The organism is Geminicoccus harenae (assembly GCF_019800005.1).
GTDB lineage: Bacteria > Pseudomonadota > Alphaproteobacteria > Geminicoccales > Geminicoccaceae > Geminicoccus > Geminicoccus harenae.
Genome location: NZ_JABGCL010000012.1, coordinates 113,270 through 169,503 on the forward strand (window position 1 = coordinate 113,270; position 56,234 = coordinate 169,503).

Sequence of the window (56,234 nt, forward strand, 5' to 3'; positions counted from 1 at the left end):
TTCGATCAGGCTGGCCTCGGCGTCGCGGTCGAAGCTGTACTTCAGCAGCATGGCGAAGCTCATCAGCGCCGCGATCGGGTTGGCCATGTCCTTGCCGGCGATGTCCGGGGCGGAGCCGTGGATCGGCTCGTACATGGCCTTGCGCTTGCCGGTGGTGGCGTCCGGGGCGCCCAGGGCCGCCGAGGGCAGCATGCCCAGCGAGCCGGTCGCCATAGCCGCGGCGTCCGACAGGATGTCGCCGAACAGGTTGTCGGTGACGATCACGTCGAACTGCTTGGGCCGGCGGATGAGCTGCATGGCGCAGTTGTCGGCGTACATGTGGGAAAGCTGGACGTCGGCATATTCGCGGGCATGCAGCTCGGTCACCACCTGGCGCCACAGCACGCCTGTATGCATGACGTTGGCCTTCTCGACCGAGGTCACGCTGTTGCCGCGCTTGCGGGCGAGTTCGAAGCCCACCCGGGCGATCCGCTCGATCTCGGCGGTGGTGTAGACCTGGGTGTCGACGCCACGCTTCTGGCCGGCGCCCAGATCCTCGATGCCGCGAGGCTCGCCGAAATAGACGCCGCCGGTCAGCTCGCGCAGGATCAGGATGTCCAGGCCGCGCACCAGCTCGGGCTTCAGGGTGGAAGCTTCCACCAGGGCGTCGAACACGATCGCCGGGCGCAAATTGGCGAACAGCTCGAGCTGCTTGCGCAGCTTCAGGATCGCCTGCTCGGGCTTCAGGTGGAACGGGTTGGTGTCGTACTTGTGCACGCCCACCGCGCCGAACATCACCGCGTCGACCGCCTGGGCCTTGGCCAGCACCGAATCGGTGATCGGCTCGCCATGGGCATCCAGCGCGGCGCCGCCGACCAGGTCCTCCTGGAGCTCGAAGCTCAGGCCCTTGCTGCCCAGGAAGTCGATCACCCGCCGGACGACCGCCATCACCTCCGGCCCGATGCCGTCGCCAGGGAGGAAGAGGATCGAACCGGTGGTCATCAGTCGCTTTCTCGGGTTCGTTTGTGCAAACTTGCCGCTTCATGTCATCCCCTGGCTCGACCGGGGGATCAACGGCAGGAGGGAGCCTGGCCGGTTGATCCCCCGCCTGCGCGGGGGATGACAAAAAGAGGCGCTCGGGTTCGTTTGGTAAATCGTCTGCTCCGCCATGCCTCGCGGGTGCGGGGGATGGCGGAGGAGGCGGCTCGGGTTCGTTGCGTCGTTTCGCTGCTTCTCGGGTTCGTTCGTGCAGTTTCCTTTCCTCGTCATCCCCCGCGAAAGCGGGGGATCGACTGCGAAGGGTTCCACATAGTCGATCCCCCGGTCAAGCCGGGGGATGACGGAAGGGGTGGATCAGGCGCCGGCGCCCGCGGAATAGAGCCAGGGAGCCTGGGCCTGCTGCTTCGCCACGAAGGCCTGGATCTTGTCGGCCTTCTGCATGGTCAGGCCGATGTCGTCCAAGCCTTCCAGCAGGCATTCCCGGTTGAACGGGTCGATCTTGAAGCTGATCGGCTCGTTGCCGGTGGGCCGCAGGATCAGGTTCTGCTCCAGGTCGACGGTGAAGGTGGGATCCTGCGCGTTCTGGGCTTCCGCCATCAGCGCGTCGATCGTCTCCTGGGGGAGGCGGATCGGCAGGATGCCGTTCTTGAAGCAGTTGTTGTGGAAGATGTCGGCGAAGCTGGGGGCGATCACGCAGCGGATGCCGAAATCGGCCAGCGCCCAGGGGGCGTGCTCACGCGACGAGCCGCAGCCGAAATTCTCACCGGCGATCAGGATCTGCGCCTGGCGGTATTTCGGCTGGTTCAGCACGAAGTCCGGCACTTCCTGCCCGTCCTGGGTGTAGCGCATCTCGTCGAACAGGTTCTTGCCGAGACCCGTCCGCTTGATGGTCTTCAGGAACTGCTTGGGGATGATCATGTCGGTGTCGACATTGATCATCGGCAAGGGGGCGGCGATGCCGGTCAGCTTGGTGAAGGGGACCATCGCGTTCTTCCTCAGGCGACCAGCTTGCGGACGTCGGTCAGCTTGCCGGTGATGGCAGCGGCCGCGGCCATCTCGGGCGAGAGCAGGTGGGTACGGCCCTGGCGGCCCTGGCGGCCCTCGAAGTTGCGGTTGCTGGTGGAAGCGCACCGCTCCTTGGGCGAGAGCTGGTCGGGGTTCATGCCGAGGCACATGGAGCAGCCGGCCTCACGCCACTCGAACCCGGCATCCTTGAAGATCTTGTCCAGGCCTTCCTGCTCGGCCTGGTAGCGGACCAGGCCGGAGCCCGGGACGACCATGGCCTGCACGTTGGCGGCGATCTTCTTGCCGGCGATCACCTTGGCGGCGGCGCGCAGGTCCTCGATCCGGCCGTTGGTGCAGGAGCCCAGGAACACCTTGTCCAGGACGATCTCTTCCACCGGCATGCCGGCGGAGAGGCCCATATAGTCCAGGGCGCGCTCCATGGCGCGGCGCTGGGCCTCGTCCTTGGCGTGCTTGGGGTCCGGCACCCGGCCGGAGATCGGCACCACGTCCTGCGGGGAGGTGCCCCAGGTGACCTGCGGCTCGATCTCCTCGGCCTTGAGCAGGACCTCGGCGTCGTAGGTGGCACCCTCGTCGGAGGCCAGCGTGCGCCACCAAGCGACCGCCTTTTCCCAGTCCTCCCCCTTGGGCGCCATCGGGCGGCCCTTCAGATAGGTCCAGGTCTTCTCGTCGGGGGCGATCAGGCCGGCGCGCGCACCGCCCTCGATCGACATGTTGCACACGGTCATCCGGCCTTCCATCGACAGGCCGCGGATCACCGAGCCGGCATACTCGACCACGTAGCCGGTGCCGCCGGCCGTGCCGATCTTGCCGATGATGGCCAGGATCACGTCCTTGGCGGTCACGCCGAAGGGCAGGGTGCCCTCCACCGAGATCCGCATGGTCTTCGGACGCTTCTGGATCAGGGTCTGGGTCGCCAGCACATGCTCGACCTCGGACGTGCCGATGCCGAACGCCAGCGCACCGAAGGCGCCGTGCGTGGAGGTGTGGCTGTCGCCGCAGACGATGGTCGTGCCGGGCAGGGTGAAGCCCTGTTCCGGCCCGATCACATGGACGATGCCCTGGCGCCGGTCGCGCATGCCGAACAGCTGGACGCCGAACTCGCGGCAGTTCTCTTCCAGGGTCTCGACCTGGATGCGCGAGGTCTCGTCCTCGATCGGCCGGGAGCGGTCGGTCGTGGGCACGTTGTGGTCGGGAACGGCCAGGGTCGCTTCCGGGCGCAGCACCTTGCGGCCCGAGGCGCGAAGACCCTCGAAGGCCTGGGGGCTGGTCACCTCGTGGACGAGGTGCCGGTCGATGTAGAGGAGGCTGGTGCCATCCTCCGCCACGTCGACCAGATGGCTTTCCCAGATCTTCTCAAAGAGGGTTTTCGGCCCGCTCATCTTTCCGTTCCCGAACTTACTTGAAGCCTATCGGCCCTGGCCTGCTTGAGGCCGTTCCTGGCCTCAGGCCTTGTCGGCCGAGGCCTTCTTGGCGGTGTCCATGCGGCGCTCGGTGATGCGCGCCGCCTTGCCGGTGCGGCCACGCAGGTAATAGAGCTTCGCGCGCCGCACCTTACCACGACGCACCACCTCGATGGAGGCGATCCGTGGGCTGTAGAGCGGGAAGACGCGCTCCACGCCCTCGCCGTAGGAGATCTTGCGCACGGTGAAGGCGCTGTTCACGCCGCGGTTGCGGCGGGCGATGCAGACACCCTCGAAGGCCTGCACGCGCTCGCGGGTGCCCTCGATGACCTTGACGTTGACGCGAAGCGTATCGCCGGCGCCGAACTCGGGAATCGCCTGGCCGCCACGGGCTTCGATGACGTCGTCCCGCTGTTCCTTGTCGAGCTGTGCGATGAGATCCATGGATCAGTTTCCTTCGAGGTTGAGTTCGACGTTCTTGGCCCCGATCAGGTCGGGGCGACGCAAGGCGGTGACGGCTTCCGCCTGGTCCTTCCGCCAATCCCTGATCCGGGCATGGTGCCCGGACAAGAGAATCTCAGGTACCGGCCGGCCTTCCCAGACCGCCGGCCTTGTATAATGGGGATATTCGAGGAGTCCGTCCTCAAAGCTTTCCTCAGCTAACGATGAGGCGGAGCCCAGCACGCCGGGCAGGAGGCGCACCACCGCATCGAGCAGGAGGAAGGCGGCGAGCTCGCCGCCCGAGAGGACGAAGTCGCCGATCGAGACCTCGTCCAGGCCACGGGCCTCGACGACGCGCTGGTCCACACCCTCGTAGCGGCCGCACAGCAGGACGACGCCCGGACCCCCGGCGAGCCTGCGGGCATCGGCCTGCACGAAGCGGCGGCCGCGCGGGGTGAGGTAGATCCTGGGGCGCGGGTCACCCGGCGGGGCGGCGGCATCGATGGCCGAAGCGATCACGTCCGGGCGCATCACCATGCCGGCCCCGCCGCCGAACGGCGTGTCGTCGACCGACTGGTGGCGGTCATGGGTGAAGCTGCGCGGGTTGATCGTGTCGAGCGACCAGTCGCCCCGCTCCAGCGCCTTGCCGGTCAGGGACTGGCCGAGCGGGCCCGGGAACATCTCGGGGAAGATGGTGACGACCGAGGCGGCGAACGTCATCACTCGACCTCCACCGGCGGGTCGATCACGACCCGGCGGCCCTGGAGGTCGACCACCGGCACCACCGCCTTGGTGAAGGGGAAGTCGCGCAGGCTGCCGTCTGCCGTCCGCACTTCCAGGATGTCGCCGGCGCCGAAGTCCTGCACGCCCACGATCTCGCCCAGCTTCTGGCCATCAGGAGTCTCGGCCGAGAGGCCGATCAGGTCCTCGTGGTAGAACTCGTCTTCCTCAGGCGCCGGCAGCACGCTGCGCGGGACGTAGAGCGCCACGCCGCGCAGCCGCTCGGCGGCGTTGCGGTCGGTGATGCCCTCGGCCTTCACGATCAGGCCGTTGTCCAGGACGGTGACGATCTCGATGCGAAACAGCCGGTTGCCCTGAGCGTCGTGGAGCGGGCCGTAGGCGGCGGCGTTCTCGGGCTGCTCGGTGAAGGTCTTGAGCTTCAGATGACCGCGCACGCCATGGGCCGTCGCCACGGCGGCGACGCAGACCATGCGCTCGGCGGCATCTGCGGCCATCGACCCCATCCCCAGCGGGTCCAGGCTGGCGCCCGGCCCCCAACGGCAGCAGGCCGGCCCGAACCGGGCCGGCCCATCCTCATCGAACCGGAACGGCTCAGGCGGCGGCTTCGGCCTCGGCCTTGGCCTTCTTCTCGGCGATCTCGGCGGCGCGCTTGCCGGTGCCGCGATGCACGGTGGCACCCGGCAGGATGCCGGCCTTGTCCAGGAAGCGGGCGACGCGGTCGGTCGGCAGAGCGCCGACGGACAGCCAGTGCTTGATCCGCTCCTCGTTCAGGACCAGGCGGTTCGGATCCTCGGTCGGGCGGATCGGGTCATAGGAGCCCAGGCGCTCCAGGAAGCGGCCGTCGCGGGGCGAGCGGCTGCTGGCGGCCACGATCTTGTAGTAGGGGCGCTTCTTCGCGCCGGCGCGGGCGAGGCGGATCTTCACCGACATGATACGACTTTCCAAAGGTTCGACGATTGAGCGGAGGGAAACAGCGAGGAAGACCTACATCCGGGGCAGCATTCCCGGCGGGATCATGCCCTTGGGCAGCTTGCCGATCAGGTTCTGCAGGCCGCCCATCTTCTTCATCTGCTTCATCATGTCCTGCATCTGGCGATGCTGCTTCAAGAGCTGGTTGACGTCCTGGACGGTAGTCCCGGAGCCCTTCGCGATGCGCCGCTTGCGCGAGGCGTTGAGCTTGTCGGGATCGCGCCGTTCCAGCGGCGTCATGCTGTCGATGATCGCCGCCTGACGGGTGAACACCCGCTCGTCGACCTTCTTCTCGTCCAGCTGCTTCTTGATCTTCTGCACGCCCGGCAGGGCCGACAGCATGCCCTGCATGCCGCCCATCTTCTTCATCTGCACGAGCTGTGAGCGGTAGTCGGCCAGGTCGAAGCGACCCTTCTGGACCTTCTTCGCCAGCTTCTCGGCTTCCTCGCGGTCGATGTTCTCGACCGCCTTCTCGACCAGGCTGACCACGTCGCCCATGTCGAGGATGCGACCGGCGACCCGCTCGGCGACGAACGGCTCGAGCTGGTCCAGCTTCTCGCCGATACCGACGAACTTGATGGGCTTGCCGGTGATCTGGCGCATCGACAGCGCCGCACCGCCGCGGGCATCGCCGTCCATGCGGGTCAGCACGATGCCGTCGACGCCGATCTCGTCGTTGAAGGCGCGGGCTACGTCCACCGCGGTCTGGCCGGTGAGGCCGTCGGCCACCAGCAGGGTTTCCTGCGGCTCGGCCAAGAGCTTCACCTCGGCCAGCTCGTCCATGAGCTGGTCGTCGATCTGCAGGCGGCCCGCCGTGTCCAGGATGACGACGTCGTAGCCTTCCCGGTGGGCGGTATCCAGCGCCCGCTGGGTGATCTCCACCGGCTTCTGGCCCGGCACGATCGGCAGGTGGCCGGTGCCGGTCTGCTCGGCCAGCACCTGGAGCTGCTTCTGGGCGGCCGGGCGCTGCACGTCGAGCGAGGCCAGGAGGACCTTCTTGCGCTCGCGGTTCTTCAGCCGGAGCGCCAGCTTGCCCGAGGTCGTGGTCTTGCCCGAGCCCTGCAGGCCGCACATCAGCACGACCGAGGGCGGCGAGCCCAGCTCCAGGCCGACATGCTCGGTGCCGCCGAGCAGCTCGACCAGCCGGTCGTTGACGATCTTGACGATCTGCTGGCCGGGCGTGATCGAGCGGATCACCTCCTGGCCGATCGCCCGCTCCTTGATGCCGGCGACGAACTCCTTCACCACCGGCAAGGCGACGTCGGCCTCCAGCAACGCCACGCGGATCTCGCGCAGCGCCTCGGCGACATCGGCTTCGGAGAGCGCGCCGCGCCGGCGTAGCCGGTCGAACACGCCACCGAGGCGGGTGGTCAGGTTCTCGAACATCTTCCCGGTCGTTTCCGCATGTCCCGGGCCACGGATGGCATTTCCGGACATGACAGCGTATAGAAGGACGCCCCCGCGAGACGGGCCCGCGAAGCGCGGCTCTCTTGAGCATCACCGCACCGGGATGTCAAGGAATCGCGGTTCCACCGTTGCGCGGCGGCGGATGATCTGCAATCAGGCCGCATCATGACCACCGTGCCATTCACCAAGATGCATGGGCTGGGCAACGATTTCGTTCTTCTGGACGAGCGTCGCAACCCCACCCCGCTCGATCCCGCCTGGATTGCCCGCCTCGCCGACCGCCATCGCGGCATCGGCTTCGACCAGCTCGTCGTGATCGACGCCGATCCGGAGCTGGACGTGCATGTCCGCTTCTTCAACGCCGACGGCAGCGAGTCCGGGGCATGCGGCAACGCCTCGCGTTGCGTGGCCAAGCTGATCCATGGCGAGACCGGCCGGGACCGGGTCTGGATGCGCACCGGGCGCGGCATCCTGGAGGCGGTGCGCGACGGCGAGCTCTGGACGGTCGACATGGGCCGGCCGCGGCTGGCCTGGGACGAGATCCCGCTCACCCATGACTGCGATACCGAGGCGGTGCCGGTGGACGTGGCGGGGCTGCCCCGGCCGTTCGCGGTGAGCATGGGCAATCCCCATGCGGTGTTCGTGGTCGACCATCTGGAAAGCCTGGACGTGGCCGGGATGGGCTCGATGCTGGAGCGCGACCCGATGTTCCCCGAGCGCGCCAATATCGGCTTCGTCCAGGTGCTGGACCGCAAGAACGTGCGCCTGCGCGTGTTCGAGCGCGGGGTCGGGCTGACGCTGGCCTGCGGCAGCGGGGCCTGCGCCGCGATGGTGGCGCTGGTGAAGAAGGATCTGGTCGACGGAAAAGCGACCTTCCAGCTCGACGGCGGCGAGCTCGTCCTGGCCTGGGACGGGACGAGCGGCGTGCGGATGACCGGGCCCGCCAGCATCGTGTTCACCGGCGAGATCAGCGCCGAGTACCTGCCGGGCGACGCATGAGCGCCATCGACGTCCTGACCTTCGGCTGCCGGCTGAACAGCTTCGAATCCGAGGTGATGCGCCGCCATGCCGAGGATGCCGGGTTGAGCGACCTGGTGATCGTCCATTCCTGCACGGTCACCGCCGAGGCGGAGCGTCAGGTCCGCCAGGCGGTGCGCAAGGCGCGGCGCGAGCAGCCGGGCAAGCGGATCGTGGTGACCGGCTGTGCCGTGCAGGTGGATCCGGCCAGGTGGACCGGCATGGCGGAGGTCGACCATGTGGTCGGCAACGAGGACAAGCTGAAGCCGCTCACCTGGACGAACCTCGCCGGCGAGGGGCCGGAGCGGGTCCGGGTCGGCGACATCATGGCGGTCAAGGCCATGGCCGGGCATCTGGTGCCGGGCTTCGACGGGCGGAGCCGTGCCTTCCTCCAGGTGCAGAACGGCTGCGACCATCGCTGCACCTTCTGCATCATCCCCTATGGGCGCGGCCCCTCGCGCTCGGTGCCGGTGGCGGACGTGGTGGCCCAGACCCGGCTCCTGGTGGCGCAGGGCTATCGCGAGCTGGTGGTGACCGGGGTCGACATCACCTCCTACGGCAAGGACTTAGGCGATGCCCCGACCCTGGGCGGGCTGCTCAAGGCGGTGCTGCGGGAGGTGCCGGAGCTGCCGCGCCTGCGCCTGTCCTCGATCGACCCGGCGGAGATCGACGGGGACCTCTTGGAGCTGATCGAGGGCGAGCCGCGGCTGATGCCGCATTTGCACCTGTCGCTCCAGGCGGGCGACACGATGGTGCTGAAGCGGATGAAGCGGCGCCATTCGCGCGACGACGTGCTGGCGCTGACCAGCCGGCTGCGCGCCCTGCGCCCGGACCTGGTGTTCGGTGCGGACATCATCGCGGGCTTTCCGACCGAGACCGACGCGATGTTCGAGAACACGCGGCGGATCGTGGCCGAGGCCGGGCTCACCTGGCTGCACGTCTTCCCCTACAGCCCGCGCCAGAACACGCCGGCCGCACGGATGCCGCAGGTCGAGCCCGCCCTGCGCAAGGAGCGGGCGGCGATTCTGCGGGCCGAGGGTGCGGAGGCGGTGGCGCGCTTCTATGCCGGCGAGCAGGGGCGGGTGCGCGAATTGCTGGTCGAACGGGGCGGGGCCGGGCACACGCGGCACTTCGCGCCGGTGAAGCTCGCGGCCAATGACGACCCGGCAGCGGGCGCCCTGATCGACGTGCGCATCACCGGCGTGGACGGGCAGGTGCTGCTGGGCGAGCGGGCGGCCTGAGCGCCCCTCCTCGCAGGCGGGTACGGCGGCTGCCGGGATATATCGTCGCAGGGCGCCAGACGGGCTATCATCCGCGATGCCGCTGAAAGGCGGCACGGCCGTGACAGGCGCGGTCGGGCTGCCCGGGGAGAGAGCAGGCGATGGCGGAGGCGCGGCTGGAGCGGCGGCTGGCGGCCATCCTGGCGGCGGACGTCGCCGGCTACAGCCGGCTCATGGAACGCGACGAGGTCGGCACGTTCGGGCGGCTGAAGCGGCTGCGCCAGGAACTGGTCGAGCCGGTCCTGGCCCGGCATGGCGGGCGGGTCGTCGACCTGAAGGGCGACGGCGCCATCATCGAGTTCGGCAGTGCGGTGGACGCGGTCGAGGCCGCGGTGGCGGTCCAGCAGGCGATGGCGGAGCAGGACCCGGACCTGCCGGAGGAGCAGCGCATCCGCTACCGGATCGGGATCAACCTGGGCGACGTCATCGTCGAGGACGGCGCCATCTACGGCGACGGGGTCAACATCGCGGCCCGGATCGAGGCCTTGTGCGAACCGGGCGGCGTGTGGCTGTCGCGCAGCGTCTACAACGCGGTCCGGGGCAAGCTCGCCCTGCCGCTGGCGCCGACCGGCCTGCACCGGCTGAAGAACATCAGCGAGCCGGTGGAGATGTTCCGGGTGGCGCTGGGGCCGGGGGCTGCCGCCGCACTGCCCCTGCCCGACAAGCCCTCCATCGCCGTCCTGCCGTTCACCAACATGAGCGGCGACCCCGAGCAGGACTATTTCGCCGATGGCCTGGTGGAGGACATCACCACGGCGCTCAGCCGGGTGCGGTCCTTCTTCGTGATCGCCCGCAACTCGAGCTTCACCTACAAGAACCGGCCGGTGGACGTGCGGCAGGTGTCGCGCGAGCTGGGCGTGCGCTACGTGCTGGAAGGCAGCATCCGCAAGTCGGGTGCCAGGGTCCGCATCGTCGGCCAGCTCATCGATGCCACCACCGGGCACCATGTCTGGGCCGACCGGTTCGACGGCGATCTCAGCGACATCTTCGACCTGCAGGACCGGATCACCGAGAGCGTGGTGGGTGCGGTCGAGCCGAGCATCCGGCTGGAGGAGATAAGGCAGGCTCGCACCAGGCCCACCGAATACATCAGCGCCTACGACCTCTACCTTCGCGCCCTGCCGGGCTTCTACAGCATGACGGCGGAAGGGTTCGCGGAGGTGCGGCGGCTCACCAACGAGGCGCTCAGCATCGACCCGGGCTTCACCCTGGCCAAGGCGCTGGGGGCCTATATCCGCAGCATCTCGGTGAGCCAGTGCTGGCACGAGCCCGATGACACGCGGGTGGCCATCCGCATGGCGCGCGAGGTGCTGGCGGAGGCGCGCGACGACCCGACCAGCCTGCGCTTCGCCGCCCAGGTCCTGGCCTACAGCGCCAAGGACTACGAGACGGCGCTGGGCGCCATCGACCGCTCCCTCCTGCTCAATGGCAATTCCGCCCAAGGCCATACCGGTGCCGGCTGGGTGAATGCCCATGCCGGCCGCCCGCTCGCCGCGATCGAGCATTTCCACCGCGCCATGCGGCTGAGCCCGGTCGATCCGGAGAAGGGCATCGCCCTGTCCGGCATCGGCATGAGCTATCTCATGCTGGAGCGCTACGCGGAGGCGCTGGACTGGGGCGAGAAGGCGCTGCGGGAGATGCCCAATTACGGTTCGTCGCACCGGGTGGTGATTTGCGGGCTGGTGGGCCTGGGCCGGATGGAGGAGGCCAAGGTGGCGGCCGGACGGCTGATGGCGGCCTTCCCGACCTACACGCTCACCCTGCAGCGGCAGATCAATCCCTGGCGGGACATGGCGTTCGCGCAGCGCTACCTGGATGCGTTGCGCGTGGCGGGCGTCCCTGACTGACCGGTACCATTGCGCGGGGCAGTCCTGTCAGCCGCGCAGCGCCTGGGCGACCGAGCCGCGATAGGCGAAGGCGGCCGGGATCGCGGCCAGCACGGAGCCGGCCAGCACGATCGCCAGGACCAGGCGCAGTTCGACCACGCCCAGGCCGATCGGGAGGCTCAGCGCGGTGCGGCTCTCGAACAGGCGGCCGACCAGGAAGGCGCCGCCATAGCCGACCGCCAAGCCCAGCAATGCGCCGGTCGTCAGGATCAGGGCGACGTTCAGCCAGATGGTGGCGAACACGAAGGGGCGCGAGGCGCCCAGTGCCCGCAGCACGCCGATCAGCCGGCGGCGCTGGGCCAGGCTCGCCAGCACCGCCAGGAGCACGGCACCAATCACCAGGACCTGGGTGAGCAGGGAGATGGTGGCGACGAGATCGCGCACGTCGCCCAGGAGCGCATAGAGCTGGACCAGGACCTCGGCCGGGAACACTGCCATGGTGTCGTCGGCGGCACGGTATTCCTGGCGGAGCTGGTAGGCGGCGGCGAAGCTGGCCGGGGTCACCACGATCGCCGGCACGCCCGGCAGCTCGGCGCGGTCGAAGGGCGGGCCCAGCGGGATCAGGTCGAGGGCGGGCTCGCCGTGCGGGCCATCCGGCCAGAGTGCGGCCTCGTCCAGGGCATGGCCCACCGGCAGGGAGTGGACCCACCAGACCGCCTCGATCGGGGCGATGATCGCACGATCCCAGGGCGTGCCCTGGCGTGCCATCCGGCCGACCACGTGCTGGTGAAAGCCGTGGGCCTCCTCGTCCTCCATCTCGACATGGCCGTGCGCCGGCTCGAACTCCTCGCCCAGCGCCAGGGGCACGTCGGCGCCGACCACCACCTCATCGATCCGCTCGAACAGGCGCCCCTCGGCCGGGGCCGAGGCACCGCCAGGGGCGAGAAAGCCCGCCGTGGTGCCGACGATCGGATGGCCCCGCCAGTTGTCGCCGAAGCCGATCGGGGCAGCCTCGGCCACGTCCGGATTGGCGGCGAGGTCGGCCAGGATGGCGCCGTCGATCAGCTCGATCGCGGCCGGCTGGAGATAGACGGTGGAAAGGACGAGCTGGGTCTCGCTGCCGGGGGCACCGATCAAGAGGTCGAAGCGGTCGGCGGCCCGGGCACTGCCTTCGCGCAGTGCGCGGTCCTGGGCGGAGACGGCCACACCCAGGCCCACGGCGAGCGCCACCAGGAGGACGATGGCCAGCGCACCGGCACGGCTCCGCCTGAGGTCGGCCAGCACGAACGGGAAGGGATTGCCCAAGGCTCAGAGCCGCTCGTAGGCCGCGTCGATCAGGCGGACCCGGCTGACGAAGCCGGTCTCCTCGTCGATCTCGGTGCCGAGCGAGAGGGTGCCGGTCACCAGGATCGGCAGGTTGAAGTCGACCCAGTCCTGCTTCTGGCGCAGGCGGACCAGCACGATGTCCTGCGGCCAGTCCGCCTCCTTGTCGCAGAACGGGCAGACCGCCATCGGCATCTTGGTGAGCACGAAGAAGGGGGCGTCGGGCTTGAGCGGCGGGGCCATGAAGCCCTGAATCTGCACGGGCTCGTCGGCCAGCGCCAGCGCCTCCTCGGAAAAGGCGGCGCCCCTGCCGTAGATGTCGCGCAGCTTGATCCGGGTGGCCGCATGGCCGGGCCGCACGACACCGGCCAGGCCCAGCGCCGTGGCGGCGAGCAGCAGGTGGCGTCGTGTGTTCCCAGCCATGACGGTCCTCCGGTTCAGGTCAGTCCATCGCCCCGGCGCGCTGGCCGATCTTCGAGGCGTGGTTCATCACGTGGAAGATATAGTTCTGCTCGACCGTACCCTGGAACAGGTGCGCCCAGGGGCCGATCGCGTAGATGCCCAGGTCCTCGCCGCCATGGGTCTCGCTGGACATCGGCACCAGGGCCGGCTGGAGGAAATCGACGTCGGTGGTGTCGACATTGGTGAGGTCGACACGCGGCGCGTCCTTCAGGGCACCCGGGCCGTTGGCGAACTGCAGCGTGGTGTAGGGCTTGCCATCGTCGCCCAGCAGCGGCTCGCCCTCCCAGGCGGCCAGGCCCAGGATCGGGTTGCCACGCTCGGGATAGCCGTTGATCGTCAGCGTGTGGCTGTGATCGGCCGTCACCACGATCAGGGTCTCGTCCAGGTTCACCTTGTCGACCGCGGTCTTGATGGCCCGGTCGAAGGCGATGGCATCGGTCAGCGCGCGGGCGGCGTTGCCGGCATGGAGCGCATGGTCGACCCGGCCGCCTTCCACCAGCAGGATGAAGCCCTCGTCGCCGGACTTGGCCTGGAGGATGTCGATGGCCTTGTCGGTCATCTCGGCCAGCGACGGCTCGCCGCCGGCATCCTTCTCGCGGTCGACGTCGTACTGCATGTGCGACATGTCGAAGAGGCCGAGCACCGGGCCGGTGCTGGCGGGGTCGATCGCGTCGAACTGCTCCTTGTTCCACACATAGGCCGAGCCGGCGCCATGGCGGTCGGTCCAGGCCTTGGTCAGGTCGCGGCCGTCCTTGCGCCGGCCGGTCTTGCCTTCGTACTCGGGATCGGCCGCGGTCTCGGGCAGGAAGTACGAACGGCCGCCGCCGAACGCCAGGTCGAAGCCGTGCCCGTAGGGGATCTCGATCATCGAGCGGGCGATGTCCTTGCAGCCCATCTGGAGGGCTTCCGCCGGCATGTCGGCGTCCGATTCCCAGTCACGGCTGGGCGAGTGCGAATGGGTGGCGCCCGGGGTCGCGTGGGTGAGGCGGGCGGTGCTGACCACGCCGGTGGCGAGACCTGCGGCCTGGGCCATCTCGAAGATCGTGGTGACGGCACCGTCGTCCAGCGACGCCTGGCAGTCCTCGACCGGCACGGTGTGCTTCACCGCCATGGCGGCGTTGCGGGTCTTCACGCCGGTCACCATGGCGACCGCGGTGGGCGAGCTGTCGGCGACCTGGGCGTCGGAGGAATAGGTCTTGGACGCGGCGAGATAGGGGAAGGATTCGAAGGTCAGCACGTTGGACTCGCCGTCCACGCCGCGCTGCTGGCCTTCCAGGATCCGGGCGGCGGTGACCGTGGCGAAGCCCATGCCGTCGGCCACGAACAGGATCACGTTCTTGGCCTGGTTGGTGTTCGGCTGCTGGGCCTGGATCCGCGCCAGGATGTCCTGGCCGGTCTGGAAGTAGGGATCGTCCGCCTGGGCCAGCGTGATGCTGCTGGACGCGGCCCTGGGCGGGCTGGTGTCCACGGTCCGGCCGCAGCCGGTAACCGCCAGCGCGGCGGTGCCGAGCAGGAATGCGGTTGTGATCGATCTGCGCACGTAAACCTCCCCCATTCTATTGTTGTGACAGATTCGTGATAGTTCCGTGACAACGATAACGGCAAGCCACAAGATGAACGCAGCCGTGCCGCAGCGAGGGAGGGCGGCCGGCACGGATAGGGATCGGATCGAATTGGGCCGACAGGAATCTTCCTCGTCGGATTCTGGGGCATGGCAGGACACGGTCAGGAAGAAAATCAGGCGATGGCGACACGCCATCCGGGTGGCCTGGCGGTGCGCGGGCTGAAGGTCGTGTTCGACCGGGGGGCGCCGGTCCTGGACATCGGCCGGCTGGATGTCGGAAGCGGGGAGCAGGTGGCGATCACCGGCCCGTCCGGCTGCGGCAAGACCACGCTGGCCCTGGCCTTGTCCGGCATCCAGCCGGTGCAGGAGGGGCAGGTGCGCTGGAACGGCCAGGACGTCGCTGGCCTGGGCGAGGGCGCCCGTGACCGCTGGCGGCGGCGCCATGTCGGCATGATCTTCCAGGACTTCCACCTGGTGCCCGGCATGTCGGTGCTGCGCAACGTGCTGGCCGCGAGCTATTTCAGCACCTGGCGGCCAGCGGCGCCCGTGGTGGCGCGGGCGGCGGAGCTGCTGGAGCAATGCGGCGTGCCGCCCGGGCGCCAGGACGTGGCCAGCCTGTCGCGCGGCGAGCAGCAGCGCGTGGCGATCGCCCGCGCCCTCCTGCTGGACCCGCCGATCCTGATCGCCGACGAGCCCACCGCCAGCCTGGACCGGGCGAACGCGGAGCGGGTGGCGGGGCTGCTGGCCGAGGCGGCGCGGCGGCAGGGCGCCACGCTCATCGCGGTGACCCATGACCCGGTCCTGATCGAGGCGATGGACCGCACGGTCCGGATGGCGGATGGCCAGGTGATGGAGGGCGGCTGAGCGGCACCCTTGCCGAAACCCGCCGGTTGCGCGAGGTTCCGCCCGCCATGACCCAGCCCAATTCCAGTTGGTGGCAGCGCCTGAAATCCGGTCTGTCCAAGACCTCGGGCCAGCTCACCGGTTCGATCTCCGCGATCTTCGTGAAGAAGAAGCTCGACCAGGACATGCTGGACGAGCTGGAGGAGGCGCTCATCGTCGCCGACATGGGCGTGGAGACGGCCGGCCGGCTGGTCGGCCACCTCAAGCGTGAACGCTATGGCCGGGACGTGACCGACCGCGAGGTGCGCCAGGTCCTGGCGGCCGAGGTGGCGCGGATCCTCCAGCCCTATGCGAAGCCGATCCCGTCCCGGGAGGTGGCGCCGCAGGTGATCCTGGTCTGCGGGGTGAACGGTACCGGCAAGACCACCACGATCGGCAAGCTCGCCAAGATGGCGACCGATGCCGGGCTGAAGGTCGTGCTGGCGGCCTGCGACACGTTCCGCGCCGCGGCGGTCGAGCAGCTCCAGGTCTGGGGCGAGCGCAACGGCGTGCCGGTCTATGCGGCGACGCAGGGCTCCGACCCGGCGGCGCTGGCGTTTTCCGCCCTGGAGAAGGCGAAGGCCCAGGGTGCCGACATCCTGATGATCGATACGGCGGGGCGGCTGCACAACAAGGCGGCGCTCATGGACGAGCTGAAGAAGATCGTCCGGGTGATCAAGAAGGTCGACCCGTCGGCGCCGCACGACACGGTGCTGGTGCTGGACGGCACGACCGGGCAGAACGCGCACCGCCAGGTCGAGGTGTTCCGCGACATCGTGGACGTGAGCGGGCTGGTGGTCACCAAGCTGGACGGCACCGCCAAGGGCGGCGTGGTGGTGTCGCTGGCCGAGCGCTTCCACCTGCCGATCCACGCGCTGGGCGTGGGCGAGGCGATCGAGGACCTCAAGCCCTTCGAGGCGCAAGCCTTCGCCGATGCGCTGCTCGGGCTGGACCAGCCGGAGCAGGCCGCCTGAGGCGCCGGAAGTGATCGTGATGGCCCGCCTGGGGCGGGCGAGGTTGAGACATGGCCCGTCAGGCGCTACCTCAGCGCCTGGACGGATCGTCGTACTAGCCGGAGAGGAGCGGCATGGCCCGCAGTATCGTTGAGACCGTGCTGGGCGCGCTCGTGCTGCTGGTCGCGTGCGGCTTCCTGTTCTGGGCCTATGCCCGCAGCGACATCGGCAGCACGAACGGCTACGAGCTGATCGCCCGCTTCGACCGGGCGGACGGCATCGATGTCGGCGGCGACGTCAGGATCAGCGGCGTCAATGTCGGCCGGGTGGTCGCCAAGACGCTGGACCCGCAGAGCTTCCGCGCCGAGGTGCGCTTCACCGTCGGCAACGACGTGAAGCTGCCGACCGACAGCTCGGCCTCGATCTCCAGCGCCAGCCTGATCGGCGGCAAGTACCTGTCGATCATCCCGGGCGGCGACGACCGCGACCTGGAGCCGGGCGGCGTGATCACGCTCACCCAGTCCTCGGTGAGCATCGAGGACCTGATCGGCCGCTACATCTTCAGCCAGGGCGGCAGCGGCTCGGGCGGCGGCGCCGGGGGTGGCTCGGGTAGCGGCGGCGCCGGGGCGAACGGTGCTAGCGGTGGCGGCCAGCCGGCCGACGACATCTTCTCGGCCCCATGATCGTCAGGCGCGCTGCCCGCGCGGTGACGGCGCTGCTGCTGGGAGCCGGCAGCCTGCCGGCGCTGGCGGCTGGGCCCAGCATCCCGAACGACAAGGCGGAGATGCAGGGCCTGGACAAGGTGACCGCCCGGGTCGTGCGCTTCGAGGTGGCGCGCGGGCAGCCGGTCCAGTTCGGCACGCTGCGCATCCAGCTCGACGCCTGCTTCACCTCGCCGCCCACCGAGCAGCCGGAAGCCGCGGCCTTCCTCGAGATCGACGATCTCGACCAGGACCAGGAGGAGCGGATCTTCTCGGGCTGGATGTATGCCTCCAGCCCGTCGCTCCATGCGCTGGAGCACCCGGTCTACGATGTCTGGGTGATCGGCTGCTCGGCACCGCTGGACGTGCCGGCAGGGGCGCCCGAACTGTCCAACCCGGTGCCGGGCGCCGGCTGAACCGGATCGGGCGGGAACTGCGCGCTCAGCATGGTCGCGTGGTGGAGGCGGCGCTGGTACTCGCCCTGCGGGATCTCGATGGCGCCAAAGCGTGCCAGGTGGTCCGTCACGAACTGGGTGTCGAGCAGCACGTAGCCGCCGGCCTTCAGCCGCTGGACCAGTTCGGCCAGCGCCACCTTCGACGCGTCAGTGGCCCGGCTGAACATGCTCTCGCCGAAGAAGGCGGCACCGATCGACACGCCATACAGGCCGCCCACCAGAAGGCCGTCCTGCCAGGTCTCGACGCTGTGTGCCCGCCCGCGCCGGAACAATTCGTTGTAGAGCGCGATCAGCTGATCGTTCAGCCAGGTGCTGGGGCGTATCTCGGTGGGGGCCGCGCAGGCTTGGATCACCTGGTCGAACGCCCGGTCGGCGGTCACCTGGAAGCGGCCGGAGCGGATGGTACGGGCCAGCCGGCGCGGCAGGTGGAAGCGGTCGATCGGGATGATCCCGCGCCGCTTGGGGTTGATCCAGTGGATGGTCGGGTCGTCGCGCGCCTCGGCCATCGGGAAGACGCCCAGGCGATAGGCCGTGAGCAGGATCTCCGGCGTGATCGTCCGTTCGTCCTCGTCCTGGTCGGGCGCCGCCGGGTCCCGCATCACACTACCGGTGGTTCCCATTCGGCGATGAACCGGCCGAGCCAGCCCGTGTCATACTCGCCGGTACGGAAGGCCGGGTTCGCGACCACGGTGCGCAAGAGTGGCAGGTTGGTGTCCACCCCTTCCACCACGCATTCCGCCAGTGCTCGCTCCAGCCGGCGCAGGCAGGTCGCCCGGTCGACGTCGTGGACGATCAGCTTGGCGATCAGGCTGTCGTAATAGGGCGGGACGGTGTAGCCGGCGTAGAGGGCCGAATCCATGCGCACGCCGGGCCCGCCCGGGGCATGGTAGCCGGTCACCCGGCCAGGGGAGGGCGCCAGCGTCTTCGGGTTCTCCGCGGTGATCCGGCACTCGATCGCGTGGCCCAGGAAGCGCACGTCCTCCTGGCCGAACGAGAGCCGCTCGCCGGCGGCCACCCGGATCTGCTCGCGGACCAGGTCGATATCGGTGATCAGCTCGGTCACCGGATGCTCCACCTGCAGGCGGGTGTTCATCTCGATGAAGTAGAACTGGCCGTTCTCATAGAGGAATTCCAGCGTGCCCACGCCGCGATAGCCGAACTTCGCCATGGCCTTGGCGACGAGGGCACCCAGCTTCTCGCGGTCGGCGGCATCGAGGATCGGCGAGGGCGCCTCCTCGATCACCTTCTGGTGCCGGCGCTGGATGGAGCAGTCGCGCTCGCCCAGGTGGAGGACCTGGCCGTGCGTGTCGCACAGCACCTGGACCTCGATATGGCGGGGCGCTGCCAGATATTTCTCGATATAGACCCGGTCGTCGCCGAAGCCCGCCTTGGCCTCGCCGCGCGCCATGCGCAGGGCGTCCAGGAGCTGCGAGCGGTCATGGACTACGGTCATGCCGCGCCCGCCGCCGCCCGATACCGCCTTGATCAGCACCGGCCAGCCGATCTCCTCGGCTGCGGTCAGCGCTTCCTCGTCGCTGGCCACCGGCCCGTCCGTGCCGGGCACGCAGGGGATGCCCAGCTTCTTCGCGGTATCCTTGGCGACGATCTTGTCGCCCATCAGTCGGATATGCTCGGGCGTCGGGCCGATGAAGGTGAAGCCGTGCTCCTCGACCATCTGGCAGAAGTCGGCGTTCTCGGAGAGAAAGCCGTAGCCCGGATGGATCGCCTGCGCCCCGGTGATCTCGGCCGCCGCCAGGATCGAGAGCTTGTTCAGGTAGCTCTCGCCGACCTGGGGCGGGCCGATGCACACGCTCTCGTCGGCAAACCGCACATGCATGGCCGAGGCGTCGGCGGTGGAATGCACCGCGACGGTCTGGATGCCCATCTCGCGGCAGGCCCGCAGGACCCTAAGGGCGATCTCGCCGCGATTGGCGATCAGGATCTTCTTGAACAAGCGGCTCACTCCAGGACGAGGAGTGGTTCACCGAATTCCACGGGTGCTGCGTTCTCCACGAACACCCGGGCCACCCGCCCGGCCCTGGGCGCCCGGATCGCATTCATCACCTTCATCGCCTCGATGATGAGCAGGGTCTGGCCCTCCTTCACTTCCGAGCCGACCCCGGCATAGGGCGGGGCGCCGGGCTCGGGCGCCAGATAGACCGTGCCGACCATGGGCGACTTCACCACGCCCGGGTGGGAAGCGTCCGGCCCGGCCGGCGGGGCGGGTTCGGCCGGGGCCGCGGCCGGTGCCGCCGCTTGGTGGGCCGGGGCCTGCATGTAGACCGGGGCGGTCACGTCCATCGGCGCCATCTGCACCTGCCGGGCGACCCGGACGCGGGTGGTGCCCTGGTTGATCTCGATCTCGGTGAGGCCGGTGCGCTGGAGGAGTTCCGCCAGCTTCTCGATGAAGGAGGTTTCGACGTCGAGCTTGGCCATCAGTGGTCTCGAGCGGCAGCAGGGGACGGGGCGACGAGTTCGGTGGCGGCGCGCAGGGCCAGGAGATAGCCGTGCGGCCCCAGCCCGCAGATCACGCCGGTGGCAACCAGCGACACGTAGGAATGGTGCCGGAAGGGCTCGCGGCGATGCACGTTGGACAGATGCAGCTCGATCACCGGCTTCTCGGCGGCGGCGAGCGCGTCCATCAGCGCCACGGAGGTGTGGGTGAGCCCGCCCGGGTTGATCACGATGGCGTCCGCATGGGTGCGGGCCTCGTGGATCCAGTCGATCAGCACGCCCTCGTGGTTGCTCTGGCGGAAATCGACGGTGATCCCGAGATCGGCGGCTTCGCGCTCGACCATGGCCTGGATCTCCGACAGCCGGGTATGGCCGTAGATCTCGGGCTGGCGCAGGCCGAGCATGTTGAGGTTCGGTCCGTTGAGGACCAGGATGGTGGGCAAGGTCGGGATCGATCGCGGTTATTGATCGTTGTCGGCCACCGCACGCGACGGCGCTCTGCCACGAGCGGCAGGGGCCACCGTCACGAAGACGCTGGCCCGCGGCGAGGGGAGGTAGCACGCGTGCCCGGGCGGGGAAAGAGGCCCGTGCACGCCTGCAGGTGTCGAACCGTTCATGATCCGGCGGCGGGGCCGGGACCGCGACGGGCGGCCCCCCAAGGCGGTCAGCGGCCCGTGTCGACCGCCAGCCGGCCGCGCACTCGGCCGGCCACCAGCTCGGCCGCGGCGTCCACGACCCCGTCCAAGCCGATCGCCTGGGCCACCCGGTCGAGCACGCCGCCGTCGAGGTCACGTGCCAGGCGCTGCCAGGCCGCCTGGCGCGGGCCGAACGGCACCTGGACCGATTCCACGCCGCACAGGCGCACGCCGCGCAGGATGAAGGGGAACACGGTGGTGTTGAGCTCGACCCCGCCGGCATTGCCGACCGCGGCGACACTGCCGCCAGGCACGATCGTCTTGAGCAGGCCGGCCAGCACCTGGCCGCCCACGCAATCCACCGCACCGGCAAAGCGGGCCTTGTCCAGCGGACCCTTGGCGCCCGGCACGAACGGGCTGCGGTCGATCACCTCGGCAGCACCCAGCTCCTGCAGCCAGCCGGCCTCCGCGGTCTTGCCGGTGGAGGCCACGACCTTGAAGCCGGCCTTGGCCAGGAGTGCCACGGCGATGCTGCCGACCCCGCCGCCGGCCCCGGTCACCACCACCTCGCCACCCTCAGGCGTGACACCCTGGCGCTCCAGTTCCTGGACGCACAAAGCGGCGGTGAAGCCGGCCGTGCCGATCGCCATGGCCCGCTTCGCGTCGAGCCCGTCCGGCATCGGCACCAGCCAGTCGGCCTTGACCCTGGCCCGCTGCGCCAGCCCGCCGAAATGGCGCTCGCCCACGCCCCAGCCGGTGAGCAGCACCGGGTCGCCCGGCCGGTAGCGCTCGTCCGAGGAGTCCAGCACCCGGCCGGCGAAGTCGATGCCCGGGATGAACGGGAAGCTGCGCACGATCGGGGCCTTGCCGGTGATCGCCAGCGCGTCCTTGTAGTTCAGGGTGGACCATTCGACGGCCACGGTGACCTCACCCGGCATCAGCCGGCTTTCGTCGAGCTCCGTCAGGCTCGCCTGGGTGCTGCCGTCCGCCTGTTCCAGCAGGATCGCCCTGAACCGGTCCGTCATCGTCTGCTCCGCTGTTCCGGGGGCGCTGCCCCCGCACCTGCCCTGGCCCCGATAGGGCCCCCGCGATAGCAGCCCCGCCCGGCAGGGTTCAACCGGCCGGCGCCGTCGCCGGCGGCTCCGCGGGTTCCGGCAGGTCGACCCAGCCCTCGGCCGTGAGCTGCTCCATCGGCCGGAACCTAGCCTTGTAGTCCATCTTGTCGCTGCCGGCGATCCAGTAGCCCAGATAGACATGGCCCAGCCCCTGGGCCCGGGCGCGCTCGATCAGTTGCAGGATCGTCCAGGTGCCGAGCGAGCGGCGCGGTTCGTCCGGCTCGTAGAACTTGTAGACCCCGGACAGGCCGGAGCTCAGCCGGTCGGTGAGGCTGACCGCGAGCAGGCGGCCGGAAGGGTCGCGGCCTTCCAGGAGGACGGTCGCGACCGCCCAGTCGCCGACCATGGTCTCGAAGTCGACCCGGGTCATGTTGGCCATGCCGCCATCGCCATGCCGCGCACTCAGGTAGCGGCGGAACAGTTGCCAGTGCTCGGCCGTCGGCACGGCCGGCACTTCCTGGACGGTGAGGTCGGCATTGCGGTGGAGCAGCTTGCGCTCGCCCCGCGACGGCACGAAGCGATCGACCGGAATACGTACTGGAACACAGGCGTTACAGCCCGGGCAGGCCGGGCGGTACATCAGGTTCTGGCTGCGCCGGAAGCCCGCCTCGCTCAGCCGGTCGAAGGTTTCGCGCTCCTGGGGATGGCGGCGCAGCAGGGTATAGACCCGCCGCTCGGTGCGGCCGTCCAGATAGGGGCAGGGCGCCGCACCGGTCGTGTAGAACTGGCGCAGCACGTTGCGCTGGCGTGGCTGCAGGTCGACGGACAAGCGGTTCTCCAGCGGCTTCCGACATGAGATGGAGAATCGGCAAGGAATCATCAAGCCGGTTGTGCGCAACCACCGCGTCCGACCCGGGCATTGTCTTGCGGTACCCGCGGCGAGGATTGACCGGCCGGCGGCGGGCGGGGAGGCTGCGGGACAGGTCAGGAAGGAGGGGAATGCCGATGCGCAGCGAACGTCGGACCGTCGCCACCGAGGTGGAGGGGCCGATCGAGCTCCACTGGCTGGAGCATGGCGATCCGGCCGCGTCGCAGGTGGTGGTCTGCGTCCATGGCCTGACCCGCAACGCCCACGACTTCGACCGGATCGCGGCAGCAATGGCCCGCCGCGGCGCCCGGGTGCTGGCGGTGGACGTGCCCGGCCGGGGCGGCAGTGCCTGGTTTCGCGACCCCGACCACTATGCCGTGCCGGTCTATGCCCCGATCCTGCGGACCTGGCTGCAGGAGCTGGGCCTGGACGAGGTCGCCTGGCTCGGCACCTCGATGGGCGGGCTGATCGGCATGGTGGTGGCCGCCGGACCGGACAGCCCGATCGGCCGGCTGGTGCTGAACGACGTGGGCGCGTTCGTGCCCAAGGAGGCGCTCTCCCCGATCGGCGCCTATCTCGGGCTGGATCTCCGGTTCGCCGACCTGGAGGCGGTGGAGCGCCACCTGCGCACCATTCATGCCGGGTTCGGTCGGCATCTGGACGACGGCTTCTGGCGTGAGCTGGCCCGCCGCTCCTCACGGCCGGCCGGGGACGGCCCCGGCTGGCGGATGCATTACGACCCGGCGATCCGGCTGCCCTTCCAGCGCCAGGAGGCCGCCGACATCGACCTGCGCGAGCTCTGGGCGGCGATCCGCTGCCCGACCCTGCTGGTGCGCGGGGCGGAGAGCCCGCTCCTGCCGGCGGCCATCGCCCAGGAGATGACCCGGACGGGACCGAGAGCGGAGCTCGTGACCTTCATGGATTGCGGCCACGCGCCGTCGCTGGCTGAGCCCGAGCAGATCGAGCAGGTGGCGGACTGGCTGTGCGGCCCGGAAACCGGCAACGGATTGATTTCCGTCGTCTGACGTCGATCAGGTCTTCCGGGGCTGCCGGCCTTCGGCCTGCTCAAGGCCGAGGCGGGTCCGCCTGCGCCCGGGCGCTCTAGAACTCCGGTGCCAGGGTGACGGTCAGCCCGTCGAGCTCCGGCTTGAACGGGATCTGGCAGGACAGGCGCGAGTTGTCCTGCACTTGGAAGGCCTCGTCCAGCATGTTGCTCTCGTCGCGGCTCATCTCGGGCAGCTTGGGCAGCCAGTCGGCGGCGACATAAACATGGCAGGTGGCGCAGGCGCAGCAGCCGCCGCAGGCCGCCTCGATCGGCAGGTCGGCCTCGCGCACGATCTCCATGACCGACCAGCCGTCGGTGGCAGTCACGCTGTGCTCGACCCCGTCGCGGTCGATGACGAAGATTTCGGCCATGAGGGCGTTCCGTTCCGATCGTTGAGTGGGCCGGCCAGATTCAGTCCGCGACACCCAGGCGCTTGTGCAGCTCCGTGGACGAGGTCGTGTAGCGGAACACCAGCTTCTGGTCGGGCCGGCAATATTTGTGCGCCTTCTGGCACATCAGGGCCGCCTCGTGGAAGCCCGACAGGATCAGCTTCAGCTTGCCGGGATAGGTGGCGATGTCGCCGATCGCGAAGATCCCGGGCTGCGAGGTCTCGAACGCCTCGGTGTCGACCGTGATCAGGTTGCGCTCGAGGTTCAGGCCCCAGGACGCCAGCGGGCCCAGCTCCATCTTCAGGCCGAAGAAGGCCAGGAGCGTGTCACAGGCGATCCGCTCCTCGCCGCCGCTGGTCTGCTTGAGCGTGACCCCTTCCAGCTGGCCGTCCGTGCCGTGCAGCTCGGCGATCTGGCCGAAATGGAGGCTGGTGGCGCCCTCGGCGACCAGTGCCCGCATCTTCTCCACCGAATCCGGGGCGGCGCGGAACTCGTCGCGCCGATGCACCAGGGCGGTGGACGCTGCGATCGGCTGGAGGCTCAAGAGCCAGTCCAGCGCCGAATCGCCACCACCCGCGACCAGCAGGTGCTTGCCGCGGAAATGCTCCATCTTGCGCACGGCATAGTGCAGGCTCTTGCCCTCGAACGGCGCCGCACCCGGCAGCGGCAGGCGGCGCGGCACGAAGCTGCCGGCACCCGCCGCGATCACGATCACCGGCGCTTCCAGCACGGTGCCGGCCGAGGTGACCAGCCGCCAGTGGCCGTCGTCGAGCCGGGTCAGGCTCTCGGCCTGCTGGTTCAGGTGGAACTCGGGATGGAACGGCCGGGCCTGCTCCAGCAGGTTGTTGGTGAGCTCCTCGCCGGTGCAGCGCGGGATCGCCGGGATGTCGTAGATCGGCTTGTCCGGGTAGAGCTCGATGCACTGGCCGCCGGGCTTGTCGAGATTGTCGACCAGATGGCAGCGCAGGCCGAGCAGCCCGGCCTCGAACACCGCGAACAGTCCGGTGGGTCCGGCACCCACGATCACCATGTCGGTGCGGATCGGCGCGTCGGTGGTGGGGGCCGCTTGGGGCTCGGTGGCAGACATGCGGGTTCCAGGAAGGGACGAGGATCTGGTCGATGACGGCCGCAACCTAGAGAAACCGCGCCCCACGGGGAAGAGCCAGGGCAGAGGGTGATGCCGGGAGCCCCGGCACCTGCCCGAAGCTGCCTGTCCCGGCCTGGTGCCGGATCATGCCGGGGAGCTTGGCGTACGGCCCGCTGGCCGCTCCGAAGGCGCCAGGGCCTTAGCCCGGCCCCGGCACCGCGCCCCTCGCGGGAACGGGTGCAAGGCCGCAGTCATGGGCTCAGCGCCGGCGCTGGCCGGAATAGCCGATCGGCTTGATCACGGAAGGCCGGATCGTGCGGGGCGGGACCGGTCCGGCCTCCGCAGGCGACCGCTCCTGGCCAGCCGTGTCCGACCTTGGCCGCGCCGCCGGTGCCTCGGTGCCGGGGCGCAGGGCGGCCGGCCGTCCCGGCTCGGGCTCGGCCGGCCGCTCCCGGCCGCCACTCAGCGCCCGGGCGAACCGATTGTCCGGCCGCGTGGCCGCATCCGCACCGGCCGCACCCGGCCGACGCAGCCGCTGGCCAGGCATGTCGGTCCCGGAACCCCCTGCTGCCGCCGTCCCGCCCTGGCCCGGTACCCGCGCATCCGGCGTCTGCGGGCGGGGCCAAGGCGCACCCGGGCCCGGCGTGCCCGGCCCTGGCGGCAGGCCGGCGGGCGCCCGGCCGGCCGGTGGCGCAGGCGCGACCCGATCCCGCGGCGCATCTGGCTGGCCAGCCATGCCGGCAGGCCCGCCAGCGCCGGGTGATGCCGTACCGGACATGGGCGGCCGCGGGGCAGGTGCCGCGGGATCGGGCAAAGGCTCGCGTGCCGTGGAGAGGGCGGTGGCGTCGAGCGGCGATCGGGCGGGAGCAGGGTCGTCCAGATAGGCGATCGGCGGCCGGTCGACCTCGTCCAGCCGCGGGCCGGGCACCGCGCTTCGGCCAGGTGGCGGGGCCGTCTCCGCTGAAGCACCGCTCGCCGTCCCCCTGGCTGCCGTCTCGGGCCGAACGCGCGCCGCGGGGGCTGGTGCTGCCGGTACGTGTGCCGTGGTGGTGGCAGGGGCGGTCGTGCCGGCCGGCGCCTGGGCCAGAGGGGCAGTGCCGGCTGGCGTCAGGAGCGCCACCAGTGCCGGGATCGGCTCCGGCGGGCGGCGGTGGAACGGCTCGGCCCGGATCCGCTCGAACGCTGCCACCTCGGACACCGCTTCGGCGGCCCATTCCTGCAGCGGCGCCAGCTCCGCCACCGCGGCGACATAGGCGGCGCAGGCCGGATCCTGGGGTGGGAGGGCATAGGTGACGAAGCGGGTGACGATCGGGGCCGCGACGGCATCCACGGCGGTGAACCGGCCGAACAGGAACGGGCCGCGCGCCGCCACGGGACCGGTGCGCAGATCGGTCCAGATCTGCCGGACCCGCTTCAGGTCGCTGGCGACGCCGCGCATCAGCCGCCCCGGCGGGCCGAACCGCGCGATCAGGTCCATCGGCAGGAAGCGGTGCAGCGCGTCCAGCCCGTCCAGCAGCTCGGACGCCACCGAGCGCGCCAGCGCCCGCTCCGCCGGGTCGTCCGGCCAGAGCTCGGGGTGGCGCTCGGCCAGCCATTCCAGGATCGGCAGCACGCCCGAAACGGTGGCCTCGGGCTCGACCAGCACGGGCAGCCGCCCGTGCGCCGTGAAGCGCTCCAGCAGCTCTTCGGTTTCCGGGCGGCCGAGCGGGACCAGCACCTCCTCGAAGCGCAGCCCGAGCGTCCGCATCGCCAGCCAGGCGGCCAGCGACCCGCCGCAGGCATTGCGGCTGCCGATCACGAGGCGGGTGGTCATGCGGCGGCAGCCGGCTGGACCAGGGCCGCCGGATGGCCGCTCAGGCCAGGATGCGGCTGCCCGGTCACGACTGGGGCACGTCCTCGGCAGCCCTCGGCATCTCGCACCACAAGACCTCCTGCCGGTAGGCGGCCAGCACCGTCTGGATCGGCTCGGGCTGGCTGCGGCAGTTCCAGTCCTCGCCATCGACCACCGCAGCATAGCCCAATGCGTCGCGCAGTTGCAGCAGTCCCGCCACATCGGCGCGCGGGTCGACCCGGCCGTCGCCGTCCAGGTCCTGGCCCAGCATCAGGGTCGCCAGGCGCGCCTGCAGCTCCGCGCTGGCCGCACGCCGCTCGTCTTCCGGCAGGTGCTGGTCGGCCAACTGTTCCAGCACCCGGTCGGTGACCGCGATGTCGAAGCGCAGGCCGGTCACGATCTGGCTCACGCCACGATACCAGTCGCCCTGCCACTCGGTCTGGCCGGGCCCGGCCTCGAGGCTGGCCTCGACGAGGTCCAGGGCCTGGGACAGATCCTGGACGGCCACCGGTTCCTGCTGGCCACGCGCCATCAGCAGCGGCCGCAGGTCCTGCGCGTCCTGTGGCGGGAGGCCGTCCGGCCCGGGGACGCGGGCCAGCCGGATCGCCTGCGCCACCGCGGCCTCGGCGGTGGGCAGCGCCCCGCCGCCGCTCTCCGTGGCGGGATGGCGGCCGAAGATCAGGGCGAACGGTGCCGGGTCGAGCGCTGCTTCCGCCGGCAGCGCCTCCGGCACGACCGGTGCCTTCTGCGTTGCGCAGGCCGTCAGCACCAGGGCCAGCAGTGCCGCCCAGCCGCACCGCTTCCAGCCACAGCGCTTCCATTCTTGGCGCCTGTTGCCGTCATCACCGCTCATCGACCGCTCCCACTGCCCCCGTGGGAACCGAGCTTGCCCGAAAATCCCTAACGATCTGCTACCTCCGCACGGTTCGGGCGTCGCCCGTGCCCGTCAGGCCGCAACCACCGCGGCATCCGCTTCGGTGGCGGTGATCGCGTCGTGTGCCGCGAGCGCCGCCATGTTGAGGATGTCCGAAACCGTGGCGTTCATCGGCACGATCTGGATCGGCCGCTTCAGCCCCTGGAGCAGCGGTCCGATCACCGTGCCGCCGCCCAGCTGCTGCAGGAGCTTCGACGCGATGTTGGCCGAATGCAGCGCCGGCATGATCAGCACGTTGGCCGGCCCCTTCAGCCGGCAGAAAGGATAAAGGGCCATCAACTCGGGGTCGAGCGCCACGTCCGCGGCCATTTCGCCGTCATACTCGAAATCGACCTGACGGCGGTCCAGCTCGATCACCGTGTCCCGCACCCGTTGCGCCTTGGACACGGGCGGGTTGCCGAAGCTGGAGAAGGACAGGAGCGCCACCCGCGGCGTGAAGCCCAGCTGACGGACGACCTTCGCGGTCTGGATGGTGATGTCGGTCAGCACCCGGGTGTCGGGCAGCTCGTGCACGGTCGTGTCCGCGATGAACACGGTCTTGCCGCGCGCCAGCATCATGGTCATGCCGAAGATGCGGTGGCCGGGCTTGGGATCGATCACCCGGAGGATGTCGTCCAGCACGTCGTTGTAGTTGCGGGTGAGCCCGGTCACCATGGCGTCGGCGTCGCCCATCGCCACCATGCAGGCGCCGAACACGTTGCGGTCCTGGTTCACCAGCCGTGCGCAGTCGCGATAGAGCAGGCCGTTGCGCTGGGTGCGCTGGTAGAGGAAGTCCGTGTAGGCGCGGTTCTTGTCCGACAGCCGGGCGTTGTGGATCTCGATGCCGTCCAGGTTGGACAGGCCGATCTGGGCCATGGTGTTGCGCACCCGGTCCTCGCGGCCGATCAGGATCGGGGTGCCGAGGCCGGTGTCGCGCCAGGCCAGCGCGGTGCGGATGGTCTTCTCCTCCTCGCCCTCGGCGAACACCATGCGCTTGGGCTGCGCCTGGACCCGCTCGAACACGAGCTGGAGGCGGGACGCGGTCGGGTTGAGCCGCGAGCGCAACTCCCGGCGGTAAAGGGTCATGTCGACCGGCTTGCGGGCCACGCCGCTGTCGATCGCGGCCTTGGCCACGGCCAGCGGCACCGTGCTGATCAGGCGCGGGTCGAACGGGGTCGGGATCAGGTACTCGCGGCCGTACTGGAGCTTGCGGCCGCGATAGGCGGCATGGACCTCGTCCGGCACGTCCTCACGCGCCAGGGCCGCGATCGCCTCGGCCGCGGCGATCTTCATGGCCTCGTTGATGGTCCGGGCGCGCACGTCGAGCGCACCGCGGAAGATGTAGGGAAACCCTAAGACGTTGTTGACCTGGTTCGGGTAGTCGGAGCGGCCGGTCGCCACGATCACGTCGCCGCGCACCGCGTGCGCCTCCTCCGGCGTGATCTCCGGGTCGGGATTGGCCATGGCGAAGATGATCGGGTCCTTGGCCATGGAGCGGATCATGTCGGCGGTGAAGGCACCCTTGGCCGAGAGGCCGAACACCACGTCGGCGCCACGCATGGCATCCGCGAGCGTCCGGGCGTCGGTGTCGACCGCATGGGCCGACTTCCACTGGTTCATGCCCTCGGTGCGGCCGCGATAGATCACGCCCTTGGTGTCGCACAGGATGACGTTGCCCGACGGCAGCCCCATCGACTTCACCAGCTCGGCACAGGCGATCCCGGCGGAGCCGGCACCATTGACCACGAGGCGGATGTCCTCGATCGAGCGGCCGGTGAGGTCGAGCGCGTTGATCAGGGCGGCCGCCGCGATGATCGCGGTGCCGTGCTGGTCGTCGTGGAAGATCGGGATGTCGCAGAGCTCGCGCAGCCGCTCCTCGATGATGAAGCATTCGGGTGCGCGGATGTCCTCCAGGTTTACCCCGCCGAAGGTGGGGGCCGTGATCTGGACGCATTTGACGAACTCGTCGACGTCGCGCGTGTCGAGCTCCAGGTCGATGCTGTCGATGTCGGCGAAGCGCTTGAACAGGACCGCCTTGCCTTCCATCACCGGCTTGCCGGCCAGCGCCCCCAGGTCGCCCAGGCCCAGCACGGAGGTGCCGTTGGACACCACGGCGACTAGGTTCGCCTTGGCGGTGTAGAGATAGGCGGCTGCCGGATCCTTCTGGATCTCCAGGCAGGGCACCGCCACGCCCGGCGAATAGGCGAGGCTCAGGTCGCGTGCGGTAGTAAGCGGCTTGGTCGGCGTAATCTCGATCTTGCCGGGCTTGCCGCGGGCGTGGAGATCCAGGGCCTCTTCTGCCGTGACGCTCATGCCGCCCTCGCCAGCGGTCGTCGTGCCCCGCTCGCCCTTGCGCTCTTCCATTGCCGTCCCCTAGCGCCGCTGATCCGGGGCCGGCCGGCAGCGGCTTGCTGGGGTCGGCCGGCCCTCCCGTCCGAGTTGCCACGGGCCGGTACGGCAGGACAAGGGCGTGCTGCTGCCGTGCCGGCCACCCGGGACGATCTTGCGGCAGCCCTGCGCGGGCCTAACTGATCATCGAGACGGGCTCGTGAATAACGGCCAGGCCCTGGAGTTGAGCATGGCGACGTTGCGCACCTTCCTGCTGCTGGCGGCGATGACTGCCCTGTTCCTGGTCGTGGGCTATGCGATCGGCGGTGGCACGGGTGCGGTGATCGCGCTGGTCATGGCGGCCGGCACCAACCTGTTCGCCTGGTGGGGCTCAGCCGACATGGTGCTGCGCATGTACCGGGCCCAGCCGGTGACCCCGATGGCAGCACCCGAGCTGTACCGGCTCGTGGCGGAGCTGGCCGGCCGGGCCAGCCTGCCGGTGCCCAAGGTCTACCTGATCGAGAGCGACCAGCCCAATGCGTTCGCCACCGGGCGCGACCCGGACCATGCGGCGGTCGCGGTGACCCGGGGGCTGATGCAGGCCATGTCGCGCGACGAGCTGGCCGGCGTGATCGCGCACGAGCTGGCGCACATCAAGCACCGCGACACGCTGACCATGGCGGTGGCGGCGACATTTGCCGGTGCGATCGGCTTTCTCGCCCAGTTCGGCCTGTTCTTCGGCGGCAGCCGGGACCGCGACCATCCTCTGGGCGGCATCGGCCTCCTGCTGGCGATGATCGTGGCCCCGCTGGCGGCGATGCTGGTGCAGATGGCGATCAGCCGGGGCCGCGAGTTCGAGGCGGACCGCGAGGGGGCGGCCATTTGCGGCAATCCCCGAGCACTGGCCAGCGCGCTGCAGCGGATCGAGCAGATCGCGGCCGGGACCTATGTCGGCCAGGCGGAGCGCAATCCGGCCACCGCACATCTGTTCATCATCAACCCGCTGCATGGCGGCGCCCTGGCCGGCATGTTCCGGACCCACCCGCCGACCGCGGAACGGATCCGGCGGCTGCTGACGCTGGGCGGTGCTGGCCATGCCGGGATGGCGGGCTTTGCCGCCCGCCCCGCCGCCAGCCCGCGGCCGGGCGGTCCCTGGGGACGCCGGGCCGGACCCTGGGGGTAATTGGGACGAAGGATCAGGGAAACGAGCTGGCGTGAGACGCAGCGCGGTCAGCCGCGGTCGTCACCCGGAGCGCTGGGGGCGCGCTTGAGCGGCAGCGGCAGGCCCGGCTCGCCGGCCACGTCCGGCTCCAGGTAGAGCGCGTCGTTCACGATCGTGCCGAGCAGCGGCACGTCGCTGACCAGCGCCTCCTTCTTCTCCAGGCGGACCACCCCGTCGTTCGAGGTCCATACCCATTCGCTGAGGCCGGCGGCGCTGACCGAGGTCGCGGTGCCGTCCGCCCGGAACTGGATCGTCCCGGCGGCGGTCTGGACGATCCGGTCGACCTCCGCGCGCATCGCCTGCTCGGCCTGGGCGCGGGCGTCGGTCGGCAGGGTCTGGAACTGCTCGGCGACCACCGCATCCACATCCGCACGCAGCGCCGCCTCGTCCAGCACCCAGGTGCCCAGCAGCGAGGCCTCGGCGCGGGCCGAGGTCGCCGCGAGCCCGATGCAGGTCGCCAGGAGCAGGGCAGGGAGGGGCAGGCGGCGGAGCCGGCGGATGATCACCGGGCCGGCACCAGCACGAGGGTCATGTCGGCCAGTGCCGCCTGGTGCGGGTCGTTCCGGTCGACCTCGAAGCCCAGCGTGATCCGGTCCTCCTGCACTTCGCCGGTCAGGTCCGGGCTGTTCGGATCATCGTCCTCCACATGGAGCCGGTCGCCTTCCATCCGCCAAGTGCCCTGGTCGGGCGCGTCCTCGTCGGGATCGGTGATGACCACCTTGCCGTCCGCGCGGAAGTCGAAGGTGGCAGCGAGGCTGGAGGCCATCTCGTCGCGCATTGCGTCACGCTGCCCGACCATGCTGGCGCGGGCCTCGTCCCGCTCCTCCTCGGGCACCGCCTGCAACAGGCTTTCGATCAGTCGGTCGAGGGCCTGCTCGAGCGACGCCTGGTCCAGGCGCCAGACGCCCACCGGGCTGGGTGCCGCCAGGGCCGGGATGGCCAGGAGCAGGCAGACGATCAGGATCAGGACGCGCAACCCGTTTCCCTCCCGGGACGGCAGATGAGCCGGATTGTCACATGTGGATCGGCTTGGCAAACGCGGCGAGCGCCGCCTCCTTGATCGCCTCTTCCAGGGTCGGGTGCGGATGGCTGGTGCGGGCCAGGTCCTCGGCGCTGGCGCCGAACTCCATGGCGACCGTGACCTCGTTGATCATGGTGCCGGCATCGGCCGCGATCATGTGACAGCCCAGGATCTTGTCGGTGCCGGCCTCGGTCAGGAGCTTGACGAAGCCGTCGGTCTTGCCGACGGCGCGGCCGCGCGAGTTGGCCATCATCGAGAACTTGCCGACCTTGTACTCGACCCCGGCGGCCTTGAGCTGCTCCTCGGTCTGGCCGAGCGCCGCCACCTCGGGGTCGGTGTACACGACGCCCGGGATCAGGTTGTAGTCGATGTGCGGCTTCTGCCCGGCCAGGATCTCGGCCAGCGCCACGCCTTCCTCCTCGGCCTTGTGCGCCAGCATCGGCCCGCGAATCACGTCGCCGATCGCATAGATGCCCGGCACATTGGTGCTGAAGTCGTCCTGGGTGGAGATGCGCTGCCGCTCATCCAGGGCCACGCCGGCCGCCTCCAGGCCCAGGCCCTCGGTGTAGGGCCGCCGGCCGATCGAGACGAGCACCACGTCGCACTCGATCACCTCGGGCTCGCCGCCCTTGGCCGGCTCGACCTGGACCTTGAGCAGGTCACCGGAGCTGTCCACGCCGGTCACCTTGGTGCCGAGCTTGAAGGTCATGCCCTGCCGGGCCAGCAGGCGCTGGAAGGTCTTGCTCACCTCGCCGTCCATGCCGGGGGTGATCCGGTCCAGGAACTCGACCACGGTGACCTTGGCACCCAGGCGCCGCCAGACCGTGCCCAGCTCGAGGCCGATATAGCCGCCGCCGATCACGACCAGGTGCTCGGGCACCTTGTCCAGGTCGAGGGCACCGGTCGAGGAGACGATCCGCTCCTCGTCGATGGTCACGCCCGGCAGGGGCATGACGTCGGAGCCGGTGGCGAGGATGATGTTCTTGGCCGTGACCTGCTGGCTGCCGCCGGCATTCAGCGCCACCTCCATGGCATTGGCGCCGGTGAGGCGGGCATTGCCCTGGATGTAGTCGACCTTGTTCTTCTTGAAGAGGCCCTCGATGCCCTTGGTCAGGTTCTCGACGACGTCGTCCTTGTTGTCGAGCATGGCGCCGAGATCGAGTTCGACGCCCTTGGCGCGGATGCCGACCTTCTCGAAATGAGTCCGCGCCTCCTCGTAGAGGTGCGAGGTGTGCAGGAGCGCCTTGGAGGGGATGCAGCCGATGTTCAGGCAGGTGCCGCCCAGCCGGCCGCGCTTTTCCACGCAGGCGACCTTCATGCCGAGCTGGGCCGCCTTGATCGCGCCGACATAGCCGCCGGGCCCGCCGCCCACCACCACGACGTCGTACGGCTCGCTCATCCTGTCCCTCCCGCAGCCCCAAGCGAGGGGCCGGCCCGATTACACTGCACGTTGGATGGGTTGTGGCACCCGTCGCCGGGCCGCAGCGCGCTGCCCTGCCGCCATCGGTGGCGGCAGGGCCGGCCGCGGCCCCTGCCGGCTCACGCCTCGATCAGCAGGCGCTGCGGGTCCTCGATGGTCTCCTTGACCCGGACCAGGAAGCTCACCGCCTCGCGGCCGTCGATGATCCGGTGGTCGTAGCTGAGTGCCGTGTACATCATCGGCCGGGCCTCGATCCGGCTGCCCGGCAGGACCATGGGCCGCTCCTGGATCTTGTGCATGCCCAGGATGCCGACCTGCGGCGGGTTCAGGATCGGCGTGCTCATCAGCGAGCCGAAGATGCCGCCATTGGTGATCGTGAAGGTGCCGCCGTTCAGGTCCTCCATGCTGAGCTTGCCGTCGCGGGCGCGCTTGCCGAGGTCGGCGATCTTCTTCTCGATGTCGGCGAGCGAGGCGGCATCCGCGTCGCGCAGCACCGGCACCACCAGGCCCTGCTCGGTCGAGACCGCCACGCCGATGTCGTAGTAGTGCTTGTAGACGACCTCGTCGCCGTCGATCTCGGCGTTGACCGAAGGATAGGCCTTCAGCGCGTCGATCACCGCCTTCACGAAGAACGACATGAAGCCCAGCTTGATGCCGTGCTTCTTCTGGAAGTTCTCCTGGTACTTCGAGCGCAGGGCCATGACCGCGCTCATGTCGACCTCGTTGAAGGTCGTGAGCATGGCGGCGGTGTTCTGCGCCTCCTTCAGGCGCTCGGCGATCCGCTTGCGCAGCCGGGTCATGCGGACCCGCTCCTCGCGCGCGGAACGCTGCACCGGTGCTGCAGGCGCCTGGGCGGCCGGCGCCGGAGCGGCGGATGGCTGGGGAGCGGGGGCCTGGGCGGCAGGGGCGGGTGCGGCCGCCGCCTTCTGCACGTCGGCCTTGGTGACGTTGCCCTTGGGGCCGGTGCCGGGCACGCTCGCGAGGTCGATGCCCGCCTCGCCAGCGAGCTTGCGCGCGGCCGGGCCGGCCTGGTCGGCGCCACCGCCCGCCGCATGGGCGGTCGGGCTTTCCACCGGCGTTGCCGGCTTGGCGATCCCGCCGGCCGCACCCTCCTGAGGGGCCGGCTGCTTGGCCTCGATCACCGGTGCCGCCGCCTGGCCGTTGCCGGCGGAGGCACCTTCGTCGATCGAGCCCAGCAGCGCGTCCACCGCGACATCGGTTCCTTCGGCAGCACTGATCTCGGCGATGACGCCGGCTACCGGGGAGGGGACCTCGAGGTTGACCTTGTCGGTCTCCAGCTCGACCAGCGGCTCGTCCACCGCCACGCTGTCGCCGACCTTCTTCAGCCACTTCGCGACCGTGGCCTCACTCACGGATTCGCCGAGCTTCGGCACCCGGATCTCGACGCTCATCGCATTCCCTCTCGTCCCCACCAACCGATATCGCGGGCCGGGCCTGCGCGCCCGGGACCCGCGGGCATCATCCGCGCTGTCCGCGACACCTCAGCCGAGCAGCGCTTCGGACACCAGGGCCTTCTGCTCGCGCTCGTGCTGCGACAGCGAGCCGGTCGCCGGCGAGGCGGACGGCTTGCGGCCGGCATAGGCCAAGCGCCGCTGCGGCACGCCCAGGCTTTCCATCAGGTTCTCGATCCTGGGCATCACGAAGAACCAGGCACCCATGTTGCGCGACTCTTCCTGGCACCAGACGAACTTGGCGCTCGTCGGGTAGCGGCTGAGCTCGCGCAGCACCGCGTCCTCCGGGAACGGCGCCAGCTGCTCCAGGCGCACCAGGGCGACCTTATCGGTCAGGTGCAGTTCCTCGCGCTGCGCTTCCAGGTCGTAATACACCTTGCCCGAGCACAGGATCACCCGCTCGACGGCCTGGTCGACCTCGGATGGCGGGCGGTCGTACATGACTCGGTGGAAGGTCGTGTTCTGGCCCATGTCCTCCAGCGTGCTGACGCAGCGCTTGTGGCGCAGCAGCGACTTCGGCCCCATCAGGATGAGCGGCTTGCGGAAGTCGCGGCAGAGCTGGCGGCGCAGCACATGGAAATGGTTGGCCGGCGTGGTCACGTTGACCACCTGCATGTTGTCCTCGGCGAACAGCTGCAGGAAGCGCTCCAGGCGCGCCGAGCTGTGCTCTGGCCCCTGGCCCTCCATGCCGTGCGGCAGCATCACGGTCAGGCCGGACATGCGCAGCCACTTGCTTTCCGCGGAAGCGATGAACTGGTCGAAATAGACCTGGGCACCGTTGGCGAAGTCGCCGAACTGCGCTTCCCACAGGGTCAGGCAGTTCGGGTCGGACATCGAGTAGCCATACTCGAAGCCGAGCACGCCTTCCTCGGACAGGAAGCTGTCGACCACCTCGAACCGCGCCTGGTCCGGCTGGAGATTGTCCAGCGGCACATAGCGATCCTCGCTGGTCTGGTCGTAGATCGTGGCATGGCGCTGGCTGAACGTGCCGCGGCCGACATCCTGGCCGGACAGCCGGACCGGGAAGCCCTCGACCAGCAGCGAGGCGAACGCCAGATGCTCCGCGGTCGCCCAGTCGATGCCGTGGCCGCTCTCGATCGCCTTGCGCCGGGCGCCGATCACCCGGTTCAGGCGGGGATGGATGTTGAGCGTCTCGGGCAGGGCGGTGAAGCGCAGGCCGAGATCGCGCAGGCGCTCCACCGGCACGCCGGTCTTGCCGCGCTCATAGGCTTCCGGCGCCTTGCGCAGGCCCTTCCAGGCGCCTTCCAGCCAGTCGGCCTTGTTGGACTTGTAGGTCCTGGCCGCCTCGTGCGCCCCGTCGAGCTGCTTCTGGAAGGTCTCCAGGATCGCCTGCGCCTCGTCGGCGCCCACGACCTGCTCCTCTTCCAGTCGCCTGGCGAAGATCTGCCTGGTGGTCGGATGGGTGGCGATGCTGCGGTACATGAGCGGCTGGGTGAAGGCCGGCTCGTCGCCCTCGTTGTGGCCGTGGCGCCGGTAGCACCACAGGTCGATCACCACGTCCTTCTTGAACTTCTGCCGGAACTCGGCGGCCAGGTGCGCCACCTGGCAGACCGCCACCGGATCGTCGCCGTTGACGTGGAAGATCGGCGCCTGGATGCCGCGGGCCGCGTCCGAGGGATAGGGCGAGGTCCGGGCATAGGCCGGGCTGGTGGTGAAGCCGATCTGATTGTTGATGATCAGGTGGATGGTGCCGCCGGTCCTAAAGCCCTTGAGCTCGGACATCTCCAGGCATTCATGGACCACGCCCTGGCCGGCGAACGCAGCGTCGCCATGCATCAGGATGCCCATGACCCGCGAGCGCTCGGTGTCGCCGATCAGCCGCTGCTTGGCGCGCACCTTGCCGATCACCACCGGATCGACCGCCTCCAGGTGCGACGGGTTCGGGGTGAGCGACAGGTGCACCGACCTGCCTTCCTCGAACAAACGGTCGGTGGAGGTGCCGAGATGGTACTTGACGTCGCCCGAGCCCAGCACCTCGTCGATCGCCGGCTGGCCCTGGAACTCGGAGAAGATCGCCGTGTAGGGCTTGCCCATCACGTTGGCGAGCACGTTCAGCCGGCCGCGATGCGGCATGCCCAGCACGATCTCCTCCACGCCCAGCTCGGCCGAGGTGCGGATGATCGTCTCGAGCGCCGGGATGGTCGCTTCGCCGCCGTCCAGGCCGAAGCGCTTGGTGCCCGGGAACTTGACGTGGAGGAACTGCTCGAAGCCCTCGGCGACGGTGAGCTGCTCCAGCAGCTCGCGCCGGTCGACCGGAGAAGCGTCCAGGATGCCGCCGGGTGCCTCGACCCGCTCCTGGATCCAGGCCTTCTGCTCGGGATCCTGGATATGGAGGAACTCGATGCCGATCTTGCCGGCATAGGTGCGGCGCAGGATCTCCAGGATCTCGCGCAGGGTCGCCTGCTCGCGGCCCAGCACCATGCCCAGGAAGAAGGTGCGGTCGAGATCCGCCTCGGTGAAGCCGTAGGTCTTGGGGTCGAGCTCGGCATGCTGGGCCCGACGGCTGAGACCCAGCGGGTCGAGATCGGCCTGGAGATGGCCACGCACCCGGTAGGCGCGGATCAGCATGATCACGCGCAGATGATCGTGGATCAGCGCCCGGGTGGCGGGATCGTCCAGGGAAGGATGGTCGAGGTTGGCGGGCACGCCATAGGCTCTGGGTGCTGCGGCCCGTGGCGCCAGGGCGGCCTTGGCCTGCCGGTACAGCGCCGAGGTCTCGGCACCCAGATCGTCGAAATAGCCGCGCCAGGACGGATCGATCGAGGTCGGATCGGTCAGGTACCGCCCGTACAGCTCCTCGATGAACGACCCGTTCCCGCCATACAGGAACGAGGTCTGCTCGAGTTCCTGACGCTTCGCCATCTTCCGTTCCCCGGGAAACCGCAGGAAGCGGCCGCTTCCGCCTCCTGCCCGTTCCTGTTCCTACCGTCCAGAGGTTGACAAGCCGTTTAAGCCTTGCCGCCCATCGCAGCGAGCATGGCCTGACCGAGTGCCGCCGGATGGTCGGCAATCGTGATCCCGGCGGCACGCATGGCCTCGAGCTTGCTCTCGGCGTCGCCCTTGCCGCCGGAGATGATGGCGCCGGCATGGCCCATCCGCCGGCCGGGCGGTGCGGTCCGCCCCGCGATGAAGCCGACGATCGGCTTGGTGCAGCCGGACTGCTTCCAGTACTCGGCCGCGTCCTCCTCGGCACTGCCGCCGATCTCGCCGATCATGATGACGCCCTCGGTCGCGTCGTCCTGGATGAACATCTCCAGGACGTCGATGAACTCGGTGCCCTTGACCGGATCGCCACCAATGCCGACGCAAGAGGTCTGGCCGAGCCCGGCAGCGGTGGTCTGGGCTACCGCCTCATAGGTGAGCGTGCCGGAGCGGGATACAATACCGATCTTGCCCGGCATGTGGATGTGGCCGGGCATGATGCCGATCTTGCACTGGCCAGGCGTGATCACGCCCGGGCAGTTCGGGCCGATCAGGCGCGAGCGGGAGCCGGCGAGCGCCCGCTTGACCTTGACCATGTCCATCACCGGGATGCCCTCGGTGATGCAGACCACCAGCGGCACCTCGGCGTCGATCGCCTCCAGGATCGCGTCCGCCGCGAAGGGGGCGGGGACGTAGATCACCGAGGCGTCGCAGCCGGTCTTCTCCCGGGCTTCGCGCACCGTGTCGAACACCGGCAGGCCCAGATGGGTCTCGCCGCCCTTACCCGGGGTTACGCCGCCGACCATCTGCGTGCCGTAGGCGATCGCCTGCTCGGAATGGAAGGTGCCCTGCGCGCCGGTGAAGCCCTGACAGATCACCTTGGTGTTGGAATTGACCAGGACCGGCATCAGTGGGTGCTCCGCACGGCATTGACGATCTTCTGTGCGGCGTCGGCCAGATCGTCGGCAGGGGTGATGGGCAGGCCGGATTCGGCGAGGATCTTCTTGCCGAGATCGACGTTGGTGCCTTCCAGGCGCACGACCAGCGGCACGGTGAGGTTCACCTCGCGCGCCGCGGCGACCACGCCCTCCGCGATCACGTCGCAGCGCATGATTCCGCCGAAGATGTTGACCAGTACGCCCTCGACGTTGGGGTCGGACAGCAGCAGCTTGAAGGCCGCCGTGACCCGCTCCTTGGTGGCACCGCCGCCCACGTCCAGGAAGTTGGCCGGCTCGCCGCCGAACAGCTTGATGATGTCCATGGTCGCCATGGCGAGGCCGGCGCCGTTGACCATGCAGGCGATATTGCCGTCGAGCTTGATGTAGTTCAGCTCGTGCTTGGAGGCCTCGATCTCCTGCGGGTCCTCCTCGTCCAGGTCGCGCAGTTCCAGCACCTTGGCCTGGCGGTAGAGCGCGTTGCTGTCGAAGTTCATCTTGGCGTCCAGCGCCACGAGATCGCCGCCCTCGGTCACCACCAGCGGGTTGATCTCGACCTGGCTCGCGTCCTTCTGGACCATGCAGTCGTAGATGCCGCGCATGAAGGCCACGGCCTTGGAGACTTCCTTGCCCTTCAGGCCCAGGCTGAAGGCGATCTGCCGGCCGTGGAAGGGCTGGAAGCCGGTGGCCGGGTCGATCGCGACCATCAGGATCTTTTCGGGCGAGTGCGCGGCGACCTCCTCGATCTCCACGCCGCCCTCGGTGGACGCCATGATCACGATGCGCGAGGTGGCGCGGTCGACGATGGCGCTCAGGTAGAGCTCGCGGGCGATCCTGCAGCCGTCCTCGATATAGACGCGCTTGACCACCCGGCCGGCCGGGCCGGTCTGGTGGGTCACCAGGGTCATGCCGAGCATGGTCTTGGCGAGCTGCTTCACCTCGTCGATCGACTTGGCGAGCTTGACGCCGCCGCCCTTGCCGCGGCCGCCGGCATGGATCTGCGCCTTGACGACCCAGACCGGGCCGCCGAGTTCACGCGCGGCGCTCTCCGCCTCGGTGGCGGTATAGGCGACCTTGCCCTTCAGCACGGTCACGCCGTACTCGGCCAGGAGCTGCTTGGCCTGGTATTCGTGGATGTTCATCGCTCGTCCTTCAGAGCTTGACGGCCGCGCAGAGCTTCTTCACCGCGTCCACGCTCTTGTCGAACTGCGCCTTCTCCTCGGCGTCCAGTTCGATCTCGACGACCTTCTCGACGCCGTTGGCGCCGATGATGACCGGCACGCCGACATATAGATCGTCCACGCCGTATTCGCCCGTCAGATGGGCAGCGCAGGGCAGGAGGCGGCGCTGGTCCTTCAGATAGCTCTCGGCCATCTGGATCGCCGAGGCGGCGGGAGCGTAGAAGGCCGAGCCGGTCTTGAGCAGGCCCACGATCTCGGCACCGCCGTCGCGGGTGCGCTGGACGATCGCGTCGAGCTTCTCCTGGGTGGTCCAGCCGAGCTTCACCAGGTCGGGCAGCGGGATGCCGCCCACTGTGGAATAGCGGACCAGCGGGACCATGGTGTCGCCGTGGCCGCCCAGCACGAAGGCGGTGACGTCCTCGGGCGAGACCCGGAACTCCTCGGCCAGGAAGTGGCGGAAGCGCGCGCTGTCCAGCACGCCGGCCATGCCCACCACCTTCTGCGGGGCCAGGCCGGAAACCTTCTGCATCACCCAGACCATCGCATCGAGCGGGTTGGTGATGACGATGACGAAGGCGTCCGGGCAGTGGGTCTTGATCGCCTCGCCGACCTGCTTGATCACGCCGGCATTGATGGCGATCAGGTCGTCACGGCTCATGCCGGGCTTGCGCGGGATGCCGGCGGTGACGATCACCACGTCGGAGCCGGCGATCGCCGCATAGTCGTTGCTGCCGGACAGAGCCGCGTTATAGCCCTCGACGGGGCCGCTCTGCGCCAGGTCCAGCGCCTTGCCGGCCGGCACGCCTTCGGCGATGTCGAACAGGACGACGTCGCCCAACTCCTTCTGCGCGGCGAGCAGGGCGAGCGTGCCGCCGATCTGCCCCGCACCGATGAGTGCGATCTTCTTGCGCGCCATTCCGGAACTCTTCCCTCGTTGCACTCTGTCCGTCGGCCGGAAGCCGGCGCCCTTCTAGGCCGACGTGGCGCGAGCGGCAATCCGCACCGCACCGTGCAGCGTGACAAGTCGTTCCCGAAAAGTCCGGCCCCGGCGGCGATCGGGCGCCGCCATCGGGGCCGGCATGGCCGCTATCCGACTCCTGTGTCCGGCCGGCGGGTCGCCACGATCTTGTCGATGTCGAGTGTGCCGGCCTCGATCTGCTCCACGATGCCGGTCGGGTTGAGCAGGTGGAAGATCGCGGTGGAACTGCGGGCGCCGCCATCGCCGTCCAGGTCGACCCGGACCTGCACGTCGTTCCGGCCGCCGACACCGTCCAGGTCGGCCGTCTGGAACTGCACCCACTTGCCGGCCTGGGCAGGGTTGTAGCCGCTGCCCTGCAGGAGGTCGCCCAGCAGCAGCCGGTCGCCTTCCTCGGCGTTGAAGTCGTGGATCGTGTCGAGCCGCTCGGTCAGGCTGCCGATCCGGAACAGGTCGGCGCCGGCCCCGCCATAGAGCGCGTCCTGGCCGGGCCCGCCGTTCAGGAGGTCGTCGCCGGCCCCGCCGGCGATGAGGTCGTTGCCCTGGCCGCCGTCCAGCACGTCGTTGCCGGCCCCGCCGAACATCCGGTCGTCGCCGCCGCGGCCGCTGATCAGGTCGTCCTGGTTGGTCCCGTTCAGCACGTCGGCGTCATCGCTGCCCCGGATCAGCGTGTTCTCCAGCACGACCTGCATCACCGCCGGCTGGCTGGTCAGGCCCTCCTCGTCGGTCACGGTGAACGAGAACTCACGGGTCCCCGCCCCCACCGTGCCGCTGGTGTTGACGTAGCGCACCGCGTTCAGCGCCAGGTGGTAGTTCTCGAAGCTGTCCAGGCCGATGAAGCGGATCTGGTTGCTGCCGTCCTGCACGTAGCTGATCGAGGTGCCGTCGATCACTCCGTCACCATTGGCATCGGCACCCTCGGCGATGCCGAGCCGGTCGCCGCCCCGCTGGCCGGCCTCGATCCGCACCCTAGCACCGCTGGCCATGGCGCTGTCGTCGGTGATGCTCGCCTCGTTGCCGACATCGGTGCCCGATGCGCTTTCGCGGTAGGTCGGGCCGAAATGCACCTGGAAGGTGTTGTCGTTGAAGTCGAAGTCCGCGCCCCGGTTGGCCGGGGTCTGGTCCTCGAAGCTGATGGTCAGGTCGCCTTCCTCGCCGGTCAGGCCGGACACGACCTGGGTCCGGCCGAACGGGTTCAGCAGGTTCTCCGGCGTGGTGGGGTCTGCGTCGGCGGTGTGGAACACGAGGCCCTGGACGACCGTCTCGGTGCCGTTCTCGGCGATGTGCACCAGCACGGGCGGCTGGCCGTCGCCGATCTTGGCGGCCTGCCCGGTGACGGGGTTGCGGAACTCCAGCCGGCCGCTCTCGAACAGGTCGGGATTGAGGGTGAAGCCCTTCTGCACCAGGAAGAAGCCGATCTGGGTGCCCGCCGGCACGGTGCCCAGCGCAAAGCTCGACTGGCCGGGGGTCAGCGGGCCCTTACCGTCCTGCAGCTTGGGCTGGTCCGGGTCGAAGACGTCGCTGTTGACCTGCGGGAAGGCGACGCGGACGTCCTGGAAGCTGCCATCGGCGCCGATGAAGTAGACGCCCAGGCTGTTCTGGAACTGCGACACCTCGTCCTTGAAGACGATGGTGACGGTGCGATCCACGTCCAGCGTGAGGTTCGCCGGGTCGATGCCGAGATAGTCAGCGAAGTCGAACGCCTGCCCCTCCCGGAACTCGCCCAGCGCGTCACCGGTCGACAGCTTGATGCCGTCCGACAGCTCGGCGATCCGGCCGATCAGCAGGGGGCGCACCGACAGGGTCGGCGCCTGGTTCTCCTCCACCGGCGGTGGCGGCGACGGGGGCAGCGAGGGCGGGGGCGAAGGCGGCGGTGAGACCGGCGGCGACGGGGGTGGGGGCGAGGGCGGCGGAGGCGAGGGCGGCGGCGGTGCCGGCGGGGGCGCCTCCGGATCCGAGGCCGCCACGCCGGTCAGCGCCCCCCGTGGTTCGATCTCACGAAAGCCGAAGGTCAGCGCAGTCGGGCCGAGCGGCCCCGTGGCCTCGGCACCGGGCCCAATGCCCTCTGGACCGTAGAAGGTGAAGATCCCGCCACCGGCATCGGCCGGCCCGGTCGGCTGGGGGCCGCCGCCCTCCTCGCCCGCCGCCGGCTCGATGTTGGCGAGCTGCTGGGAGCTCGCCATCAGGGTGTCGGCGGCGACGAACGGGCCGTGGAGCACCGAGATGGCCGGTGCCGCCTCGCCCTGGGCCCTAGGCGCGAAGAAGTCGACCAGCACGAGCACGCCGCCATCGGCCAGCGTGATCACCAGGTCCTGCCCGTCCGGGGCATAGGTGGCGGTCTGTGGGTCGAAGCCGTCGTCGGGAAGGGCGTAGCGCTGGCCCGCCTGGACCAGGAAGGTCCGGCGCTCGCCGGGCTCGGGCACCGGCACGGTGACGACCTCGCCGCCTACTGCGGCAGCGGCGACCGCGGCGGCGTCGGCGCCGGAGGAGGGCGGCTGCGCCCCGGGCGCGGCGGGATCGCCACCCGGCTTGGCCTGGCCCGAAGGGGGAGCGCTCGCACTCTCCTGATCCACCGCCTCGGTCATGGCTGGGGCATCATCCTCGGCGGCGGCCGCCTCGGCCGCGGCACCGGTGCGGGCGGGCTCGACGGGCACGTCCTCGCCAGCCCCGCCGGCCGCGCCGGCACCCTCCGTCACCCCGGGATCGGCCTGGGCGAACAGCGTGCCGGTATCGATGCCGTCGTCGGCAGGGCCCGGGCCAGCCAGGCCGGCATCATCCAGGCCGACGACACCGTCCGCGTCACGCTGCAGATCAGTCACCCGCTATCCCCACCTCGTTCGGCCGTGCCGGCCGGGCCACACGCCAGACCCTTCCGCCCCTTGATCGGAACCGGCACGAATTTTTCCTGAAACCGCTTAACCGAAGGCTAACCTATCTGGCCGCTATATCGCTCTCAACCGCATTCATTTAGCGTCGCGAGTACCATAGTATGTCTGTAACGTCCGCTACTCCCGCACAGACAGCGATGATCCGCAAGACCATGCGCATCGGTGAGGTGCGTACCTCGATCAAGCTGGAGCCCGATTTCTGGGCCTACCTGAAGGACGTGTCCGCCCAGCGGCGCATCCGCCTCTCGGCCCTGGTCAACGAGGTGGCCAGTGCCGCGCCCGAGCGCACCAACCTCGCCTCGACGCTGCGCACCTTCTCGCTGGTCCATGCCCAGCTGCGCACCCAGGCGCTGCACCGGGACCTGGACCGGCTGATGGTGGCCGGCAACAACCAGGACCTGCTCAAGGTCATGGAGACCTGCCCGCTCCCGACCGTGATCCTGAACGCCGAGCGGCAGATCCGCCAAGTCAACCGCGCCCTGGTCACCTGGCTGAACCTGGACCCCAAGGCCACGATCGGCCAGCGCCTCGACAACGTCATGATCCTGCGCGCGCCGAACCTGAAGGAGATGTGGCTCCACCTGGCCAGCGGGGTGAGCCAGCGCGGCAGCTTCAGCGCCACCTATGTCAGCCCTGGCCGGGTCCGCACCGCTCAGGCCCTGGCCGTCGCCCTCTCGCCCTTGGGCGAGGGCCAGCCGCGCGGCTCGATCGTCCTGTTCGAGACCCTGTCCGGCCGCAACTGACCCAAGGGCAGCCAGGCCGGGATGGCCGTCGGGCATGGCTCCGAGGCGGTTGAGGCCGCTCGGCGGGCGCTATTGCTCCGGGATCGCCAGGGATCGGCGGTGCCGGGCGTCCAGCGGACGGGATGCCCCGGCATCAGCCGAGCGTCGGGAACTGCCGGTCGGTCTGCCGGTCCAAAGGGCATGGGCGACGCGAGGCTGAAGGCCGGCGGAATGACTGCCCGGGGTGGCGTCGGGCGATCCGGAGGCGGCGGGCCGTGGCCGGCTCGCGGGAGTAGCCGGGCTGGGACGTCTTGCTGGAAGACGCATGCTGCCACGTCCGCCGGGGGGCCGTCGCCTGGGAGCCCCCACGGTTGGTCAGAGGGCCGCGGCCGGCGACGACCAGCGGCGGAGGCTCGAGCGCCAGGCAGCAGTCAGCCTACCGTGTCACACGCTGCGCAGGATCGGGCGGCTGGTGCGCGGGCCGTGGTCAGCCGCGAGCGGCTCAACTCTTGGGCGCACGCTTGCTCAGGATCCGCTGGAGCGTACGGCGGTGCATCTCCAGCCGGCGGGCGGTCTCCGAGACGTTGCGGCCGCACTGCTCGAACACGCGCTGGATGTGCTCCCAGCGCACCCGGTCGGCCGACATCGGGATCTCGGTGCTGTCGCCGACCCGGCCGGGCTCGCTGCCGAGCAGGGCCGCGACGACCTGGTCGGCGCTGGCGGGCTTGGCCAGATAGTCGACCGCCCCCGCCTTGAGCGCCACCAGCGAGCTGGCGATGCTGTCATAGCCGGTCAGGATCACCACGCGGGTGCTCGGGCGCAGCTCCAGCAGCGTGTGCACCAGCTCCATGCCGTGGCCATCGCTCAGGTTCAGGTCGAGCACGGCGAACTCGGGCGGATGGTCGGCCGCCTGCTCGTGCGCCTCGCGCAGCGTGCCGACTGCCGAGACCAGGAAGCCGGCCTTCTCCAGGGCGCGGACCAGGTTGCGGCGCAAGGGTGCGTCGTCCTCGACCAGGAGCAGGGGCTTGGGGTCGTGCTCGTTGCGGATCCGCTCGCTCGTGTCGCCCAGCATGGTCAGCGGCCTCCCGAGGCGCGCCCCGCCGCTTGCGTGCAGGCGGGATATGGTTGCGATCGGATCGAGGTCACTCCTTGGGTGCCCTCTTGTTCAGGATACGCTGCAGGGTGCGGCGGTGCATGTTCAGCCGGCGCGCCGTTTCCGAGACATTGCGGTTGCACTGCTCGAACACCCTCTGAATATGTTCCCAGCGGACGCGGTCCGCCGACATCGGGTTCTGCGGCGGCGGCGGCAGGGCGGCACCGGTCGCCAGCAGGGCGGCGATCACCTCGTCCGCATCGACCGGCTTGGCCAGATAGTCGATCGCCCCGGCCTTCACCGCTGCCACCGCGGTCGCGATGTTGCCGTAGCCGGTCAGGATCACCACCCGGGCCTTGGGATGGATCTCGCGCAGACGGCGAACGAGATCGATGCCGCTGCCGTCCTCCAGCCGGAGGTCGATCACCGCGTACTGGAGCTTGAGCGAGTGGATGAGGTTCAGGCCTTCCTTGTAGCTCTCGCCCGGAAACACCCGGAACCCGCGCCGCTCCAGGGCACGCTGCAGCGACCGCCGCAAGGGCGCGTCGTCGTCGACCAGGAGCAGTGCCGGTTCCTCGCCCGATTCCATCTCCACCATCCCGGATGACGCTACCCGAAGGCCGCCGCTCGGCCGATCCATCATCCCAAGTTCTCCCCGAAGGAGCGTCGCCAGGCCTCGCTTGGCCAGCGCAGCGTGACCACTGCTCCATCGCTTGCGTTCTCAACATGCAAGGCGGCGCCAGTGCGTGCAAGAAGCGTGGTGGCGATGAACACGCCCAGGCCCAGCCCGCCATTGTCCCTCCGGGTGGAAAGATAGGGTTCGCCCAGCCACTCCAGAACTTCCGGGGCGAAGCCCGGCCCATCGTCCCTGATCACCACCCGAACCTCACGGCTGTCCTTCTCCACGACGACTTGCAGCTTGCTCCGTGCGAATTCGAGCCCGTTGTTCAGAATGTTGCCGAGTGCGTGCCGGAACTCTGGTGTGGGCATCAAGGTAGGTTCCTCTTGCCCGTCTGCGATCCGGCTGGTCACCTCTAGGGTGACCAATGGTCGCGCATAAAGTTCCGCGATCTCGCGCAGGACGCTGGAAAGGGGCGCGCGTACGAACGGCGCATGCTCGTCATGGTCGCGCCGGCGCCCGATGGCCGCAAGGATCGTCCGGCAGCGCAGCGCCTGGTCGAGCATCACCTGCGCCTCCGCGCGCAGGGGATCGTCGTCGTCCAGCTCGTTCAGCATCTCCTTGGCGGTGATCAGGATGGTCGCCAGCGGCGAGCCCAGCTCGTGCGCCGCCGCGGTCGCCAGCGCGCCCAGCGCCGACATCTCCTGCTCGCGCGCCAGGGCCATCTGGGCGGCCCCCAGGGCGTCCGTCATCCGCCGGGTCTCCTCCGCGACCCGCCAGGCATAGGCGGCGATCAGGATCGCCGCCATGCTGAGTGCCGCCCACACCGCCGCCACGTAGAGGCCGGGCAGCGGCAGGCCGCCGTCGAACCAGGGCAGCGGGCCCGGCACCAGCGCCAGGAAGGTGATGGTCGCCACCGCGAGCAGGCTGAGCAGCACGGTGGAGCCCAGGCCCAGCGTGGCCGCGCCCAGCATCAGCGGCACGGTGAGCAGGGTCCCGAACGGGTTGCGCAGGCCGCCGGTCAGCGCCAGCAGGTAGCCCAGTTGCACGATGTCGTAGGCGAACAGCCAGAGCGCCAGGCGCTCGGGCAGCCGGGTGGCCGCGCGCAGCGTCACCATCAGCGCCAGGTTGATCAGGGCGGAAAGGACGATCGCGGGCGCCAGCCATTCGAGCGGCAGCGGGATGCCCAGCGAGTAGTGGATGAACAGGACGGTGAAGAGCTGGCCCACCACCGCGACCCAGCGGGTGAGCGAGAGGGTGTGCAGCCGGATCCGCCCCTGCACGTCGGCCGGCTCCGCCAGGCCCAGCACGCCCTGCAGGAACAGGCCGGCGCGGTGCAGCAGCCCGCCGGCGCGCCCATCCTCGACCGCAGTACCGGCCGCCCGCTTGCTCATCCGCATGCCACCCGCCGTCGCAACCTGCCCGTGCACGAACCCTGCCGTGTGCAACGCGCAAGAAGAGTCCCCGGCGCCTGGCACGCAAGAGGAGATTGCCCTCCTGGCCTTCATACGGTGCTGGGCCAAGCTGGGCGGGCGGCGCCGGCTGGCCTAGAGTCGGCGCAGCGGCGGCACGGCAGGAAAGGTGGCCATGATCAGGATCTGGGGGCGGAAGAACTCGCTCAACGTCCAGAAGGTGATGTGGGCGGTAGCGGAACTGGGCCTGGCCCACGAGCGGCTGGACGTGGGCGGCCCGTTCGGCGGCCTGGACGCGGCCTACCGGGAGAAGAACCCGAACGGCCTGGTCCCGGTGATCGAGGACCGGGGCACGGTGGTCTGGGAAAGCAACGCGATCGTCCGCTATCTCGCGGCACGCTGGGGGCAGGGGCTGCTCTGGGACCCCGATCCCGCGCGCCGGGTGCTGGCCGACCAGTGGATGGACTGGCAGCAGACCACCGTCCAGCCGAGCCTGAGCCCCTTGTTCCTGGGCCTGATCCGCACGCCCGAGGCACAGCGCGACCAGGCGGCCCTCCAGGCCGCCGCTGCCCGGCTGCACGAGGTGCTGGCCCTGCTGGACGCCCATCTGCGGGAGCGGGCCTTCATCGCCGGGGACGATCTTTCGATGGGCGACATCCCGCTGGGTGCCGCCGTCAACCGCTACCTGCACCTGCCGATCGAGCGGCCGGCCCTCCCTTCGCTGCAGGCTTGGCACGAACGGCTCAAGGCACGGGCCTGCTTTCGCAGCCACGTGATGATCCCGCTGAGCTGACCGCCGGTGCCGCTTGCAGGGCTGCTTGCCGCTGTCGCGCAAGCGGCCGTCGTCCCGGCAATGGCATCGCCGCGCTTGCCGACCATATAAAGATAGCGTTATATGAATCGGGTGAGTTGCCGCGTGCTGCCAGAGATCCCCACGCCCTGCGTCGGCGTCTGCCGGCTCGATCCGGACACCGGCCTGTGCGAGGGCTGCCTGCGCACTGGGGGCGAGATCGCGGTCTGGGGCAGTGCCAGCAACGCGCAGCGCCTCGAGATCGTGCAGCGCCTGCGGGAGCGGCGCCGGGCGCGCGGCATCACCTCCTGGGCCGACCAGCGCCCGCGCCGCCGCGGCCGGGTGGCGATCGGCCGGTCCGGGGGCTAGCGGCCTTCTCCCATCCCGGCCGGCCCAGCACCGGCCTCTCCGTTGGTCAGGTTCCCGATGTCCCATCCCCTTGCCGATCTCCTCGCCGAGAAGTCCGTCCTGCTCGCCGACGGCGCGATGGGCACCAACCTGTTCGCACAAGGGTTGATGTCCGGCGACAGCCCGGAATTCTGGAACCTCGACCATCCCGAGCGGGTCAGGAAGGTCCACCAGGACTTCGTCGATGCCGGCTCCGACCTCGTGCTCACCAACAGTTTCGGCGGCAACCGCCACCGGCTGAAGCTGCACCAGGCGCAGGGCCGGGTGGCCGAGCTGAACCGGGCGGCCGCCCGGATCGCCCGCGAGGTCGCGGACGCCGCACCCCGCAAGGTCCTGGTCTGCGGCTCGATCGGCCCCACCGGCGAGATCTTCCAGCCGGTCGGCGTGCTGTCCCATGAGGAAGGGGTGGAGGCGTTCGCCGAGCAGGCGGTGGCCCTGGCCGAGGGGGGAGCCGACGTGCTCTGGATCGAGACGATCTCGGCGCGCGAGGAACTGGCCGCGGCGGTCGAGGGTGCGGCCAGGGCCGGGCTGCCGATCGTCAGCACGATGAGCTTCGACACCAACGGCCGGACCATGATGGGGCTGACGCCCGAAGCGGCGCTGGGTGCCGCCCATGTGCTGCCGGTCCGGCCGATCGGCTTCGGCGCCAATTGCGGGATCGGCCCGTCCCAGCTCCTGCACACCATCCTCGCGTTCCGCAACGTGCGCGACGGGGACGACATCATCGTCGCCAAGGGCAATTGCGGCGTGCCGGAATATGTCGAGGGTGCCATCCGCTATTCCGGCTCGCCCGAGATCATGGCGACCTATGCGAAGCTGGCCCGCGATGCCGGCGCGCACATCATCGGCGGCTGCTGCGGCACCACGGCCGAGCATGTCCGGGCGATGCGCGACGCGCTGGACAGCCATGTGCCGGCGACCGTGCCGACGCTGGCCGAGGTCGAGGCGCTGCTGGGGCCGATCGCCTTCGCTGGTTCGGCGCCGGCCCATGGTGCCGAGGAGCCGGCGCGGCGGCGCACACGGCGGCGCTGACGCATCATCCTGTGCCCCATCGCCACAAACGGGGCGCCGCGGCACAGGATCAGGTTCATTTATGGCACCCGTCCGGGTTATGGTCCGGGCTGCGGGCCGGCGGGCATTGGCCCGGCTTGCGTTGAGAGGTCGTTGCGGATGTGCGGTATCGTCGGCGTCATCGGTAAGGCGGACGCGGCACCCTTGCTGCTGGAAGGGCTGCGCCGGCTGGAATATCGCGGCTACGACAGTGCCGGCATCGCCACGCTGGTGGACGGGCGGATCGTCCGGCGCCGGGCGGAGGGCAAGCTCGACAATCTCGCGCGCGAGCTGGACGCCCGCCGCCTGGCCGGCAACACCGGCATCGGCCACACCCGCTGGGCTACCCATGGCGCGCCCACCGAGACCAACGCCCATCCGCACAAGGCGGATGGCGTGGCCGTGGTCCATAACGGGATCATCGAGAACTTCCGCGAGTTGCGCGAGGAGATGGCTGGCCGCGGCCGCCACTTCGAGACCCAGACCGACACCGAGGTCGTGCCGCACCTGATCGCCGAGCAGATGGCGCAGGGGCTGAGCCCGAGCGAGGCCGCCTCCCGGGTGCTGGCGCGGCTGCATGGAGCATTCGCGCTGGCGATCCTGTTCGAGGGCCACCCGGACCTGCTGATCGCGGCCAGGCGCGGCAGCCCCCTAGCCATCGGCTATGGCCAGGGCGAGATGTTCATCGGCTCCGATGCGCTGGCCCTGGCGCCGCTCACCGACCAGATCCAGTACCTGGAAGAGGGCGACTGGGCGGTGCTGACCCGCACCGGTGCCATCGTGCACGACGAGGCCGGTCAGGTGGTCGAGCGGCCGATCCGGCAGACCGCCTTCTCCGGGGCGATGATCGGCAAGGGCAACCACCGCCACTTCATGGAGAAGGAGATCCACGAGCAGCCGGCCGTGATCGGCGACACGCTGCGCTCCTTCGCCGACCCCAAGACCCACAAGGTGGCCCTGCCCGAGCTACCCTTCGACCTGGCCACGCTCGGCCGGCTCTCGATCGTGGCCTGCGGCACCGCCTCCTATGCCGGCCTGGTCGCCCGGCACTGGTTCGAGAAGTTCGCCGGCATCGCGGTCGACTGGGACATCGCGTCGGAGTTCCGCTACCGCGAGCCGCCGCTCAGCCCCGACCAGGCCGCGATGTTCATCTCCCAGTCCGGCGAGACCGCCGACACGCTGGCGGCGCTCCGCTACGTCAAGAGCCAGGGCCGGCCGACCCTGGCGGTGGTCAACGTGCCGGAAAGCTCGATCGCGCGCGAGGCCGACGGCGCGCTGCGCACGCTCGCCGGACCCGAGATCGGGGTCGCCTCGACCAAGGCGTTCACCACCCAGCTCGCCACGCTCGCCTGCCTGGCGATCGGTGCCGCGCGCGCTCGTGGCCGGCTCTCGGCCGAACGCGAGGCGGCGCTGGTCACGGCCCTGGACGAGATCCCGGCCAAGCTGATCCCTGTCCTGGAGCACAGCGAGCTGATCCAGAAGATCGCCGGCGAGATCATGGCCGCGCGCGACGTGCTCTATATCGGCCGGGGTGCCATGTACCCGATCGCCCTGGAAGGGGCGCTGAAGCTGAAGGAGATCAGTTACATCCATGCCGAGGGCTATGCCGCGGGCGAGCTCAAGCATGGGCCGATAGCACTGATCGACGAGAACGTGCCGGTGATCGTGGTGGCCCCGCCGGATGAGCTGTTCGAGAAGACCGCGAGCAACCTCCAGGAGGTCAAGGCACGCGGCGGCAAGATCATCCTGATCTCGGACGAGGACGGCTGCGCCCGGCTCGGCGAATATGCCTGGCACAGCATCGCCATGCCGGCCTGCGACCCGTTCGTGGCGCCGATCCTCTACTCGATCCCGGTGCAACTGCTGGCCTACCACACCGCCGTGGCCAAGGGCACCGACGTCGACCAGCCGCGCAACCTCGCAAAGTCCGTCACCGTCGAGTGAACCGCTTCCAACTGCGGCCCTGACGCACTACCCCTAGCTGGCACGGGAAACGGTGCCGGCAGGGGAGGGTGTGCGTTGATCCATGCCGATCGGGCCCTCCTGCCGCAGGGCTGGGCGGAGAACGTCCTGGTCGAGGTCGGGCCGGACGGGACGATCATGGCCGTGTCGCCCGGCCGGCCAGTGCCGGCCGGTGCCGAGCGGGCGGGCCTGCTGCTGCCGGGCATCCCCAATGTCCACAGCCACGCCTTCCAGCGCGCGATGGCGGGTCTCGCCGAGCGTCTGCCGGAAGGGGAGGCCAGCTTCTGGACCTGGCGCGCAGTCATGTACGCCTTTGCCGGCCGGATGACGCCTGACATCGTCCGGGCGGTCGCGACCCAGCTCTATGTCGAGATGCTGGAAGCGGGCTACACCGCGGTCGGCGAGTTCCACTATCTCCACCACCAGCCGGACGGGCAGCCGCATGCCGACCCGGCCGAACTGGCGCTGGCCCATCTGGATGCCGCGCGCCGGGCCGGCATCGGCATCACCATGCTGCCCTCGCTCTACGTGACGGGCGGCTTCGGCCAGCCTGCCGAGGCGGGGCAGCGGCGCTTCCTCCACGACCTGGACGGGTATCTGCGCCTGGTGGAGCGGCTGCGGGGGGAAACCGCCGGGCGGGCGGACGAGGGGCTGGGGATTGCACCTCATTCGCTGCGCGCGGTGCCGCCGGACATGTTGGTCGATGCGGTGGGGGCCTGGCGGGCGCTCGTACCGGATGGGCCGGTCCATCTGCACTTGGCCGAGCAGGTCCGCGAGGTACGCGAATGCCTGGAGGCGACCGGGCGGCGGCCGGGCGAGCGCCTGCTGGAGCTGGTCCGGCCCGACCCCGGCTGGACGCTGATCCATGCCACCCACCTGGCGGATGGCGAGCTGGCGGCGCTGGCGGTGAGTGGGGCGGTGGCGGGCCTGTGCCCCAGCACCGAGGGCAATCTCGGCGACGGGCTGTTCCGCCTGGCGGACTGGCTGGCTGCCGGGGGCAGGCTCGCGATCGGCACGGACAGCCAGGTGGTGATCGACCCGTTCGAGGAACTGCGCTGGCTGGAGCATGGCCAGCGCACCCAGGTCCTGCGCCGGACGGTGGCGGCTTCGCCGGAGCAGCCGCATACCGGGGCGCGCCTGCTCACCGCGGTCCTGGCCGGTGGGCGGCAGGCGCTGGGCCGGCCGATCGGGCGGATCGAGCCGGGTGCCCGGGCCGATCTCGTGGTGCTCGATGCCGACCATCCGCGGCTGGTCGAGCGGGCCGGCGACGGGCTCCTGGACAGCCTCGTGCTGGCGCCGGGCAAGGGCATGGTGCGCCATGTGATGGTCGGCGGGCGCTGGCGGGTGCGGGACGGGCGGCACCGCGAGCATGACAGGGCGGCCAGCGCCTACCGACAGGCCGTGCGCGGGCTGGCGCCGTGATCGGGTTGGCCGAACGCTGTCCGTTCTGCAGCGCGCCGGCGCCGATGGTGTGGGTGCATGGAAGGGGGCAGTGCTCGTTCTGCGGCACCGATCGCGAGCCGTCCTGCGAGGGTGCCCCGGAACTGCCGCTGGGCAGCGGCCTGCCCACCCTCATCACCGAGCGCCTGGTGCTGCGCGCAGGCGCGGCCGAGCCCTCGGCGCGCGGCTATGGGATGTGGCGGATCTTCCGGGCCGGCCGGGGCGAGCTCCCGGTGGGCGAGGTCGCCCTGCTGCCGCGCGGCCAGGACTGCCAGGAGGTCGAGCTCAGCTTCCGCATCGACCTGATGGCCCGCGGCCAGGGCTTTGCCCGGGAGGCCGCGCGGGCGGTGATCGACCATGGCGAGCGGCGGCTGGGCCTGGACGAGCTGGTGGCCTTCACCAACCCCGACCATCGGGCACCTGCCCGGATCCTGGCCCGGCTGGGGTTCGTGGCGGATGGAAGGCGCACGCTCGCCCAGGGCGAGCAGGTGGTGGTGTGGCGCAGGAGGAGTGGCCGGTGATGCGGACGATCGGCGTGATCGGGGGCCTGTCCTGGGAAAGCAGCGCCGTCTACTACCGGCTCCTGAACGAGGCGGTGCGGGCCAGGCGCGGCGGGCTCGCCTCGGCCAGGCTGCTGCTCTGGTCGTTCGACTTCGCCGAGATCGAGGCGATGCAGGCCGAGGGCAACTGGGAGGGGGCCACCGGGGCCATGTGCGAGGCCGGGACGAGGCTCGCGGCCGGCGGTGCCGACCTGCTCCTGATCGCCAGCAACACCATGCACAAGATGGCGGATGCGGTCGCAGCGGCGAGCGGGCTGCCGCTGGTGCACATCGCCGATGCGACCGGCCAAGCGATCCGTCAAACCGGCTGCCGGCGCCCGGCCCTGCTCGCCACCGCCTATACGATGGAGCAGGATTTCTACCGGGGGCGCCTGGCGGAGCGGTTCGGGCTGGACGTGCGGGTACCGGAGGCGGCCGACCGGCAGCGCGTGCACCGGATCATCTATGACGAATTGTGCCAGGGCATCGTCCGCCCGGAATCCAAGGCGAGCTATCTGGAGATCATCGGCCGGCTGCGCGCGGCCGGAGCCGACAGCGTGATCCTGGGCTGCACCGAGATCTGCCTCCTGATCGGCCAGGCGGACCTGGACTGCCCGGTGTTCGACACGACCGGGCTGCACGCGGAGGCTGCGGTGGCGCTGGCGCTGGACGGCGGCTGACCAGGAACGAAAAAGGCCGCCAGCCTCGCGGCCGGCGGCCTCTCATGGGTTGAACCCGGCGGTTCAGGCGTTCAGGCGCTGGCCCGTGCGCTTGTCGAACAGATGCAGGTGCTCGACGTCCGGCAGCAGCATGAGGTCCTGGCCCGGCTCGAAGCGATGACGCTCGCGGAAGATCGCCTGGATTTCCTGGCCGGCCATGTGCATGACGACCATGGTCTCGGCACCGGTGGGCTCCACCACCACAACCTTTGCCGGGATGCCCTGGCCGTCCTGGCTGATGTAGAGATGCTCCGGGCGCACGCCGTAGACGACCTCGAGCCCGTCCTGGCCGCCCAGGCGCTCCGGCACCGGCAGGTGGGTGCCGTCCTTGGCCACCACATCGCCGGAAGCCCCGTTCTTGCGCAGCGTGCCGTCGATGAAGTTCATGGACGGCGAGCCGATGAAGCCCGCGACGAACAGGTTGTTCGGCCGGTCGTAGAGCTCCAGCGGGGCGCCGATCTGCTCGACATTGCCGCCCTGCATGACCACGATCCGGTCGGCCATGGTCATGGCCTCGATCTGGTCGTGGGTCACGTAGATCGCGGTAGTCTTGAGCCGCTGGTGCAGCTCCTTGATCTCGGTGCGCATCTGGACGCGCAACTTGGCGTCCAGGTTCGAGAGCGGCTCGTCGAACAGGAAGACCTGCGGGTCGCGGACGATGGCGCGGCCCATGGCGACGCGCTGGCGCTGGCCGCCGGAGAGCTGGCGCGGGTAGCGGTCGAGGAGCTGGCCCAGGCCCAGGATGCCCGCGGCCTTGCCCACCCGCTCGTCGATGACGTTCTTGGGCGCCTTCGCGAGCTTCAAGGAGAACGCCATGTTCTCCTTCACGGTCATGTGCGGGTAGAGCGCGTAGTTCTGGAACACCATGGCGATGTCCCGGTCCTTCGGCGCCACATCGTTGACCACGCGCCCGCCGATCGAGATCTCGCCTTTGCTGATCTCCTCCAGGCCCGCGATCATCCGCAGGAGCGTGGACTTGCCGCAGCCCGAGGGGCCGACCAGCACCACGAACTCGCCATCCGCGATGTTGACGTCGACGCCGTGCAGGACCTGCACCGAGCCGTAATACTTGTCGACCTTGTTGACCGTAACCGAAGCCATCGATCGCTTCCTCTTGCCGGCACGCCAGGGCGACGCCGAACGCATGGATGCCGGCGCGAAGGGTTGTTCTGGCTCCCGGAGCCTCCCCGGAAGGGCATCGCCCGGCGCCACCTTTGCCGGGGCAGGGCGGCGGTGGCAAGCGGCAAGGCCGCAGGCTCGCTCGGGCGGGCGATGCGGGGAGGAGGCAGTCCAACGGCTCGAAACGACGAAGGGCCGGAGGGATGAACCCTCCGGCCCTTGGCCGTATCAACGAACGGTTGAGCGATCAGCCGCCGGCATAGCCGCTGCTGC

53 protein-coding genes (2 of these 53 running past the window's edge) are annotated in these 56,234 nt (G+C 69.8%); 17 read left to right on the top strand and 36 right to left on the bottom strand.

The features are described from left to right. The 8 genes from leuB to ffh form a co-directional block, all read right to left on the bottom strand. On the bottom strand, positions 1-984 hold the 5' portion of the coding sequence (gene leuB, locus HLA95_RS13465; protein WP_370467490.1) for a 3-isopropylmalate dehydrogenase. 129 nt of this gene lie to the left of the window's left edge; 984 of the gene's 1,113 nt are visible here — the first part of the coding sequence; its start codon is at positions 982-984; its stop codon lies off the left edge, out of view. A gap of 348 nt (positions 985-1,332) precedes the next feature. Further along, positions 1,333-1,962, bottom strand: a complete 630-nt coding sequence (gene leuD / locus HLA95_RS13470; protein WP_191058511.1) for a 3-isopropylmalate dehydratase small subunit — start codon at positions 1,960-1,962, stop codon at positions 1,333-1,335. Between the two features lie 11 nt (positions 1,963-1,973). Then, on the bottom strand, positions 1,974-3,383 hold the full coding sequence (gene leuC / locus HLA95_RS13475; protein ID WP_191058510.1) for a 3-isopropylmalate dehydratase large subunit: 1,410 nt from the start codon (positions 3,381-3,383) through the stop codon (positions 1,974-1,976). A gap of 63 nt (positions 3,384-3,446) precedes the next feature. Then, a complete protein-coding gene (gene rplS, locus HLA95_RS13480) occupies positions 3,447-3,848 on the bottom strand; it encodes a 50S ribosomal protein L19 (protein ID WP_191058509.1) in 402 nt (133 codons plus the stop codon). Between the two features lie 3 nt (positions 3,849-3,851). Next, entirely contained in the window at positions 3,852-4,565 is a 714-nt protein-coding gene (gene trmD, locus HLA95_RS13485) for a tRNA (guanosine(37)-N1)-methyltransferase TrmD (RefSeq protein WP_191058508.1), read from the bottom strand. After that, positions 4,565-5,080, bottom strand: a complete 516-nt coding sequence (gene rimM / locus HLA95_RS13490) for a ribosome maturation factor RimM (protein ID WP_191058507.1) — start codon at positions 5,078-5,080, stop codon at positions 4,565-4,567. The genes trmD and rimM overlap by 1 nt, the downstream gene beginning before the upstream one ends. A gap of 97 nt (positions 5,081-5,177) precedes the next feature. Beyond that, positions 5,178-5,516: a 30S ribosomal protein S16 gene (rpsP, locus tag HLA95_RS13495; RefSeq protein WP_191058506.1), complete on the bottom strand. Its 339-nt coding sequence runs from the start codon at positions 5,514-5,516 to the stop codon at positions 5,178-5,180. Between the two features lie 54 nt (positions 5,517-5,570). Next, positions 5,571-6,941, bottom strand: coding sequence for a signal recognition particle protein (gene ffh / locus HLA95_RS13500; RefSeq protein WP_191058505.1), 1,371 nt, complete (start codon positions 6,939-6,941; stop codon positions 5,571-5,573). A 186-nt stretch (positions 6,942-7,127) separates the two neighbouring features. Between ffh and dapF the strand changes: the two genes are divergently transcribed. The 3 genes from dapF (at position 7,128) to HLA95_RS13515 (ending at position 11,106) form a co-directional block, all read left to right on the top strand. Further along, a complete protein-coding gene (gene dapF, locus HLA95_RS13505) occupies positions 7,128-7,961 on the top strand; it encodes a diaminopimelate epimerase (RefSeq protein ID WP_255591931.1) in 834 nt (277 codons plus the stop codon). Further along, positions 7,958-9,220, top strand: a complete 1,263-nt coding sequence (mtaB, locus tag HLA95_RS13510) for a tRNA (N(6)-L-threonylcarbamoyladenosine(37)-C(2))-methylthiotransferase MtaB (protein ID WP_191058504.1) — start codon at positions 7,958-7,960, stop codon at positions 9,218-9,220. Before dapF ends, mtaB begins: the two co-directional genes overlap by 4 nt. Positions 9,221-9,360: 140 nt before the next feature. Continuing rightward, the gene (locus HLA95_RS13515) at positions 9,361-11,106 is read left to right on the top strand and encodes an adenylate/guanylate cyclase domain-containing protein (RefSeq protein ID WP_191060430.1); all 1,746 of its coding nucleotides are present in this window, start codon (positions 9,361-9,363) and stop codon (positions 11,104-11,106) included. A 27-nt stretch (positions 11,107-11,133) separates the two neighbouring features. On the opposite strand, the gene HLA95_RS13520 is transcribed toward HLA95_RS13515, so the two are convergent. The 3 genes from HLA95_RS13520 to HLA95_RS13530 are packed head-to-tail and all read right to left on the bottom strand — an operon-like array spanning position 11,134 to position 14,410. After that, positions 11,134-12,390, bottom strand: a complete 1,257-nt coding sequence (locus tag HLA95_RS13520) for an ABC transporter permease (RefSeq protein ID WP_191060429.1) — start codon at positions 12,388-12,390, stop codon at positions 11,134-11,136. A 3-nt stretch (positions 12,391-12,393) separates the two neighbouring features. Further along, positions 12,394-12,831 (bottom strand): hypothetical protein, encoded by a 438-nt coding sequence (locus HLA95_RS13525; RefSeq protein ID WP_191060428.1) that lies wholly within the window; start codon positions 12,829-12,831, stop codon positions 12,394-12,396. A gap of 19 nt (positions 12,832-12,850) precedes the next feature. After that, positions 12,851-14,410: an alkaline phosphatase family protein gene (locus tag HLA95_RS13530; RefSeq protein ID WP_223861584.1), complete on the bottom strand. Its 1,560-nt coding sequence runs from the start codon at positions 14,408-14,410 to the stop codon at positions 12,851-12,853. 204 nt (positions 14,411-14,614) lie between these two features. Here HLA95_RS13530 and HLA95_RS13535 point away from each other — a divergent pair, with 204 nt between their 5' ends. From HLA95_RS13535 to HLA95_RS13550, 4 genes are all read left to right on the top strand, one after another. Beyond that, positions 14,615-15,298 (top strand): ABC transporter ATP-binding protein, encoded by a 684-nt coding sequence (locus HLA95_RS13535; RefSeq protein WP_222183622.1) that lies wholly within the window; start codon positions 14,615-14,617, stop codon positions 15,296-15,298. Between the two features lie 47 nt (positions 15,299-15,345). Then, positions 15,346-16,290 (top strand): signal recognition particle-docking protein FtsY, encoded by a 945-nt coding sequence (gene ftsY / locus HLA95_RS13540; RefSeq protein WP_191062295.1) that lies wholly within the window; start codon positions 15,346-15,348, stop codon positions 16,288-16,290. A gap of 113 nt (positions 16,291-16,403) precedes the next feature. Then, positions 16,404-16,952: an outer membrane lipid asymmetry maintenance protein MlaD gene (gene mlaD, locus HLA95_RS13545; RefSeq protein ID WP_222183623.1), complete on the top strand. Its 549-nt coding sequence runs from the start codon at positions 16,404-16,406 to the stop codon at positions 16,950-16,952. After that, entirely contained in the window at positions 16,949-17,386 is a 438-nt protein-coding gene (locus tag HLA95_RS13550; protein WP_191061682.1) for a DUF2155 domain-containing protein, read from the top strand. The genes mlaD and HLA95_RS13550 overlap by 4 nt, the downstream gene beginning before the upstream one ends. Here the strand turns inward: HLA95_RS13550 and aat are convergent. The 6 genes from aat to HLA95_RS13580 all read right to left on the bottom strand — a co-directional run bounded on the left by aat (position 17,296) and on the right by HLA95_RS13580 (position 22,398). Then, a complete protein-coding gene (gene aat / locus HLA95_RS13555) occupies positions 17,296-18,024 on the bottom strand; it encodes a leucyl/phenylalanyl-tRNA--protein transferase (RefSeq protein ID WP_191061683.1) in 729 nt (242 codons plus the stop codon). The two genes, HLA95_RS13550 and aat, sit on opposite strands and share 91 nt — an antisense overlap. Next, the gene (gene accC, locus HLA95_RS13560) at positions 18,024-19,379 is read right to left on the bottom strand and encodes an acetyl-CoA carboxylase biotin carboxylase subunit (protein ID WP_191061684.1); all 1,356 of its coding nucleotides are present in this window, start codon (positions 19,377-19,379) and stop codon (positions 18,024-18,026) included. Before accC ends, aat begins: the two co-directional genes overlap by 1 nt. A gap of 5 nt (positions 19,380-19,384) precedes the next feature. Further along, positions 19,385-19,861, bottom strand: coding sequence for an acetyl-CoA carboxylase biotin carboxyl carrier protein (accB, locus tag HLA95_RS13565; protein ID WP_222183624.1), 477 nt, complete (start codon positions 19,859-19,861; stop codon positions 19,385-19,387). After that, positions 19,861-20,322, bottom strand: a complete 462-nt coding sequence (gene aroQ, locus HLA95_RS13570) for a type II 3-dehydroquinate dehydratase (protein WP_255591932.1) — start codon at positions 20,320-20,322, stop codon at positions 19,861-19,863. Before aroQ ends, accB begins: the two co-directional genes overlap by 1 nt. Positions 20,323-20,543: 221 nt before the next feature. Further along, positions 20,544-21,539 (bottom strand): MDR family oxidoreductase, encoded by a 996-nt coding sequence (locus HLA95_RS13575; RefSeq protein WP_222183625.1) that lies wholly within the window; start codon positions 21,537-21,539, stop codon positions 20,544-20,546. A gap of 88 nt (positions 21,540-21,627) precedes the next feature. Beyond that, positions 21,628-22,398 (bottom strand): arginyltransferase, encoded by a 771-nt coding sequence (locus HLA95_RS13580; protein WP_222183626.1) that lies wholly within the window; start codon positions 22,396-22,398, stop codon positions 21,628-21,630. Positions 22,399-22,574: 176 nt separating this feature from the next. Here HLA95_RS13580 and HLA95_RS13585 point away from each other — a divergent pair, with 176 nt between their 5' ends. After that, on the top strand, positions 22,575-23,462 hold the full coding sequence (locus HLA95_RS13585; RefSeq protein ID WP_223861623.1) for an alpha/beta fold hydrolase: 888 nt from the start codon (positions 22,575-22,577) through the stop codon (positions 23,460-23,462). Between the two features lie 76 nt (positions 23,463-23,538). Here HLA95_RS13585 and HLA95_RS13590 read toward each other — a convergent pair whose 3' ends face one another. The 5 genes from HLA95_RS13590 to HLA95_RS13610 all read right to left on the bottom strand — a co-directional run bounded on the left by HLA95_RS13590 (position 23,539) and on the right by HLA95_RS13610 (position 30,015). Continuing rightward, complete coding sequence (locus tag HLA95_RS13590; RefSeq protein WP_159715679.1) at positions 23,539-23,853, bottom strand: 2Fe-2S iron-sulfur cluster-binding protein; 315 nt, start codon at positions 23,851-23,853, stop codon at positions 23,539-23,541. Positions 23,854-23,893: 40 nt separating this feature from the next. After that, positions 23,894-24,958 carry an NAD(P)/FAD-dependent oxidoreductase gene (locus HLA95_RS13595; protein ID WP_191060863.1) on the bottom strand — a complete coding sequence of 355 codons (1,065 nt, stop codon included), beginning with the start codon at positions 24,956-24,958 and terminating at the stop codon, positions 23,894-23,896. A 259-nt stretch (positions 24,959-25,217) separates the two neighbouring features. Beyond that, positions 25,218-26,771 (bottom strand): glutathione S-transferase N-terminal domain-containing protein, encoded by a 1,554-nt coding sequence (locus HLA95_RS13600; protein ID WP_222183627.1) that lies wholly within the window; start codon positions 26,769-26,771, stop codon positions 25,218-25,220. Between the two features lie 64 nt (positions 26,772-26,835). Continuing rightward, positions 26,836-27,642: a hypothetical protein gene (locus tag HLA95_RS13605; RefSeq protein WP_222183628.1), complete on the bottom strand. Its 807-nt coding sequence runs from the start codon at positions 27,640-27,642 to the stop codon at positions 26,836-26,838. 93 nt (positions 27,643-27,735) lie between these two features. Then, entirely contained in the window at positions 27,736-30,015 is a 2,280-nt protein-coding gene (locus tag HLA95_RS13610) for an NADP-dependent malic enzyme (RefSeq protein WP_191061364.1), read from the bottom strand. A gap of 265 nt (positions 30,016-30,280) precedes the next feature. On the opposite strand from HLA95_RS13610, the gene htpX reads away from it, so the two are divergent. Further along, complete coding sequence (gene htpX / locus HLA95_RS13615) at positions 30,281-31,213, top strand: zinc metalloprotease HtpX (protein ID WP_222183629.1); 933 nt, start codon at positions 30,281-30,283, stop codon at positions 31,211-31,213. A 47-nt stretch (positions 31,214-31,260) separates the two neighbouring features. Here the strand turns inward: htpX and HLA95_RS13620 are convergent, their stop codons facing one another. From HLA95_RS13620 to HLA95_RS13660, 9 genes are all read right to left on the bottom strand, one after another. After that, on the bottom strand, positions 31,261-31,758 hold the full coding sequence (locus HLA95_RS13620; protein WP_222183630.1) for a hypothetical protein: 498 nt from the start codon (positions 31,756-31,758) through the stop codon (positions 31,261-31,263). Continuing rightward, positions 31,755-32,228, bottom strand: a complete 474-nt coding sequence (locus HLA95_RS13625) for a hypothetical protein (RefSeq protein WP_191061448.1) — start codon at positions 32,226-32,228, stop codon at positions 31,755-31,757. The genes HLA95_RS13620 and HLA95_RS13625 overlap by 4 nt, the downstream gene beginning before the upstream one ends. Before the next feature lie 37 nt (positions 32,229-32,265). Beyond that, complete coding sequence (lpdA, locus tag HLA95_RS13630; RefSeq protein WP_191061447.1) at positions 32,266-33,672, bottom strand: dihydrolipoyl dehydrogenase; 1,407 nt, start codon at positions 33,670-33,672, stop codon at positions 32,266-32,268. A gap of 140 nt (positions 33,673-33,812) precedes the next feature. After that, complete coding sequence (odhB, locus tag HLA95_RS13635; protein WP_222183631.1) at positions 33,813-35,105, bottom strand: 2-oxoglutarate dehydrogenase complex dihydrolipoyllysine-residue succinyltransferase; 1,293 nt, start codon at positions 35,103-35,105, stop codon at positions 33,813-33,815. Between the two features lie 90 nt (positions 35,106-35,195). Next, positions 35,196-38,048, bottom strand: coding sequence for a 2-oxoglutarate dehydrogenase E1 component (locus HLA95_RS13640; RefSeq protein ID WP_191059580.1), 2,853 nt, complete (start codon positions 38,046-38,048; stop codon positions 35,196-35,198). A gap of 86 nt (positions 38,049-38,134) precedes the next feature. Further along, the gene (gene sucD / locus HLA95_RS13645; RefSeq protein ID WP_191059579.1) at positions 38,135-39,016 is read right to left on the bottom strand and encodes a succinate--CoA ligase subunit alpha; all 882 of its coding nucleotides are present in this window, start codon (positions 39,014-39,016) and stop codon (positions 38,135-38,137) included. Then, positions 39,016-40,185, bottom strand: a complete 1,170-nt coding sequence (sucC, locus tag HLA95_RS13650) for an ADP-forming succinate--CoA ligase subunit beta (protein WP_191059578.1) — start codon at positions 40,183-40,185, stop codon at positions 39,016-39,018. The genes sucD and sucC overlap by 1 nt, the downstream gene beginning before the upstream one ends. 10 nt (positions 40,186-40,195) lie before the next feature. Next, positions 40,196-41,140, bottom strand: a complete 945-nt coding sequence (mdh, locus tag HLA95_RS13655) for a malate dehydrogenase (RefSeq protein ID WP_191059577.1) — start codon at positions 41,138-41,140, stop codon at positions 40,196-40,198. 170 nt (positions 41,141-41,310) lie between these two features. Then, positions 41,311-44,019: a type I secretion C-terminal target domain-containing protein gene (locus HLA95_RS13660; protein WP_222183632.1), complete on the bottom strand. Its 2,709-nt coding sequence runs from the start codon at positions 44,017-44,019 to the stop codon at positions 41,311-41,313. Positions 44,020-44,225: 206 nt separating this feature from the next. Here HLA95_RS13660 and HLA95_RS13665 point away from each other — a divergent pair, with 206 nt between their 5' ends. Beyond that, positions 44,226-44,831, top strand: coding sequence for a ribbon-helix-helix domain-containing protein (locus HLA95_RS13665; protein ID WP_191061418.1), 606 nt, complete (start codon positions 44,226-44,228; stop codon positions 44,829-44,831). A gap of 481 nt (positions 44,832-45,312) precedes the next feature. On the opposite strand, the gene HLA95_RS13670 is transcribed toward HLA95_RS13665, so the two are convergent. The 3 genes from HLA95_RS13670 to HLA95_RS13680 form a co-directional block, all read right to left on the bottom strand. Next, positions 45,313-45,882, bottom strand: coding sequence for a response regulator (locus tag HLA95_RS13670; RefSeq protein ID WP_191061417.1), 570 nt, complete (start codon positions 45,880-45,882; stop codon positions 45,313-45,315). 70 nt (positions 45,883-45,952) lie between these two features. Beyond that, the gene (locus tag HLA95_RS13675; protein WP_223861683.1) at positions 45,953-46,501 is read right to left on the bottom strand and encodes an ActR/PrrA/RegA family redox response regulator transcription factor; all 549 of its coding nucleotides are present in this window, start codon (positions 46,499-46,501) and stop codon (positions 45,953-45,955) included. Positions 46,502-46,542: 41 nt separating this feature from the next. After that, positions 46,543-47,916, bottom strand: coding sequence for an ActS/PrrB/RegB family redox-sensitive histidine kinase (locus HLA95_RS13680; protein WP_222183633.1), 1,374 nt, complete (start codon positions 47,914-47,916; stop codon positions 46,543-46,545). 193 nt (positions 47,917-48,109) lie between these two features. Here HLA95_RS13680 and HLA95_RS13685 point away from each other — a divergent pair, with 193 nt between their 5' ends. From HLA95_RS13685 to HLA95_RS13715, 7 genes are all read left to right on the top strand, one after another. After that, the gene (locus HLA95_RS13685; protein ID WP_191062240.1) at positions 48,110-48,727 is read left to right on the top strand and encodes a glutathione S-transferase family protein; all 618 of its coding nucleotides are present in this window, start codon (positions 48,110-48,112) and stop codon (positions 48,725-48,727) included. Positions 48,728-48,850: 123 nt separating this feature from the next. Then, the gene (locus HLA95_RS13690) at positions 48,851-49,093 is read left to right on the top strand and encodes a DUF1289 domain-containing protein (protein WP_200840892.1); all 243 of its coding nucleotides are present in this window, start codon (positions 48,851-48,853) and stop codon (positions 49,091-49,093) included. Positions 49,094-49,150: 57 nt separating this feature from the next. Then, the gene (bmt, locus tag HLA95_RS13695) at positions 49,151-50,164 is read left to right on the top strand and encodes a betaine--homocysteine S-methyltransferase (protein WP_191061117.1); all 1,014 of its coding nucleotides are present in this window, start codon (positions 49,151-49,153) and stop codon (positions 50,162-50,164) included. Positions 50,165-50,302: 138 nt separating this feature from the next. Next, positions 50,303-52,126 carry a glutamine--fructose-6-phosphate transaminase (isomerizing) gene (glmS, locus tag HLA95_RS13700; protein WP_191061118.1) on the top strand — a complete coding sequence of 608 codons (1,824 nt, stop codon included), beginning with the start codon at positions 50,303-50,305 and terminating at the stop codon, positions 52,124-52,126. 75 nt (positions 52,127-52,201) lie between these two features. Next, positions 52,202-53,566 carry a formimidoylglutamate deiminase gene (locus HLA95_RS13705; protein ID WP_255591933.1) on the top strand — a complete coding sequence of 455 codons (1,365 nt, stop codon included), beginning with the start codon at positions 52,202-52,204 and terminating at the stop codon, positions 53,564-53,566. A 53-nt stretch (positions 53,567-53,619) separates the two neighbouring features. Continuing rightward, entirely contained in the window at positions 53,620-54,105 is a 486-nt protein-coding gene (locus HLA95_RS13710; RefSeq protein ID WP_222183634.1) for a GNAT family N-acetyltransferase, read from the top strand. Continuing rightward, complete coding sequence (locus HLA95_RS13715; RefSeq protein ID WP_191061784.1) at positions 54,105-54,803, top strand: aspartate/glutamate racemase family protein; 699 nt, start codon at positions 54,105-54,107, stop codon at positions 54,801-54,803. The genes HLA95_RS13710 and HLA95_RS13715 overlap by 1 nt, the downstream gene beginning before the upstream one ends. 63 nt (positions 54,804-54,866) lie before the next feature. On the opposite strand, the gene HLA95_RS13720 is transcribed toward HLA95_RS13715, so the two are convergent. Next, entirely contained in the window at positions 54,867-55,943 is a 1,077-nt protein-coding gene (locus HLA95_RS13720; protein WP_191061783.1) for an ABC transporter ATP-binding protein, read from the bottom strand. 265 nt (positions 55,944-56,208) lie between these two features. Then, a protein-coding gene (locus HLA95_RS13725; RefSeq protein WP_222183635.1) for a DEAD/DEAH box helicase crosses the window boundary here: on the bottom strand, positions 56,209-56,234 show its final stretch. The gene runs 1,318 nt beyond the window's last position; 26 of the gene's 1,344 nt are visible here — the last part of the coding sequence; its start codon lies off the right edge, out of view — the gene reads right to left on this strand; its stop codon occupies positions 56,209-56,211.

What these genes read in the sequence shown, in the direction of transcription:
- leuD (WP_191058511.1), bottom strand. Translation starts at nt 1,962, where the DNA reads ATGGTCCCCTTCACCAAGCTGACCGGCATCGCCGCCCCCTTGCCGATG.
- leuC (WP_191058510.1), bottom strand. Translation starts at nt 3,383, where the DNA reads ATGAGCGGGCCGAAAACCCTCTTTGAGAAGATCTGGGAAAGCCATCTG.
- rplS (WP_191058509.1), bottom strand. Translation starts at nt 3,848, where the DNA reads ATGGATCTCATCGCACAGCTCGACAAGGAACAGCGGGACGACGTCATC.
- trmD (WP_191058508.1), bottom strand. Translation starts at nt 4,565, where the DNA reads ATGACGTTCGCCGCCTCGGTCGTCACCATCTTCCCCGAGATGTTCCCG.
- rimM (WP_191058507.1), bottom strand. Translation starts at nt 5,080, where the DNA reads ATGGCCGCAGATGCCGCCGAGCGCATGGTCTGCGTCGCCGCCGTGGCG.
- rpsP (WP_191058506.1), bottom strand. Translation starts at nt 5,516, where the DNA reads ATGTCGGTGAAGATCCGCCTCGCCCGCGCCGGCGCGAAGAAGCGCCCC.
- ffh (WP_191058505.1), bottom strand. Translation starts at nt 6,941, where the DNA reads ATGTTCGAGAACCTGACCACCCGCCTCGGTGGCGTGTTCGACCGGCTA.
- dapF (WP_255591931.1), top strand. Translation starts at nt 7,128, where the DNA reads ATGACCACCGTGCCATTCACCAAGATGCATGGGCTGGGCAACGATTTC.
- mtaB (WP_191058504.1), top strand. Translation starts at nt 7,958, where the DNA reads ATGAGCGCCATCGACGTCCTGACCTTCGGCTGCCGGCTGAACAGCTTC.
- HLA95_RS13515 (WP_191060430.1), top strand. Translation starts at nt 9,361, where the DNA reads ATGGCGGAGGCGCGGCTGGAGCGGCGGCTGGCGGCCATCCTGGCGGCG.
- HLA95_RS13525 (WP_191060428.1), bottom strand. Translation starts at nt 12,831, where the DNA reads ATGGCTGGGAACACACGACGCCACCTGCTGCTCGCCGCCACGGCGCTG.
- HLA95_RS13535 (WP_222183622.1), top strand. Translation starts at nt 14,615, where the DNA reads ATGGCGACACGCCATCCGGGTGGCCTGGCGGTGCGCGGGCTGAAGGTC.
- ftsY (WP_191062295.1), top strand. Translation starts at nt 15,346, where the DNA reads ATGACCCAGCCCAATTCCAGTTGGTGGCAGCGCCTGAAATCCGGTCTG.
- mlaD (WP_222183623.1), top strand. Translation starts at nt 16,404, where the DNA reads ATGGCCCGCAGTATCGTTGAGACCGTGCTGGGCGCGCTCGTGCTGCTG.
- HLA95_RS13550 (WP_191061682.1), top strand. Translation starts at nt 16,949, where the DNA reads ATGATCGTCAGGCGCGCTGCCCGCGCGGTGACGGCGCTGCTGCTGGGA.
- aat (WP_191061683.1), bottom strand. Translation starts at nt 18,024, where the DNA reads ATGCGGGACCCGGCGGCGCCCGACCAGGACGAGGACGAACGGACGATC.
- accB (WP_222183624.1), bottom strand. Translation starts at nt 19,861, where the DNA reads ATGGCCAAGCTCGACGTCGAAACCTCCTTCATCGAGAAGCTGGCGGAA.
- HLA95_RS13575 (WP_222183625.1), bottom strand. Translation starts at nt 21,539, where the DNA reads ATGACGGACCGGTTCAGGGCGATCCTGCTGGAACAGGCGGACGGCAGC.
- HLA95_RS13585 (WP_223861623.1), top strand. Translation starts at nt 22,575, where the DNA reads ATGCGCAGCGAACGTCGGACCGTCGCCACCGAGGTGGAGGGGCCGATC.
- HLA95_RS13590 (WP_159715679.1), bottom strand. Translation starts at nt 23,853, where the DNA reads ATGGCCGAAATCTTCGTCATCGACCGCGACGGGGTCGAGCACAGCGTG.
- HLA95_RS13595 (WP_191060863.1), bottom strand. Translation starts at nt 24,958, where the DNA reads ATGTCTGCCACCGAGCCCCAAGCGGCCCCCACCACCGACGCGCCGATC.
- HLA95_RS13600 (WP_222183627.1), bottom strand. Translation starts at nt 26,771, where the DNA reads ATGACCACCCGCCTCGTGATCGGCAGCCGCAATGCCTGCGGCGGGTCG.
- HLA95_RS13605 (WP_222183628.1), bottom strand. Translation starts at nt 27,642, where the DNA reads ATGAGCGGTGATGACGGCAACAGGCGCCAAGAATGGAAGCGCTGTGGC.
- HLA95_RS13610 (WP_191061364.1), bottom strand. Translation starts at nt 30,015, where the DNA reads ATGAGCGTCACGGCAGAAGAGGCCCTGGATCTCCACGCCCGCGGCAAG.
- htpX (WP_222183629.1), top strand. Translation starts at nt 30,281, where the DNA reads ATGGCGACGTTGCGCACCTTCCTGCTGCTGGCGGCGATGACTGCCCTG.
- lpdA (WP_191061447.1), bottom strand. Translation starts at nt 33,672, where the DNA reads ATGAGCGAGCCGTACGACGTCGTGGTGGTGGGCGGCGGGCCCGGCGGC.
- odhB (WP_222183631.1), bottom strand. Translation starts at nt 35,105, where the DNA reads ATGAGCGTCGAGATCCGGGTGCCGAAGCTCGGCGAATCCGTGAGTGAG.
- HLA95_RS13640 (WP_191059580.1), bottom strand. Translation starts at nt 38,048, where the DNA reads ATGGCGAAGCGTCAGGAACTCGAGCAGACCTCGTTCCTGTATGGCGGG.
- sucD (WP_191059579.1), bottom strand. Translation starts at nt 39,016, where the DNA reads ATGCCGGTCCTGGTCAATTCCAACACCAAGGTGATCTGTCAGGGCTTC.
- sucC (WP_191059578.1), bottom strand. Translation starts at nt 40,185, where the DNA reads ATGAACATCCACGAATACCAGGCCAAGCAGCTCCTGGCCGAGTACGGC.
- mdh (WP_191059577.1), bottom strand. Translation starts at nt 41,140, where the DNA reads ATGGCGCGCAAGAAGATCGCACTCATCGGTGCGGGGCAGATCGGCGGC.
- HLA95_RS13665 (WP_191061418.1), top strand. Translation starts at nt 44,226, where the DNA reads ATGATCCGCAAGACCATGCGCATCGGTGAGGTGCGTACCTCGATCAAG.
- HLA95_RS13670 (WP_191061417.1), bottom strand. Translation starts at nt 45,882, where the DNA reads ATGCTGGGCGACACGAGCGAGCGGATCCGCAACGAGCACGACCCCAAG.
- HLA95_RS13675 (WP_223861683.1), bottom strand. Translation starts at nt 46,501, where the DNA reads ATGGTGGAGATGGAATCGGGCGAGGAACCGGCACTGCTCCTGGTCGAC.
- HLA95_RS13680 (WP_222183633.1), bottom strand. Translation starts at nt 47,916, where the DNA reads ATGAGCAAGCGGGCGGCCGGTACTGCGGTCGAGGATGGGCGCGCCGGC.
- HLA95_RS13685 (WP_191062240.1), top strand. Translation starts at nt 48,110, where the DNA reads ATGATCAGGATCTGGGGGCGGAAGAACTCGCTCAACGTCCAGAAGGTG.
- bmt (WP_191061117.1), top strand. Translation starts at nt 49,151, where the DNA reads ATGTCCCATCCCCTTGCCGATCTCCTCGCCGAGAAGTCCGTCCTGCTC.
- glmS (WP_191061118.1), top strand. Translation starts at nt 50,303, where the DNA reads ATGTGCGGTATCGTCGGCGTCATCGGTAAGGCGGACGCGGCACCCTTG.
- HLA95_RS13715 (WP_191061784.1), top strand. Translation starts at nt 54,105, where the DNA reads ATGCGGACGATCGGCGTGATCGGGGGCCTGTCCTGGGAAAGCAGCGCC.
- HLA95_RS13720 (WP_191061783.1), bottom strand. Translation starts at nt 55,943, where the DNA reads ATGGCTTCGGTTACGGTCAACAAGGTCGACAAGTATTACGGCTCGGTG.